Origin of the sequence: Pantoea sp. (assembly GCF_028283705.1) — a bacterium.
Taxonomy (GTDB): Bacteria; Pseudomonadota; Gammaproteobacteria; order Enterobacterales; family Enterobacteriaceae; genus Pantoea.
Genome location: NZ_JAPWKD010000024.1, coordinates 1 through 55,492, shown reverse-complemented (window position 1 = coordinate 55,492; position 55,492 = coordinate 1). Strand labels below are relative to the sequence as shown.

The following is a 55,492-nucleotide window of genomic DNA, read 5'->3' as shown; positions in this document are numbered from 1 at the left end:
GATACATGCCAAGTGAAAACACCACTATCTGCCAGGGTGCGTTGCGCAGCACTCTGCGGGTATCGATTACATGGCCGCGCCGTGCGACCAGCCAGAGGATCAGCGCACCAATGGCCGCAACAAGACTGACCGGCACGCCGAGCGGCTCCAGAGCAAAGAAGCCTGCCAGCATCAGAACGAGGACCACCCATCCGGCACGGAAGGTGCTGATATCACGAATGGCCTCATGCGGCATTCTGAGTTTAGCCTCATCATACTGCGCGGGGATCTCCCTGCGGAAAAACAGGTGCAGCATGGCGAGAGTCGCCAGCACTGAAGCGATATTGACCGGCACCATGACCGAAGCGTAATCGCTGAATCCCAGATGGAAAAAGTCAGCTGAGACGATATTGACCAGGTTAGACACGATTAGCGGCAGGCTTGACGTATCAGCGATAAATCCCGCCGCCATCACGAACGCCAGCGTTGCCCCCCGGCTGAATCCGAGTGCCAGCAGCATGGCTATCACGATAGGCGTCATTATCAGCGCCGCGCCATCATTAGCAAACAGCGCTGCTACCGCCGCTCCCAGCAATACAATACAGGTGAAAAGCAGCTTTCCGCTGCCGCCGCCCCAGCGCGCAACATGCAGTGCCGCCCACTCAAAAAACCCTGATTCATCCAGCAGCAGGCTGATGATGATCACCGCAATAAACGTGGCCGTTGCGTTCCAGACTATCTGCCAGACCACGGGAATATCACCTATATGAACCACGCCGGTTGCCAGCGCCAGCACGGCTCCGGCAACTGCGCTCCATCCGATACTGAGCCCGCGTGGCTGCCAGATAACGAATATCAATGTAAGAATAAAAATTGCGCCTGCCAGCAGCATGCTTCCTCCGTTTATAAGTATTAAAAGCCCTAAAACACATTCGATAATTCGAATGTGTTTAGCTAAATTTTTTACAGGCAGACAGCCCTACCGTTAGTTGTGGCATGGTCCAGCTGTGAATGATCGGCCATGTCACGAATTTCGTCACGCTGACTCAGCCACGCCTGTTCGATGACAGAAGCCGCCCACACTGGCATCTGTGGTGACAGGCGATAGTGAATCCATTTTCCATCGCGGCGGTCGCTGAGTAATTCGCTTGATCGGAGCATTGCAAGGTGGCGGGAAATTTTAGGCTGAGGAAGTTTCAGTGCCCCTGAGAGTTCACACACGCAGAGCTCACCCTTTTCTTTCAGCAAGAGCACCATTGTCAGGCGCGTTTCGTCCGAAAGGTTTTTGAACAGTTGTAGTGGTGTCAGAGTTGGCATTTTAGTCCCGATTGTGGAAAGCCAAATGGGCAGTTGAAAAATGATAGAACAAAAACACATTCGTTAAAAGAGATGTGTTATGTGCGTCGGGTTATCATTCTCACCCCTTCAACAATGTGGACGGTTTAGTGTTTAATCATTCAATATAGAGCGGATCATGCGTGCAGCCGACACATTGCAGTTCATTTACTTAAAGGGTTTAACGATTAATTTCTCCAGGGCTTGATCTAACTTTACCGCATCCTGCTCAACGATAGATTTTTCATCAGGTGTAAGTGGTACTTCCTCAAGGTAACGTCTGACAGAGGCTTTGCTTTCCAGTATCAGTCCGCGCGCGCTCTGTTTGAGCAGGTTAAAATCGCAGCCAATGCAGGCCATCCGGTGCTGACAGCTGCTCCAGAAGGGGTTCGTGCAGTATGACTCGCCTAAATCATAATACGTCGCGGGTCCGGTCAGGCTGGCGGCTTCCGGATCGTGGTCAATCAGCACACTAATCATGTGTGCGACCCTGTCTGCTTTAACGAACGAGGCGGCCAACTGAGTCGGGCGGATGCGCAGATAATGCATGGTGGACTGAGGCGTTGCATGTCCCGTCCACTGCATGAGTTCGTACAGCGACATGCCCTGCGGTACGCTCGCCAGCGCGGTCACCGCTGAGGCCCGTCCCCGGTGGCTGGTTATCGTTCCGCCGCTGTCCTGTAAAGGCACGCCCGCGCGTGCGCAGAGCATCGGTATCACCGTGCGGTTGAGGATCGCGCTACCGGCAGGCTTACCGCGGTACTGAAACAGAAACCGGACTTTTTCACCGGTTCGCTCGTCAGCAAGCATAGCCTGTTCTGCCGGACGTTCGTCCAGCCAGAGATCGACGTATTTTTTCACCACGACCGCCACCGGTTTCACAAAGGCTTTAGAGGTTTTCCCGGCCGGGATATGCAGGTAGCACAGGGTGCCGGCCGGGATGATGCTGCCATCCTCCTTCACAATATCGTCCGCCTGCGGCGCGATACACCCCGTGGCCAGTCGGAGCAGTTCACTCTTCCTCAGCCCGGCATGGGTCCAGACAACGGCCATCGCCTGCAGCATGGCAAGCGGATAGTGTATTTCAGTGAGCAGGTCTTCCTGACGCAGATTCAGGCTGGCCCAGATGAGCTTCAGCCAGACCGGGTCGTCGATAACCCTGGGATTGACGCCGCGCCTGAACAGGGGCGTGTCCGGCGTCGAAAGATGACGTGCCGGGCTGAAGCGCAGGCGCCCCCAGCCCCAGTTTTCGTAATCAATCATAAAACGGCGCAGCGAATAGATAAAATTCGCCCTGGAGTGCGGCATCATGGGCTCGCCGGATCGCATTGACTTCCGGGTCCCCCTTTCCGTGCCCAGCTGAAGCTCATCCACGTTCATCCGGCCAACCGTCGCGATGAAGCTGGCGCAGGTTTCCATGGTCCAGTCCGCCGGTTCCCGTACTTCCGGATGCTCACGGGCCAGCCAGAGACCACAGCGCAGCGCAAAGCTGTACTGGGTTTCGCGGGTGCGCGGTCTGAGCACTGACGTTTCCCGCCAGCGCCGGCACCAGCGCACCCCGGCCGGATCTATTCCCTCCACCGGCTTTTCGTACCATTTTGTATAGTTTCGCATCCGCATCGGGGCGCTGATAATGCCCAGCGCGGCGAGTGCGTGTGAAACGCGGCCGACATACCGGGAGGTCCCTGCTTCCATCCCGGACTGGACCTGCCACAGCAGTTCCGGCGTAAATGTCTCCAGCCGCGGATCCCTGTTTACGATCATCAGGGTGGCCAGTATGCCTGAGACATGATTTTTCTGGCTGGCCGGGGCATAACCCAGCGACGTCAGCGTATCCGTCAGCCGTTGCAACTCGTGGTAATAAAAAGTCTGGCCGAAAATGGCGGCAGCGTAGAGGGCCGGTTTGCGGATATCGGGCAGGCTGAGCGGGTCATGAAAGCCTGCCAGATGCCAGGCAAAGGCGGCCATTAACGGACGGCCCTCCCGGACTTCACGGCAGAGCGTCAGCCAGCGTTCCTGCGTCCAGCACCAGCAGGGCGTGCCGGCTGCATGCATCTCGCGCACCAGCCTGGCTATCACCAGCTCGGCGATTTTGCCGCTGCAACCGCTTCCGGCGGCAATATCCGTCAGTGGCCTGATGAGGTCAGGCAGAGGCTTCATCTTTAGCATCCCGGACCGGCCGTGAGGGCTGGCCAGCGCCGTCCGTTCATCGGAGTTCAGTGACGTCTCAAGCCGGTAAGCCGTCATGTCGAGGGGACGCCAGCGGCTTTCAGTCTGTGTGTGCGGGATCATGTTATTTCTCCTGGCTGAAAATGAGGTTCGCCATCCTGATATCTGCCATCTCAATCGCACCGGCCATCCTGGCAGCAAGATCGCGGCCCGACAGGTGGATATAAATCTGGGTGGTCGCCGGATCCCGGTGTCCTGCGTAGGTCGCAAGTTCGTGCAGCTTCCAGCCCGCGCGGGCCAGATGCGTCAGTCGCAGGTGCCGGAAGGTATGGGTGGAGATGTCCGGCATCCTGGAATCCAGCGCCCATTTCCGCACCGTTTTGCTCCAGGTCCAGAATGAAAGCGGCGCGCCCTGATTCCGGTCGGATGCGGAACGGAACAGGGCTCCCCGGGTAATTCCGTTCCGCTTCATCTGCATGAGATGGGCCGCCAGCACGGGCGTGACGGCCGGGCTGTAACAGACAATCCGCTCACGACGGCTCTTGGTGGTTTCTGCCCGGATGCGGATAAGACGGTGCGCAAAGTCTAAGTCTTCGATACTCAGCGAGGTGACTTCAGACCGCCGCAGCGCACCATAGTAGGTTAATGTCAGCATCAGGCGGTCACGCAGCGGGGAAGCGGCGGCGTGAAAGAGAAAAGACTGCCACTCTGCGTCGTCAGGAATGCGCGGCAGCTTGACGACGCGGGGAACCAGTCCCCGGCCGGAATTCAGCATGCCGGGCGTGCCGGATCGGGGCAGCGGATTGACCGTGCAGAGGTCCAGGTACATGAGAAAGTCATACCAGAGGCGGATTGCAGACAGGCGAAGCTGAAGCGTGGCGCTGGCCGCAGGAAAAGGCATGCCGGGCAGCTGCGGGCTGATGTACGCGGCCAGGTCTTCAAACCGGGCCTGTTCAGGTTCGATACTGCGCTGGCTGCAGAACGCAAAATAATGGCGGAGGGCACCGCGGTAGGCGGAAAGTGTGGCCTGCGCCCGGCCCAGATCGGATAACAGTTTCAGCCAGCGCTCTGCCAGCAACAGGACGTGTTCATTCGGTGGGATCAGCATTGCATTCACCTCTGTCAGCAGTTGTGCTGCTCAAAGTTTACTCAGCTAATGTTGCATTCCACTTAACTTACTAAAGCGCATAATTAGAACTAAATACATGAACTTTCTCAGGAAAATCCCGATTTTTTATCTGGAACCAGGGTGCAGCCATAGGAATGCCTATTTTTTTCGCGGATGCGTTGCGTGCGATCACACAGCCGTCGTTATTTGACAGGACGATCACCGGTTTACCGCGGAGGTCAGGCCTGAAAATCGCCTCGCAGGAAGCATAAAAGCTGTTAACGTCGGCCAGTCCAAACATAGGCATGATTACCTCCGGCGGGCCCGGGTACTGTGAAAGAACCAGGTGACTACGCCCATCAGCTGCAGCGATTCTGGATAAATCACAGGATAGGCTCTGTTCATTGGCAGCAGTGCCAGTACTGGATGCAGCTGCAGGCGTTTGACGGTGAACTCACCGTTCACTTCAGCAATAACAATGGCACCGTGGGTTGCTTCTTCAGCCCGATCAACGATCATGACATCCCCGTCAAAAAGCCCCAGTTCCTCCATACTGTTACCGCTTGCCCGGACAAAATAAGTGGCTGCGGGACGGTGAATGCAAAGCTCATTAAGGTCTAGCTCCGATTCAACAAAATCGGCGGCCGGGCTGGGAAAACCGGCAGCACAGGTATCGGCAAAGAAGGGGATGGCCAGCCGGATCCGGTTTTCTGCCAGCTGCAGAATTTTAAGGTCAGGAGCGTCTGTATGGCGAGCGGGCACGTGTTCCGTAGCCCCTTGTTCTTCCCTGCCTCTGGCTGTGCGATGCATTGTATCTACCTCAAAATAACTACTGTTTATGCGTACAGTGTTATTTAACTTCAGAGGAATGACAAGAGGTGTCTGCATGTTTAAAGGAACTAACGGTTCAGGTACCTGACTCCCGGGCTATTTTTTCTCTAAATGATGTCGCTTCGCTCCTCTTCGTCCCGGCACAAAGGCCCTGTGCCGGAAAAACAGGGTGAGTGATGCGATTTCAGAGGAGCTTAGATGCGAAAAAGGCCGCCCATAGGGCGACCTCTTCCGGCACTTCCTTTTGCGACCATCCGTTATTTGTACAGTTCAGCAGTCATGTGCACACGGTTATTGGTGTTAGCTTCGGTGATTTTATACTGGTCACCATGCTGCGCGGCCTGAGCGGCGATCTGAGCTTCTGCTCCATCAAGCGTATCAGCGGTAACAGAAATGCTTTGAGCGAAGCTGGCTGCTGACATCAGAGAAAGAGCGGCTGCGGCGGCGATGGTCATTGCTTTAATGGTTTTCATGGTCTTGTTCCTTAGTTTGTATGGTGGAAAGCGTGTTTGCTTTCGATGTGATAATGATAACTATAGTAACTATTATCATGTTAACAATAAATGCTGGTATTGTGATCGTGCTAACTATCACGCTAATAGGAAGTACCTATAGACAGCATTCACCCACACCTTCCCAACCTCACCTGATGCCGGGCAGTCTTGCTGAACATTTTTGCTCACCTGCTGCAGGTCTGTTGTGGCGGCACGGCGCAGATGTCTGCAACGTTCTCCCGCACCACCCTGCGTTGGTCACATCTGGATTACGGATGATTTTGAGGATACGGCCACGGAGCTGACCACGCTCGCGCTCGCCGATGCCACCCCTGATGCTGATATCAGTTTTCGCTGGTACTTCCTGTGGCACTGCGCTGGCACTGTTCTGGCAGTGCGGGAGGAAAAGGGATGAACGCATAGCTGGTTACCTTTCTGGCAGAGTGGCAGGGCACATATTCAGAGGAACACTTGCTTATCCGGTCACCGCGCGCAACTGACAGCTACCGTGTTAAGTTCCGTGCCTGTCGCTGAACGTTATGATGAACACCCCCCTAAGCGTCAGCAGCAAGCTGCCGCCGCCAAGGCCCCGGAAATCACGCCCTTTACGTCGCAAGCGCCGTAAAGCCCGCTCACCGGGGTTAAAAGGGGTTACATAAACTTCTTCATTGCTGAAAGTTGGTTTGGGCTAATCAGGGCAGGGGATGGATTCGTAGTATATATCGGTCAGAAACCGGCTACGCCGGGCATTCGGCGCCGATTGGCTTCTGAGTCATAAGTTACATGATCTGGCGCCTCCATGCCGCTCACGCGGCATTCAAGGGCAGGCTGCGCACTGCTCGCCCGCCTGATCCGCATCGAGTAAGTATTACATGATGTCCGCTGTGTGCCAGATAGAGTCATTCGAACCCTGAGGGTTACACTTTTAAGTGATTCAGGGTATCAGGCACACTCTATTACCGGAATGGATTCAATCTTGCGTAAAATTCATTCATAGCTCACAATGAATGACCGTTCATTCATTTATTGTGCGTATCATCCGATGTTTAGCAGCAACGTTTCTGAAGATCAACCCGGACACGCTTGTTCTTTACCTGACTGTCTGGGTTGTCGATACAAATAAAATAATAAAGCACATGGCAATGCTATTAGATTTCTTTGGCGGTTTCATGGCGTTCTCTATAGCAATTAATGTTATTTTCGCCCGGGGAAATAGCTCATTACTGAATATCAGACATAGTGGTCAACATGAAAATTCAATCGGCTTCTCAAAAATTTCAATTGCTCTTTCTGACTGTAAGGATGAACTGCACAACAAAGATTACTATTATACATAACCAAGGACAGGCCAGAACGGTAGCCCAAAAATGTTAAGATGGACAGATGTCGGGGGAGGGGGGTAATGCTATATCAACTTTATACTGGATAGCCAAAAAAAATGGAAAAGTTATGCACAATCAAAGTAATCTTCACGTTAATTCAAACTGCCACGGCGTTAACGTATTAATCTTCCGCAGCAGATTTGGATTTCGAGTCACTCTTCGCTGAACAATTTTCCACCGCGAGATTTGTTATCTCTGGGAGTCTCGTTCAGAGAAATGACAATGTATTCATCCTTCACGTCCAGGCTTTTCTTGACTGCGATAAAAACTTCTTGCATAAGTTTTTCTTTTTGCTTTTTGTCACGCCCGGCAGCAAGATTAATAACTATTTCTGGCATATTTTTTTCCTAAAATGAGTTAGATTTGGTTTAAATCTTTAGCAGTTAAGCCTCAGTGAGCAACGCATGTTCACTCACTTGACTGAGCTTCTCAGTATCAATTTCCGTTGTAAAACCATAATGTTCAACTTCTGCGATATACTTTAGCGACTTTTCAATCAGATGCTTCATATTTATACTTCCCGGTACAGCCAGTTCTCTGCCAGTCAGACCAAAACGTGTCACGCCTTCGCCAGCAGCTGCGCAGGTATTTTGTGCAGCTCGCCCGGTCGCATCGCTCAGATGAAGGGTAACAGTCAGGTGGGGATAGTCCTGCCGCAGACGGCGACACAGCGCAGACATTTCTGCCGGCGAAGCAGAACCCGATGAATCGCGAAGCGTAACGCCGTCTAGTCCCTGCAGACAGAAGTAGTCGATAAGCTGTAGTACTAAGCCATCGTTCATTTTGCCTTCAAAAGGACAGCCGAACACGGTCGAGAGTTGCAAATCGGTTACGATCCCGCCGCTTTTAAGCACTGCCGCCGCCGCCTGCAACTGCCGGAACGATTCCGTGCGACTGATACCAAACCGGCGGACATTCATGGTTTCACTGACCGACATAACCAGTGAGGCATTGCTTATTTCGTTAGCTATCGCAAACCCGGCCCCTGCTTCGTCATTTATTGTGATGCAGTACTCAGTACGTGAGAGTTTTCTGGTGTTCCGAACAGCGAACACTGTTGCACCTTTTTCTTCTTCATTCGCACCAGAGAGATAGGCACCAAGATTGAGCATTGAAAATCCACAGGATCCAATAGCCTGATTAATTCTGACCTGCTCTTCCCGCCGGAGTACGTGCCCGGTGCCTGTATATGCCGCCAAAGACTCTCTGATATATAACCTCACATCGCACTCCTGATTAATAAACGTCCCTGATTATAAAAATGTCTGCCTGCCCCATGCGCAGGGGCAGGTTCTGCGTTTTATTCCCGCGCGGAAATCGTCCTGCGGGAAGAAGCCCGGAATGCCTGCCTGATGTCCCAGACGCTCTCCTCACGCCCCACGGCCAGGGCAAACAGTATGCCCCCCACGACTGAGAACAGACCCAGCACGCTCCATGCGAGCGTCATGTCAGTACCGCCCCCCAGATGCTTCAGGTAGCCGGCAACAAGCGGTCCGCCAAACTGACCAATAAAGTTGCTGCATGCACCTACAAATGCCACCGCAGGGACCGCTTTCTTTGTCGGGAGGATTTCCGTCAACCGGACGTAAACCAGCGGCACAAGCATCTTCATTGTCAGGCCGACAAACATGAACAGGGCTATCTGCACCCAGTAATAAGACAGCGGAACAAAGGCTGCGGCTGACAACGCGATACCGCACAACACGGTGGGAATAGCGGCATGCAGCCGCCGTTCCTGGTTGTATTTATCTGACCGCCGGGTGATATACCAGATGCCCACCATGGTCATCAGGAAAGGCATTCCGCTGATCAGACCGACCATGAATTCAGTGAGCGTTCCATACCCCTTAAGTGCTGTCGGCAGCCAGAGCGTAAAGCCGTATACCAGCATGCTGTGCAGGGAATAGCCGATTAACATCAGCCAGAGTGCCGGTATTTTGAGAATGGTCCACCACGGGTCAGATTTCTCCTTCACATAGTTTGACTGCTCAGCCGCCAGGTCTTTCTGGATATGATCCCGGTCTTCGGCGCTGAGCCAGCTTGCAGACTGAATACTTTTAGGTACCAGATAAAACCAGATGATGCAGAACAGCCACGCGGGTGCCCCTTCAATGACCATCATCATGCGCCAGTCATGATGTGCCAGGATCCAGCCCGATATTGGACCGGCCAGAAACGCACCGGCCCCCAGGCTGAGGTTCCAGATACCAAAAGCGCGTCCCCTTTCTGGCTTCATAAACCACTGTGCCAGAAACATCGCCGTTGCTGCCTGAATCGGCCCTTCAGCAAGTCCCAGGAAGAAACGGATGGCAACCAGTTCACCAAAGTTACGCGTCAGACCCGTGAGCATGGCGCAGGCACCAAAAAGAAACAGGCTGACGCCAATTATTCTTCGCGATCCAAAGCGAAGCGCCAGCCAGCCAGCGGTAAACTGCGTCGCCACGTAGCCCCATGCAAATGCACCGCCAAGCCAGCCAGCTTCTACCGGGCTGAGCCCCATCTCGGCCGTAATATGGGGCAGCGCCATGCCTATATTCACGCGGTCAAAGAAAGAAATGGTATACATGATAAACACGGCCGGGAGTATTATTGTCCAGCGTTTTTTCCCGATAAGCGTATTACCTTTAAGAGCATTATCACTCATGATAACTTCCTCATTTAGAACAGATGTAGGGGAGGAAATGCTGATTTCAGGTCCTTTTAAATATCAGTCAGATAAAATATTTTTATTATTTTGAAGCTGCAACGACGTAATTAGTCAGGCGACCGACTGACTCAATTTCAACCTCAATAACATCGCCGTCATTAAGAAATACCTGCGGATTACGTGAACGACCAACACCGCCTGGTGAGCCTGTCAAAATAACATCACCCGGGGACAGCTGTGTAAAGGTACTCATATAACTGATAATTTTGCTTATTGGATGAACCATATTAGCTGTACTGTCCTGCTGAACAATTTCACCATTAAGCCAGGTTTTTAGCTGAAGCTTTTGCGGATCGGGGACCTCATCACTCGTCACCAGCCAGGGACCGAACCCCCCTGTTTTGCTCCAGTTTTTGCCGGCAGTGAACCAGGTATGCTGCCAGTCACGCACGGAACCATCCATATAACAGGAATAGCCCGCTATGTATTCTGCAGCGTCCTGCTCAGCGATATTTAGGCCGGATTTTCCGATTATGATTACAAGCTCACCCTCATAATCGAGCTGATCGCTCAGCGCAGGTTTCACGATGTTGCCCAGATGAGCGGTCTGAGAATCTGAGAACCGGATGAATATGGTAGGCGCATCCGAAGTAATACTAAATTCAGTGCGTTTGGCCTGATAATTCATGCCGACGCAAAGTATTTTTCCCGGATTCTCAATAACAGGAAGGAAGGTAATATCAGAAAGCTGATAATCCGGCTCATAGCTGATATATTCGTCAGCTGCTGCGATCCCTTTTTCTCTGATAAAACTTTTCAAATCGGGAGTATCAATATCTGTCCGGCTTCTCAGGTCAATAACTCCCTCACCCTGTAAAATACCGTAACTTTTATATCCTTCAGGCGTCAGATAACTTAAAAGCTTCATACATTTTTCCCGCTACGCCCTTCCGCATCGCGGAAGGGCGTCATTAAATTAAGCAAGACGAGATGTCAGCAGAGACTTATTCAGCCAGCGCGCGCATTTCTTTGATGAGGTCTGATTTACCCTCAAAACCGATACCAGGCAGTTCCGGCATGATGATATGGCCATCTTCTACCTTCACCGAGTCAGGGAAACCGCCGTAAGGCTGGAACAGATCGGGATAGCTTTCATTGCCACCTAGGCCAAGGCCTGCGGCAATGTTCAGGGACATCTGATGACCACCGTGAGGGACACAGCGTGACGGTGACCAGCCAAACTGCTCAAGCACATCAAGCGTGCGCAGATATTCAACCAGACCATAAGACAGTGCGCAGTCAAACTGCAGATAGTCTCGGTCCGGGCGCATGCCGCCATAACGCAGCAGATTTCGCGCATCCTGATGGGAGAAAAGGTTTTCACCCGTGGCCATTGAGCCCGGATAGAACTCTGACAGCGCGGCCTGCAGGGAGTAATCCAGTGGGTCACCGACCTCTTCGTACCAGAACAGCGGGTAGTCACGCAGCATTTTCGCATAGGCAATACCGGTTTCCAGATCGAAGCGGCCATTGGCGTCAACGGCGAGACGCGCTTCGCTGCCAATTTCCTCCAAGACGGCCTCAATACGGCGACGGTCCTCTTCCAGAGACGCCCCACCGATTTTCATCTTCACCACGTTATAGCCGCGATTAAGATAGCCGCGCATCTCCTGGCGCAGCGCGCTCAGATCTTTACCCGGGTAATAGTAACCGCCCGCCGCGTAGACAAAAACACGCGGGTTAGCCTCAACGCCCTTCATTTCTGCCAGCAGGCGGAACAGCGGCTTGTTAGCAATTTTTGCGGTTGCATCCCAGATGGCCATGTCCAGCGTACCCACCGCAACTGAACGTTCGCCGTGACCGCCCGGTTTTTCGTTGCTCATCATGACGTCCCAGATCTTATGCGGATCCAGGTTGTCGCCTTTGGCGTTCAACAGGCTTTCTGGTTCGGCTTCGAGGATACGGTTGCGGAAGCGTTCACGGATCAGGCCGCCCTGACCGTAACGGCCGTTAGAGTTGAAGCCGTATCCCACTACGCGACGTCCGTCTACCTCAACGTCTGTCACAACGGCGACCAGGCTGGCCGTCATCTTGCTGAAATCGATGTAAGCGTTACGGATAGGGGAAGCAATAGGCTTGGTAATTTCTACAACGTCAAGGATACGCATGTTCTCTCCGGCAGTTTCCAGTCAAATACGATCTAACTAAATTTCCTACGCAATGTTTTATGTCATGCCGTATATTTATCGGCATAATGCACCAACGTAGTGTCTAGGGACCTTGTTGTCCTGTCTGATAACATCCTAAGCAGTTAACAAATTTCGTTCTAATGCCAAAGAGGCAGGCTGTAATGCAAAATCGGCATCATCTTGAGTTAACCTGGCTTGAGGACTGTGTTGCGCTGGCACAGTCCCTGAATTTCTCCCGTGCGGCAGCTTCACGATATGTGACGCAGCCAGCATTCAGCCGGAGGATTGTCTCGCTGGAAGAGTGGCTTGGAACGCCGCTTTTTGAAAGAAATCGTCGGGGCGTCAGCCTGACGCGCGCCGGGGAAGTATTTGTTACGCAGATTCCTGAACTTATTCGCGCGCTTTATACCCTGAGAAGTGAATCCATAGAGGCCGCAGGAGAAACCAGACCGGACGTTATTTTTTCCGCCACACACTCGCTGTCATTTTCTTTTTTCCCGACACTGATGCGTAATAACGAAAAAATCGCCCGCTTCGGTTCTTTTCGCCTGTTATCTGACACACTGAGTGCCTGTGAACGCATGATCGACAAAGGTGACGCGCAGTTTTTGCTTTGTTACTACCACCCTCATATGCACATCAATCTTGATCAGTCGAAATACCTCAGTGTCCGGCTTGGACGGGAAACTTTACTGCCTTATTCCAGATGCGATCCGGCAACCCGCGAGCCAATGTGGCATGCATCAGGCGGCAAAAAGTTTCCTTTCCTGTCCTATTCGGCGGAGTCCGGCCTTGGCCGGATCCTTTCCAACACTTCGCAGGTCAACCGTGCCAGACGCGGAATGGATATCGCATTTACTGCCGATCTGGCTGCAACATTACTGGCTATGGTCAGAGCCGGTGACGGTATCGCATGGTTGCCGGAAACGCTGGCAGCGCCGGATGTTGATGCCGGTTCCATTGCCGTTGCGGCAAAGAAAGAGAGCGCGCTCTGGGTACCAATAGACATCAGGCTTTTCCGCCCGGCAGCAAAGATGTCCCGCGCTGTAGAAGAGCTGTGGGAAATTTTTGTAGAGGACCAGATCTGATAAGCGGAAAATATTCAGGCATTTCTTACTGCACCATCGTAAAAAAAGTGAGAGGACATGAAGCCCTCATGACGTGGCACTACATGCATAGCTAGGTACTATCCGATGGCTGCTTTCGCTCATAGCGGACATGTAATTCGTTTGCCTATAGTTCAGATCTGCATTTTTAAGGCATGAGCTGAGCACTACGGCTCAGAACTGCCGCAATATAAATATTACTGTTCGCCTCCGTGTCATTGGTTATAAGGCACAGGCTATGTGACTAATATTTCACTATAAAAGTCAAATTCTTATGTAACTGATAAATTTTCAAAAGCTTTGCCGGAATGAAGCACGCCATAGCACCAGTGGATCAGCTTTCGCATAACAGCCCCGATTGCCACCATTTTAGGTTTGCCACGCAGGCACAATTTTTCATAAAAGTTACGCATTCGCGTATTACATCGTCTGGCACAGAGCGCGGACATATACAGTTTTGCACGCAACTGCGGCGGTCCAACTTTAGACATCTTAGATTTACCGCGAACGGAAGTGCCCGATCGTTTTTCCACGGGTACCACGCCAAAAAATGCGGCAGCCTGACTGGCAGACTCAAAATCATGACTACGCAGCACAACCAGCATGTTCATGCCCAATTGGGGGCCGACTGCAGGTATAGACGTCAGAAGATCATAATCAAGTTGCAGCGCTGCATGCGCTTTTATGTGAGTCTTTATTAACTGTTCCGTGACTTTTACTTCCTCCCGGAGAATTTTCACCATGCGCAGGCAGGAGCTGATTACGTCAGAAGGCGTCTGCGTGCTCTGGTATTTTTCCAGCCGGTTTTCCTCACGTACGGCGTCGCTCAGCAATGCGTCACGCCTGCGGATAAGCGCACTGAGATGCCTGATTTCAGCAGAAGGCGGGAGCCAGCGGTGTGGCTTTTTCAGCAGCGCGTAGCAGGCCAGCATGTAGGCATCTACCTTGTCCGTTTTAGTCAGAATTCCCATTCCTCTGACAAAATCGCGGCTGCGGTGAGGATTTGCGAGAGAAACGTATGCGTCAGCTTCATGCAGCGAAAGAGCTAACCGTTCGTGATAAACGCCGGTTGCTTCCATAATAAGGTGAACGTCTTCCAGGCCACAGTGCTGCATTCGAAGCCAGCGGATGATATTAGCTGCTGCACTGCTGTCATTTTTTATCTTTTTGGTCCGTATACGACCCTTTATGCCATCATAGAGGATGCAAAGGTCGAGCGAGTCTTTACTTACGTCTATACCTACAGGAAACATTTTCATTCTCCTCTCACATTGACCGTCACGCCTGTTCGCCTTGTACATTCGGAGTCATGCTCCCGGTAACCGTTCAACAAAATGTGCTGGCGTGAAAGGTGAAACGGAGGGCTGCAAGCTGTCAGGCAGGATCAGTAATTCAGACTGTCCTCAGGGAGGGGCCCGGCTCACTCCGCTTCGTGCGATGGTAGCTAATCACCACATAATGTTAGATACAAGGCGGGGTGTATGTATATGGGTTGGACGTGGTGAAAAGGTGCCAACAGCAGTTGTAATTTGACCCACCTGATCACTCAGGATTAGGCTCCGTTATTAATCCTGCTTAGCGATGCAGTGGCGGAGATTCTCTCCGGGCTGCGTTTTCTGAATGAATGGTGCGTGACTGGCATGCCGGACGCTCCGAACGTACGTGACCGGAATGGCAATCACCGGATGAATTTCCGGGACTCAAAATGGTGGCCGCCCGATGGGGGCGCTTTTCACAGAAATGATGAAGATGTCGCATCGCTCCGCTTTCGTGCCGTTCCCCGTCCTGTGGCCGGAAAACGGCAACACCCATCCGGCACCATCTGAGATAAGCTGTAGCGGGTAATAAGCTGTAGTGAGTGGTCATTTAATGATCGCCACTCTCCGTGCGGGATGTTTAGCTGCCGCAACCACGTTATCCACAGTATTCCGGGCACGATATGCACCCGGACTGTGGACAACTCAATTAAGGATGTAGCTGTGCGCCTCGTTATGCTGCCGGTGGCGGGGCAGGTGAAAACCCGGCCCGTGCGCTCTGCGGCCGGTGCCGTGACTTCACTTTAGCCCGGCCGCTGCGTGTTCAAGAGACCGCTTCGCTCGTCTTCTCCCCCGTTCGCACTCCCTCCGGCGCGCTTACTTCCGTCGCGCCTCCGCTCAGTTTTCGCGTCGCCGCCGTGCGTAATCACGCCTCGCGCTCGCTTGCGCTGCGGCCTCGTCGCCGCTCCTGAACACTCCGCTTTACGCCGGGCTGCCATTCAGTCACGGCACAGGCCGGAACGCACGCAACTTTGGCTATGGAGGATGAACGATGAGCATTACCACCCCTGCGGTTTATGTTGGCACCTACCACAAATACAACGGCGGCAGCATTGACGGGAAGTGGCTCGACCTGACTGATTTTGACGGGAAGGACGAGTTTTATGAGGCGTGCCGTGAGTTGCACGTAGAGGAAGAGGATCCTGAATTCATGTTTCAGGACTGGGAAGGGATCCCCTCTCAGTTTGCCTCCGAAAGCAGCGTTGACTGGGATTTTATCAGTGCCTGGAAGCAGGCGAAGGAAGAGGGTAAAGAAGAGGCCTTTATCGCCTGGGCAGGATATACCGGTGAATGTGACTTTGATGCGTTTGATAATGCCTACTGCGGTGAAGCAGACAGTGAGGAAGACTACGCATACCAGCAGGTTGAAGACTCCGGCCTGTTAAGCGAGGTGCCGGAGCCGCTGCGCAGTTACTTTGACTATGAGGCGTATGCACGCGACCTGTTCAGCGGCGGTTATGTACTCCATGACGGCTTTGTCTTCAGCAACTGATGAGACGGGCAGGGGAAACCCTGCCGTTAAGGAAAAATATGAAACTCAGAACAGAAACCCGCGAAATCCTCCGCCAGTATAAAGCCGTTGTGAATGAGCGCCGGCGCGCGCTCGGGCTGACGGAGCTGAAAACAGAGCAGATTGTGGATGAAATCTGTGAGTACATGACCTGCCAGTATGCCGTGTACATCGGTGGTCACTTTATTCTTCAGGGTGGCGGTCAGAATTAACCCGGTCAGGCGGTGAGAGCCGCCTGTCAGCGCGCGCGAAAACCCTCGGCAGGCTTCGCCTGCCGTCCCTGATGCAGCACCTGCGGTGCTGCCTTCAGGGACGGTCTGACGGGGAGAGACTGGCCGTTTCACCATGAGAAGCAGGTTTTGTGTGTGGCAGGTCAGGCAGGATGTCCGGTACCGACGGACTGGCCTGACTCAGTAGAAAATCATGTTACTCCGGGCGTCCGGGCGGGCTGTCATGCTTCGCACTGAGCCAGCCAGCTGTCTCTGCCCGGTCCCTCCGGGACAGCGGGTTTCCATCCCATGACGCGACCCCCTTCGCTTGCAGCAGCCGTTCCGGCTGCGCCGCTCTTACGCGCCGTCTCCGGCGCTCGCTGCATCCCGCCGGTACAGACGGCGGCATGTAAGGGGCAACGCCGTTTCGCGCCCGCGCGTCACGCCGTTGCGGCGGGTTACTGCTTTCCAGTTGGGTTGTGTTCGCCCGTCTGAGTCCTTTCGCCGGGGCTGAGACAAGCACAAACCGCCTGGTCGTCCAGGGGACGGACAAGTCTTTCGCAGTGATTTTTTTCCGCTGCACGTAAAAAAATCCCCGCTCACCCCCGGACATCTGCACCGGCCCGTGCTCGTTACGCCCTTTGCGGCGTACGGCTCTCAAACGGGTGAAGGTTACAACCTGGGGATAAAGCAGCAGTTTCCCGCAAAACGTCAAGACCGCGGCCCCGGCAACTCAACGGGTGATGGGGTAAAAAGACAAAAGCAGAAGGCAGTAAACGTGCCCTGACGGAGCGCTCACTCCGCAGGGCAGACAATCATCGATCCAGAGGGAGAATCAACAATGTCAGTTACCGATGTTAAAGCAAAAGCCACGGCAAAAACCAGCGCAAAAAAGGTCAGCGATGACGTGAAAGCCGCGCTCAAAGTGGCGCTGGACAGCGCGCCCGTTGAATACGTACCGCTGTCCGATCTTGTTATTTCCCCGCTCAATGCACGCACCATTCCTTATTCTGCCGACAGCGTGCGCAGCCTGGCCGACACCATTGCGGCGGTGGGCCTGTTGCAGAACCTCGTTGTGCACACGCTCCCGGATGGTAAGGCGGGCGTGGCGGCAGGCGGTCGCCGTCTCACCGCCATGACGCTGCTGTGCAGCGAGAACCGCCTGAGCGCGGCGCACCCTGTGCAGGTTCGCCGCGTCTCTGATGAACTGGCCGCCGCCGCCAGCCTCATTGAAAACGAACAGCGCGCCGCCATGCACCCGGCAGAGCAGATCACCGGGTTCCGCAGGCTGGCAGAGCAGGGCATCACGGAGGCGCAGATCGGGGAGCAGTTAGGCTATTCGGCCCGTCACGTCCAGCGCATGCTGAAACTCGCCGGACTGGCCCCGTCCCTGCTGGCACTGCTGGCGAAAAACCAGATCAGCGTAGAGCAGTGTCAGGCGCTGTGCCTGGAAGACGATCAGGCGCGACAGGTGCAGGTGTACGAAGACGTCTGCGCCGTATGGAGCACCGCCCCCGTCAGTAAGCTGAAAGAGCACATTACGGATATGGAAGTCCGTCTCGACAGCTACGGCTTCGCCTTTATCGGGCGGGAAGCCTACGAGGCGGCGGGCGGTATCGTGCGTGAAGACCTGTTCAGCCAGCAGGACAACGCGGGAACGGCTGACCGGGTGCTGGTTGACCGTCTGGTGCAGGAAAAGCTCGATGCGATGGCGGCAGAGATTCAGGTATCGGAGGGCTGGACGTGGAGCATGGGCCGTCCGGGGGGCATCAATCGTTACGGCGAAGATGCACAGGTTTACCACCTCGTGGCGGTGCCGCAGCCTGTTTATATCGGGGAGGAAGAACAACAGCTGGATGACCTTTACGAAGAACATGAAGCATTCGTCGGCCTCTGCGAAGACTCAGACGCGCTGGATGAACAGATTCAGGTGATTGAACACGCTGCCGCTGCGCGCGCGTGGACGGCTGATATGAAAGCGGGGGCTGGCGTGGTGGTCAGCCTGCGCGAAGGGGAAATTACTGTCCAGCGCGGCGTGCGCCGCATTGCGGACGAACCTCAGGGCGCTCAGACAGAGCAGAACGGGGTGAATCAGGTTATCACGATGCGCTCACCGGACCCGGCAGAAGGTATCAGCCTGCCGCTGCTCACGAAAATGTCCTCCGAGCGCACCCTTGCCGTGCAGGCCGCGCTGATGCAGCAGCCGGAAAAGGCCGTTGCCCTGATGGTCTGGCGGCTGTGCGTGGACGTGTTTCCCGGCCACACCCTTGTTTATCAGCCCTTCCGTCTGAGTCTGACTGAGTCGCACTACAGCCTGACGGCAAACGCGCCGTCAGGCCAGCAGGGTGCGGCCTATGTCGCTCTGATGGAGGAAAAAGCGCGGCTGGAAGCGCTTCTCCCGGCGGGCTGGCGCAAAGATTTCACCACGTTTTTCGATCTCGATGGCGGCGTGCTGATGAAACTGATGGCCTTCTGCACCGCCTGTTCGGTAGAGGGTGTACAGAACCGTGAATTCGGACATACCACGCGCAGTTCCCTCGATACGCTGGAAATGGCGATCGGCTTCCACATGCGTGACTGGTGGCACCCGACAAAGGATAACTTTTTCACCCACCTGAAACACGCGCAGATCGTTGATGCACTCAGAAGCGCAGGCCTGACGGGCGCGGCCTCTGACGCGGAAAAAATGAAGAAGGGGGATGCCGCCAGCCACGCAGAGGAGTTCATGCGCGAGACGCGCTGGATGCCTGTCTGGATGAAAGGCCCGGAGCCTGAAGCACTGACTGAGGCGGACAGCGGTAGTGACGAAGAGAACGGCGCTCACGCGGCCTGATACGGAGAGCCGCCCTGCGGGGCGGCAATAAGGACATCATGATGAACACGATCATTAAAGCGAATATCCTGGCACAGCTGACCGCCATGTTCCCCTCTGAGTTTGAAGAGTGGCGCGAACGGGGCGAGGCAGATCGCCATGCACTCACCACTGCGGTCATGCAGCAGCTGATGACGCCCGAAGGATGGACTGTCAACGGCGAGTACCGCAGTGAATTCGGAGGGCTTTTTCCCGTACAGCTGCGCTACACCCCGCCGGGTGCGCCGTTCAGCCTGTGCATATGCAGTCCGGGCGAATTTTCGCCCGCGTGGATTGCGGCGCTCGTTTCTGCGGATGGCGAGTTTGTCCGCGTGCTGCTGGCAGCAGAAAAATTCTCACCGGTACGCTTCAACGCGCTGCTTGAAGCAGTCGGACAGGTCTGCCGCATGGAATACACCGTACAGGGTGCCGCAGCGTACCTGGCTGAGGAGGTGATGGCATGATCCCCGCACATCTCTCCCTGGTTCCGCTCAGTCCCGAACGGCGTGCCGCCATGCAGGCGATTGCGGAGGTCGAGAGCACGGCTTCCCGTGGTATATACAGCGCCGCCTATCCCTATACGCGTGCATTTTTCCGTCATTTCCGGGGTAGCCAGCGGGTCACTGTCAGGGAGATTAATTATTTTGCGCCGGTACTGACCGCGCAGGAGCTGCGCGGCAGGAAAGACAGCTGGCTCAATGCGATAGACCGGCTGATTGAAAGCCGGGGAACGCGATGTTATCTGCCGCTGCCCTCGCACGCAGGAAGCCTGATTTTCCCTGAAGTGGTCTTTCAGGAAACGGAGCGTCGCCGCCGTCAGACTGAGCTGAAGGAGGAAAGATATTCGCGCCAGCGCAGAAGGCAGGCCAGCAGTCATGAACGTGCTTACCAGGCTCTGGCGGCCCAGGCCGAAATCGACCTGGCCTTTCAGACGCCGGAAACGGTCAGCAGCTGGGGTTCCCGGTGGTCGGGAACGAAACTGAAGCAGTATGACCTTGAGGACATGTTCTTCCGCTGGAGTGAGCGTTTTCCCTCACTGATATCCCTTGAGCGCCGGGATTTTTATGGGCAGCCCTTCTGGAGGGTGATGTATGAAGCCAGCATGCGGGCAAAAGAAGCAGGGCCCGCCGTGCGAAGTCTTGAGCGGTGGATGGTACCGAATAAGCTGATCAGCAAAGGGGAGCCGGAAAGATGTACCGGGCGGAAACTTTCTGATGGATAATCTGCGGTATAAGGGGGATGTCATTCATATTGTGCGGAGGTGGCATGAGCTTCTGGATGCTGGCAAGCCTCTTTACCAGCCTGTATGCACTGATTTTCAGGATTGCTGAACCCTCACTGCTCAGTTCGTTTGAATATTATTCGGGACTGGTGCTGTGCTTTGCTGCTGCACGGGTATTCGCTTCACGAAGCGAATACCCGGTGGGGGACAGGGTCGTAATAACGTGTCTGGTGATGCTTATTCCGGCAGGCGGAATTTGCCTGCTGGGGTATGGGATCTGGTTGCAGTACGGTACCCCGGCGGCAGAAGTCGTGTCGGATACATTACCGGATGTCGTACTGTGCACGCTTACCATTCACTTGACTACCCGTTTGCATTTTACTTGACCATCGCCAACAAAAAATCGCCACTGATGCTGAGGGGGGAGGCATGGCATTGCTTGAACGGCAGCTGTGTGCCAATGGCGGACGTTCCTTAATCCGCAGGATTATCATGTATTTTTTAAAAATTTAGGGCCTGACTTTAATAGCAGGCCCGTGAATTCAAATTACATGCAGCGGTTCAATTTGAACGGGTAGCCATACCCGTTAATTGTCCTGCTCTTCACTGTATTCCCCGTCATCCTGCTCATCGTCGAAGTCATTTTCGTAAGGTGCCTGAGAGGCTTTGATGACTTCTTCTGCGCCTACATCTTGAAGCGTACCTTCGACAGTTTCCAGGTCTTCCATCGCCTCTTGGAATTTTTCGATGATATCAGCAGCAGGAATTTTACCTTCAGCCAGGTTTTCCAGTGTCTGGATTGCGCTTTCAAGGCCAGGCGTATCATCCTTCACGCGAAGCACTTCTTCACCCAGTGGGATGTCATCCAGAGGAACCCAGCGTGAGCTATCAATGTCGATACCACGCTCTTCCTCCAATCTGATGCGCTCAGCATTATTGATGCCATCAGCGATATCGACGAACTCCTCAGCTATATCTTTCAACGTCTGGGCTCGCTCCAATTCATCATCAATATCCTGCGTCGTTACTTCACTCATGTCTATCACCCTCATGAAATGCGAGGCAACACACCTCGTTGAGATACCATGGTATATGGCATTAAAAAAATCAATTTAGTTAATTAAAAGTTTAAATTGATTTATTTTAAAGTATCATTATGTTTATTTATCAATTTTACTTATTTATAGTTTTTTTACGGATAATAATTACAATTTAAAATCAAATAGATAATTTTCGTGATTCTTATAATCATTCTGATATGATTTTTCAGATGGAAATATAGGCGGAGGTGTTGAAATCGCCAGCTTTATCAATTTTCTCTTAAGCTGAACGGCATAAACATAATCATAAATTGTGATCAATATCACAAAAAAGAGGTCCAGATGCACCATTCTGAACATTACAAGTCTCTCTTCTGCACGTTTCTTTCTGGTGCCGCCAACCCTTTCCCGAACATTTATGATGCAATCAGCGAACAGATACTTCTCCTCATCCTTAAGGCCCGGCAACTGAATGAAGATACTGAATTCAGCAAGTGGTTTGATGAGCAGCACAAGGTACTGACAAAGCTGCGAGCCCAGAGCAATAAAATCAACAAAATATACTCTCAGAACACATATAAGCTTAATTTTAAGGAACAAAAGCAGGACAGCCTCATGGATGCACTCATTTTCATGCATCAACTCTATGCCGGTTTTGATGATGGCAAGGTCAGTCTGAAGACTTGGAGAGAGATGAACCGGCAGCCAACAGAGCAGGGGTTCCGCTTTGCGGAACAAAGCAAACTTCTGGAGCAGTTTATTCACGATGATATGTTTGCCATCCTGGCCGAGGGCCCGACACATTGTTCGCCAATCCCGCCTCAGGCACGAAAAGGCTACTGCCATCAGGACCTTTCCATTGCGCACTCATGCAGCCGGGAGCTGCTTTCCCGATTGAACGATTTCCACAAAATAGATTCACTTCCGATACTCGCTGATGCAATTTACAACTTAATTACCGCTTTACATGATGCCGGCATTGTTACTCCCGACTGGCTGTCCGAATTTGAAAAAGTTCACACAAATTTTCTGCTAGGAGAAAGGCGGGAGAGCTACGTATTCCATAAAATAATAAAGTTAATTAACGATGAAGGGCGTGTTGAGTTCATTGAAAGGATTGCTGAACAGTGCGCACCTCAGTACGCCGAATATCTGTTCGACCAGTATGTGGGCATTTATGCTTCGGAGATCATACAGTGGCTGACTGAGCTTCAGAGGTATTTCAAATATTCGCAATCAACGCCATTTGTCTGGAAATTCACCACTGTTACGCCTGATATCAACACCTCTTCAGAAGGGGAAGAACAGCAACCGACAGTGGCGTGGGAGAGCGATTATTGCCAGATTTCAATCAAGCGAGATACCCTCCTGAAACTCATCCAGACCAACACGTTGCATGATGCTTCAGACTCTCTCGCAGACTGCTTACTGCGTATTTATGATCAGCCTGCCGACCAGATGCGCAGGCAGAAAGGTACCATTCCGCAAATCTCCGACCGGGAACGTCACGTCTATAGTTCGAACAGTTATCATTTTTACCGCGCTTCTCAAGGCAACCATCAAAAGAACAGAGATATAGTGCAATCCTTTGAAAAATGGTACGAAAACAATAAAGTGCTTCTGATTAGCCACAAGAAAACACGTACTGAGCGCGTCGGTGTCGAAGTCCGTCTGGCCGGGTTGAAATGCTATGACCTGAAAATGGGCATCCCTGAATGCAACAGAATGAAAATAAAAGACGGTGTTTACGATCTTGTGAATCAAGACACCAGCCTCCGCTTTGAAAAGTCCATTAGTGATGTCTCACTTCAGCGATACCATTCACAGGTAAAAAAAATCATCAAAAAGGATATTGATGATTTGCTCCGAATCCAGCGGAACAAAAATTCTAAATGTCCATTCAGTGGCGCTTATCACGCTATCAAGCCACTATGGAGCAAGAGCGATTATCATGACGAAGAATGAACCTTATGGTAGGAATACCTATTTCCAGTCGACTAAAGCACCGTGGTTTACGTAATGTCTTAGTAACGTCTGATTCTCGCTCAGGCTGTGTGAAAACTCCTGATCACTTTTTGGTCTAAGCGATGGTTTCATATGATCAACCATTCTTGATAAACCCATGCGACGAACTGACTTTTTCATTAAAATTAGAAACATACGAATGAATATTGCGGATACCGACATGGCAAATCACATTCAAGGACAAGGCAGGCATCAGGTGACATTACTCCCTGATGCACTGGATGATTTTGTCACTGAAGATAACCCCGTCAGAGTGGTTGATATCTTTGTTGATGGACTAAAGCTCGATTCTCTTGGTTTCAGAAGAGTTGATGCAAAGCGAACCGGACGACCCGGATATCACCCTGCCACCCTACTGAAGTTGTACATTTACGGATATCTCAACCGAATTCAGTCCTCCCGTAGACTGGAAAAAGAGGCCCATCGGAACGTTGAACTGATGTGGTTACTTGAACGATTAACGCCTGATTTTAAAACCATTGCAGACTTCAGAAAAGATAACTGTGAAGGTATCAGGAATGCCTGTAGGGCCTTTATTGGCCTGTGCCAGCAAATGCAAATGTTCACTGATGTCGTTGTTGCCATCGACGGCAGCAAATTTAAAGCAGTAAACAGCAAACCCAACAACTTCACATCTCAGAAAGCCAAAGACCATATTGAGCGTGTTGAGCAAAGTATTACTTATTATTTAAACAAGCTGGATGAAGCCGACAAGAATACTGAGCCAGATGCAAACACAAAGCTAACAGCCACTAAACTGGCCTGGCTAAAAAAGCGTTTACGTGAGCTTCAGGAGATCCAACAAGCAGTCGCAAAACAGCCAGACAAACAACTCTCTTTAACCGACCCCGACTCCCGGTTGATGAAAACAAATAATATGAATCGGCAAGTTTGCTACAACGTTCAGACAGCTGTGGATACGAAGAACCACTTGATTGTTGCGCATAAAGTCACCAACACAACAGATAATGGGCAACTTGGTTCAGTAGCAACACTGGCTCAGAAAGCTGTTGGCCGGAAGGACATAACAGTACTTGCCGACAAAGGGTATTACAGTCGCAGCGATATTAAAACAGTTCTGGATAGCGGAGCCGTGGCGTTAGTGCCAAAAGGAGATACCTCTGGTGCTGAACGTAAGGGGCTCTATAATCGCTCAATGTTCAGATATAACAGGGAAAAAGATGTTTATGTATGCCCAATGGGCAATGAGCTTCAGAATCGATTTACCTCAATAGAGGACGGACTGGAGCAACAATTGTACTTTAACAATATTGCCTGTCGCGATTGCAGCCAGCGCTCCAGGTGCACTACATCGAAACGCGATCCAAGGCGTATACGGCGTTGGGTTCATGAAGCTGAAATGGAAGAAATGTATGCGAGGCTTGAGTCATTTCCTCAGGCGGTAGTCATGCGAAAGCAAACGGTAGAACATCCGTTTGGGACAATTAAAATGTGGATGGGTGCAACGCACTTCCTGATGCGGAAATTTAAAAATGTCAGTACGGAAATAAGTCTACACATATTGGCTTATAACCTGAAAAGGATGATATCGATATGGGGTACTACAGGATTGATATTTCAGCTTGAGGAACAATACGGCTAACGGTTCCGGCCGTTTTATCCTCCAGAAACAAATATTAGGCTCTTTCCCGCAATAAAAATCTCTGAGACACCCGAATAAAATCACAGATTACCTCGTCAACTTAAACAGCATTCTCAAAACACAGATGAGAAATATTGTTTGGCTACTCAAAGCTATGAGTTTTCACACAGCCTGCGCTCTTAGCTGCCTGTCAACCTGGTTGCATTTTGTTGGCGAAGGTCAAGTAAAATGCAAACGGGTAGTCAAGTCACATGCAATTACGCAGTACTGGTCAGCGATCCCTTCATCCCGCTGGCATAAACGGTGGCCGGTGGCGTGATCCTCCTCGTTACGTTGCTGAAACTGATAATGGGCAGGCTGAAAGGCTGATTTCCTGACGACAACCCTGCCGGGCATGGCCGGTGCTGGCGCACCGGCCTTATTTTTCCACTGACGCCTCTCTCCGGGTCTGTTCTGCATCCTCTTTCTTTTTCTCGTTCCCTGTTGTGCGGGTTTTATCCGTATGGTTCCCGCCGGAAAAGTATAAATACCAGGAAAGGCATGGCCACCTGCGGCTTCCCGGCGTTGCCGGGTCGTCAGCCCCGCTCCGCTAACCGGCGCAGCCGGTAAGCTCCACCGGACCACGCGTGGCGTGTTCCGGGCCTCCCGGCCAGGGTCTGATGGCAACAGACCAGGTCAACCCCTGCAACCGGCTGTCGCCGGTGCCTTCACCGGGCGCGCCGCGCCCTTTAATGCCGCCACGCCGTTCCGTCGTGTCGGGTGTGTTCCTGCTCGTCTCTCCCCGTTGTGCAGCCTGTCCCGGTGAGCTCCCCGCGGAGGGCTGTTCGTAGCACCGTCAGCCATCTGCCCGCAAGGGTGCGCTTCGCCGTTCCTCGCCCGTTCGCACTCGCCTGTGGCTCGCTTGCGCTGCGGCCTGCGGTGACGCCCGTGCGTTCAGCCGTCAGCCGTTGCTCCTTTGCCCTTCGCCGCGAGGAACTCACCGAAACAGGATTTAAGCAACCGGACACAGGAGAGCAGCATGAACACACAGAACGTCAACACCGCCGCTTCAGAATCTACCGAAACACGGGGTGAAGGGCGAAAAACCGTTATTCATGGTCTGTCTGTTATCGGGTTCTGGCTACTTCAGCATGTCCGGGGTGCCCTGAATGCCGCCGCATACGACGTGGCCTGCGGTGAGGAAGCACACGTACATGATCGCCTGCCATTTGGCAGAACGGATGCCCTGTTTTACTGGCTTCGCGGCTTTTGTCAGGGCGCAGTGTCAGATCATCACGGGTCCGTAAATTCAATACAACGGCTGGCGAGTGCACAGCCATTTATCACTGAGCAGGGAGAAAAAACGATGAACGCACAGAATATGACCACCGCGATCCATTGCACACCGGAGAAAACAGTAAACCTGCCTCTGACGTATTCAGTCGCAGATACAGCCGTTCACGCCAGTGCCGAAGAGGAGCGGGATTACTGGCAGTGGCGGGAAAAAGAGGCGCTTAAAGGGCCGGTTGAGATCGACGTCTATCGCTTTCATGACGCGCTCGGGCTGATGTATCCGATGAACTGGGCAACCAGCGAAAACGGCGAATGTGAATCGTTCATGCTCGCAGAGATGTACTGCGGTCGCGTCACCGATATATACGCCCGTATCGGTGCGCGCTATTTCCGTCTGCGGGATTACAGCCACTTGCAGCACGCGCAAATCATGGCTCGCGTTAAGGAGGAATTTTACCAGGGCCGGAAATGAAAAAAGCAGGCATAAGCCCGCTCTCTCACCCGCCGGAAATCCCGCTACCAACGCTTTTCCGGCGATTATCAAACAGATTATGAGGATTAACCCATGCCACTTGACCCGCAAATCGTCGCACAGGCAACCGCGTTTGTAAATGCCCTGCGCGCTGGAAAATCTGCCCGTATGCCAGTTTTAAAAATGAAAAACTGGAAGCCGTTTATGGATCTTGTCCATGCTGGCCTCGGCCTCGCGTGATGTGAAACCCGCCGCCCCGGAGAGGGCGGCGTTTAAAGGGAGCGATTTTTTCATGTCACAGATAAGTTTTGCCGACTTTTTCAACAGTGCCAAAAAGGCCGGACCTGAAACCGGACCCGTTATGCCAGTTGCCGTACCGTCTTCCGGTATCCATCGCATGATCAATCTGGAGGTGGCGCGGAAACAGTTTATCAGCGTTTTCCTGCATACCGCCCGGCAGCTGCGCCGGTGGGATGTGTTCAGTGATTTTATCACCCTTGCGGCCAGTGAACTCGACCTCGCCAGGGTACGCACGCAAGAGAGCATGGAGCGCTGCCGTAAAATCTGCGAACGCTACGACAGTGATGATATTAAAAACCTGCATGAACTGTTCCGGCTGATGGTCTGTGCTCTGGAGGCTGAGTTTCATGATTTCCTGGGGGCCATTTTTATGGAGCTGGAGCTGGGCGACGACAGGCGCGGCCAGTATTTCACGCCCTACAGTGTACAGTCCCTGATGGCGCGGATGCTGATACCGGGAATAAAAGACACTATTCGCCGGGAGGGGATGATCACACTATCAGAACCGACCTGCGGGGCAGGGGGGATGGTGATTGCCTATGCGGAATGTCTGATTGAGGCGGGGCTTAACCCTTCTGCACAGCTGTTTGTGAACTGCATCGATATTGATCCTGTTGCGGCAGATATGGCATTCATTCAGCTATCACTGCTGGGGATTGCCGCCGAAGTCGTCACAGGAAACACGCTGACGTTGCAGTTTAACCGGGTGCGTTATACGCCGGTGTACTACATCAATGGTTTTGAGGAGAAGCTTCAGAACCAGAGGCGGATCAGAGCTATGCTGGATTTTATCAGGGGAATGAAGGAAGCCGCCTGAGTGGGAAGGCGGGGGAGGAGCGTTTCAGCCTCTCCTCCGCGCCGTTAAAAACCGGCAGGCCCTGCGGGCCGGAGGAATGCCGGTGCTGACGCACCGGCTCTCTCCCTCCGCCTGTCTCTGAATCGGTTCCTCTGCGGCTGCTTTCTCCCTGTATGTCTCTTATCCCTGCTGTATATCCTGCATCTCCGGTTGGTCTTCCGGGTAATCACAAACAACAGCCGGAACATGGCCACCTGCGGCTCCCCGGCGGTGCCGGGTCGTCAGCCCCGCTCCGCTAACCGGCGCAGCCGGTAAGCTCCACCGGACCACGCGTGGCGTGTTCCGGGCCTCCCGGCCAGGGTCTGATGGCAACAGACCAGGTCAACCCCTGCAACCGGCTGTCGCCGGTGCCTTCACCGGGCGCGCTGCGCCCTTTAATGCCGCCACGCCGTTCCGTCGTGTCGGGTGTGTTCCTGCTCATCCCTCACCGGCGTGCAGCCTGTCCCGGTGTGCTCCCCGCGGAGGGCTGTTCGTAGCACCGCCGGTTCAGGCAGAAAGGGGTGAAATGTACGCCGCCAAAAACTTTTTGCCAGGGACCTCAAAAACTTTTTGTCGTCGCCCCTTTATGCCCTCTCTTCGTCGTTGCTCCTTTGCCCTTCGCCGCGAGGAACTCACCGAAACAGGGTTAAAGCAACCGAATACAGGAGACCAGCATGAACACACAGAACGTCAACACCGCCGCTTCAGAATCTACCGAAACAGGGGTGAACAACCCTTCCATCACCTTTCTTTCCCGCAAAACCAGTGCGCTGATCCGTCTCGCAAAAAAGGAGGGGGATCTGATGACGTACCGTGCATTTGAGCGCCTCGGAATTGATTCGCGTGATTATAACGATGAAGTTTACGCCCCACAGGAAGCCGCCGACCTGGTGACAGAACTGGCAGACATGGGTGGGATCACCACGCCTGCTGTGTTTGAAATGGTCCGCTCCGTGGAGTCTCTGGCACAGGGTATGAAGCTGTCATATCTGTGGGATGAGGAATACCCGGAGAAACTGCCGGAGCTGGCCGTGTTTCAGGCTGCATCAGCAGAAAAGAAAGCACGGACTCTCAGGAGCATGAAAACCCTCGCCCCGGCGTTTGCTGACATGCCGGAAATACCGGGCCTCAGTCAGGCACTGCGTAATGATCTGGCCTATCTGGCCGTACTCAGCACGAGGCGGATGGACAAGATGGAACGTGAGGAGGTGTTGTTCGGCACGATTCTGAATATGGCAGAGGGGATCAGCAATACCGTCACGGACTGGACCCGCCCACGTCCTGTGGTGCCGCTTTCATCGCTGGCGGCCTGGAACCGGGCCGGGCAACTTGTTATGAACCTGCTCGGTGAAACCGGTGAAGCCGTCTGGATGCAGGGATGCGCTCACCTGACGATGTTACTCCAGGCAGGGTATGCCATGTACGTAGCTGATATCTGATTACGTATCCGGCACTCAGGCTGCCGGATCGTCTGAATTTAATGAAGGAATACACGATGAATACACATAACTGTCTGAGTACGGAACATTCGCGGAACTCAGCACCGGGCATGGCTTTAACGTTACCGCTGGTCACCCAGGCCGATATTACCCGTGTGATGGGGCCTTTCTGCCATATCGTGCTCGATAACGGCGATGAAGCGTTTTACATCAACGGTCACTATATCGACGGGGCTGATGCTGCCAGCAGGGAGCCTTCCCTGCTGGGTCATGCACAGCGTACAGCACGGGCATGGGGGCAGTCACTTCGCTGTATGTCGTTGCCCGTCCCGGATGACAGGGAATGGAGCTGGAGTGATATTACCGAGCAACTGGCTCGCAGTGCCGTCACCCGCGAATTACGCGGCGCTGTCGTTGCTACCGGTTGTGTGACTGCGCAGGGCCGTGGGGTGCATTTCTGCAACGATCCCCTGTTGAGTGGTATCAACTGCAACCTGTGGTTTCCGGTTGGAGACGGTGAGGAGTGGTTTTCGGCGATTGAACGAATTCTGGTAATGAACGGTGTGGCAGAAAACCTTGTCAGGCTTGTTCCACTCCAGGACTGTCGTGAATACACCGACTGGAACGTTATCTATAACCGGAAGGTTATCGACTGACGATACAGGGCAGGGGAAACAACCCCTGCCAATGATTGAATACATCAGCACAGGGGGAGCACCTGATGGTTACGGATGATATTCCGGTAGCGGTAAGTCAGTACCAGACTGACATACCCGTGTTTCGTGATCTGGAAGGATTGTGCGGACAGGACAACGACATTCTGCCCTTTGATGCAGGCAGTCAGGGAAGCATCAGTGCTGCTGCAACAGCCCTGACAGCATTCGCACATTGTACCGGTCTGGCCAACGACAACGAGCCAGCCGATACGATTATCACTGATTTACTGGCCGACCTGATGCATCTGTGTGATCAAACAGGTCTGCCGTTTGAAGGCATTTTATGCACGGCCAGAATGCACCATGAGGATGAAAAAATGAATGAATATGGCAGCGGTGCCAGCTGAGGGTGCGCTAAAACAGCAGGCCCTGCGGGCCGGGGGAATGCCGGTGCTGACGCACCGGCTCTCTCCCTCCGCCTGTCTCTGAATCGGTTCCTCTGCGGCTGCTTTCTCCCTGTATGTCTCTTATCCCTGCTGTATATCCTGCATCTCCGGTTGGTCTTCCGGGTAATCACAAACAACAGCCGGAACATGGCCACCTGCGGCTCCCCGGCGGTGCCGGGTCGTCAGCCCCGCTCCGCTAACCGGCGCAGCCGGTAAGCTCCACCGGACCACGCGTGGCGTGTTCCGGGCCTCCCGGCCAGGGTCTGATGGCAACAGACCAGGTCAACCCCTGCAACCGGCTGTCGCCGGTGCCTTCACCGGGCGCGCCGCGCCCTTTAATGCCGCCACGCCGTTCCGTCGTGTCGGGTGTGTTCCTGCTCGTCTCTCCCCGTTGTGCAGCCTGTCCCGGTGAGCTCCCCGCGGAGGGCTGTTCGTAGCACCGTCAGCCATCTGCCCGCAAGGGTGCGCTTCGCCGTTCCTCGCCCGTTCGCACTCGCCTGTGGCTCGCTTGCGCTGCGGCCTGCGGTGACGCCCGTGCGTTCAGCCGTCAGCCGTTGCTCCTTTGCCCTTCGCCGCGAGGAACTCACCGAAACAGGGTTAAAGCAACCGAATACAGGAGACCAGCATGAACACACAGAACGTCAACACCGCCGCTTCAGAATCTACCGAAACACGGGGTGAAGGACAGAAACACATAAACCTTACGCGCGCGCAGTTTGCCGATCTCTGCGATTACCTGGTGGCAAATGGGACGTTCGCGGGGCCGGGTGGGCTGTACTGGCGGGACTGCAACGTACTGGATGCCATTGCAGAACCGACCGACGAACCAGAGGCCCGCATGGTATACACCTGGAAAGGATGGCCGGTTGCCCTGTACGAATTTGACATCGGTTATACCCTCATTTCCGCCGCACTGAATGCCTCTCTGAACATGGATAAAGCACAATGAAGACCAGTACGCAGATCGAACCATTCACCCCGGGCCTGCATGGCTCAACGGGTATGATCCCATCCGCGCCTGTCGAACAGATTCTGGCGCAACGTTCGAAGGGGCTGGAGAAATTCGCTCAGGGGATGGCGCTACTGGCGCAGGCCCGTCGTCACCTCACGGCGGCAGCGGGAGAGGAATCGCTGTATGGCTTCACGCAGTGCGTGACGGATGCCTTACCGAATGACACTCATACGGAAAAAAATGCCGCTGCTATCCGTCGTCTGGCAGACCGAAAAATCTGGGATCGCCTGATGAGCGAAACGGGCATGTACACCTTTATGAGCAGCAAACAGCGGGAAGAATGGGACCGTCAGTTAAACAGCAATGAGGTGCCGGAAATTACCCTCGATAACGTGCTGGCAACGTTCCGGGAACTGAACGAACAGAAAGAAAATACCTTTGAAACCGGTGTGATTGACGTGTTCCGCAGCCTGTCGTGGGATTATAAAACTAACCATCCCTGCCGCCTCGGAAAGAAAATTATCATCAATAACTTTATCCGGTTATGGGGAAAAAGTTCTTATTCCCTTACACAGAGCGGACAGCAAAAACTCGATGACCTGGCGCGGCCATTTTATGTTATGGACAATAAGCCGGTCCCGGATTTTCGTCTGTCAGAGGGGGTTCTGTTTAGTGACTTTTTTAACCGGAATGTACAGGACCAAATATTTTAATCTGAGTATTACAGTGTGCGGTGGTTTAAAAAAGGAACGGCCCATATTGTATTTAAACGCATGGAGCTGGTAGAGAGAATAAATGATATGGTGGCAAAACACTATCCCGGTATGCTGCCGCCGAAGGTCTGAAGAGTAATATATGGATCCTGAAATTTTTAAAGCGCTGGTCTGCTCAACGTCCTGTATTACCCGGAAGGATGGCGATATATTAACGTCGATTGCGGAGGCACTGAAGGAAAGTCAGGGAACCCTCTGGGTAATCGATTTAGATTATGGCTGGATGGTTCGTCCTGGCCTGCTGGAAGCGCCTTATTATGAAATGAGGTGTGCAGGTTTGTCAGAAAGTACGCTGAGATTGATGACGGAGGGGGTTCGTGAATTCGGCGCGGAGTCTGTGATATTTGATCGCGACGGATGTGTGCCTGATGACTGGCCGGTTTATGACTGGTAAGTTGAAAAATAAAAAGACCGGCATGGCCGGTCTTTTTATTTTATGGTGACTGATTTGTCTTTTCATCCATTTCTTTTTTAGTCGTCTTCTCTACTCCTGATTCAGTCATTTTATCGTAGACGATATTCCTTGCCAGAAGAACCCGGTAAATGTTCTTCACGTCCTGTGCGTAAGCGCGTCTGCGGGTAACCAGCTCAGGGCTGGCACCGGTATTATACATACCCACACTGTCCCAGTTTTTACCGTAGGCGCGGAAGTTATGCGCAAGTACCCAGGCACCCGTGTAAATGCAGATACACGGGTCTTTCATAAGACGATCTCGCGTAATATCAAACTTCCGCAGCGCAGGGAAATGAATGCTGTTTACCTGCATCCCGCAGACATCCTCGGTTTTATTCCGGTTTTTATTATTTACTGCATCCATTTTCAGACGCGACTCCTTAATCGATATCGCCGTGAGCAACAGCGGATCTATACCGTAGTCATGCCCGGCTTTTGTGAAACACATTTCCGGCGCAGCCTGCGCGCTGAATATCACGGCAAAGCCTGCAAAGGCAAACCATTTCATAAAATTAATCTCATCATAACGCGCAGGATGCGCTGAGGGCGTCTGCGTGAAAAATACCCCCTCAGATCATCCTGTGCAAGATAATTCGTTACAGACGCGCACGTGGCGCTCTGCGCTGACCAGCGAAGATAGTTGCGGGTTATTTAAATTCACGGGAAGGAGGCTATTTCACAAGCCGCTTTTGGGTTATAGATTTCATCACACCCCACGCAAGATTTCATCTTGCAGTTTTTTGTTTTTAAAACATGACGTTACTTGTATTTATTTGCCGCATCTGCCTTGTATCAGAAGAAAGGTGTGTTAATTAACACACTTTACAGTGCCGGATTGTGTGTCAATGCAGTGCCGGATTGTGTGCTGATACAGTGCCTGATTGTGTGTTAATCCGGCACTGCAAACGGCACTGTATGGTGTGTTAATTGTGGCTATGTATTTAAATCAGTGTGTTATGCATGATTTTTGCGTCAGTAGTGCCGGATTAACACACATAAAAACGGGTTACAGTGCCGGATTAACACACATAAAAACGGGGTGCAGTGCCGGATTAACACACATAAAAACGGGTTACAGTGCCGGATTAACACACATATAAACCGCGTGCAGTGCCGGATTAACACACCCCGGAAAATTAATACACAGTGCCGGATTGACACACAGTGACTCCTGACAGAATAATAAAAAAAGCAACATGGTGATTTTACGTATTCCGCAGGCTGTCCCGGAAGTAAAAAAAACAGAAATATTCATCAGTCACTGTGCAGGTAATACCCTGTTCAGGCAGTAAGGATAATGGCATGGCCAGAAGAAATATTTACTTTAAAGAGAAAACTGAAAGGGAAGTTCAGGACCTGGTGCAAATTGAGATACAGAATGGCGCGACGCACGGCGATGTGAACTTCTCTTCCGTGGTCAATGAACTGGTCGGTATCGGACTGATGGTTAAAAAACACCAGGGTGAAGGGAATAAATTTGACCTTGATGGTTTTAACCGGGATTTAATTCGCAAGGTGTCAGGGAGTCGTGAGGGTATCAGCATCATGATGGCGATGCTTTCTGAAATGTATCTGCGCATGCGGGGTGAGGATGTGGAAAGCGGGCTGGAGGGAATTATTGACAGTAACCTGTCAGGAATGCATGCCGCAGAGGATAAGGCAGAAACTAAACATTTCCTCTCTGAGGAGCAGTAACCTGCACTCGGAAATTTACGGGCGTGGCTGTTTCCGTGGCAGTTTTTTTATTATTCCTGTTCAGGTTCATAAATCCTGTCATCACTCTTCTCCCGTAATCTCTGATGGTTCTGCTGCTGCCAGAGGAAAGAGACACCCAAAAAACCATAAGCCTCTTAATAAGAGGCTATTCCTGTCAGTCTGTTATGACAGCGCTCACGATGTCCACCGGGGTCTTCAGACACTCCGGGGATTTCGTTATATTTCAGACAGGTGTTATTCCACCGTGAATTTTCACACTCACCGAGAACACGGAGTGAAAGTATTTTACCTCCTGCATCAGGGGTGAATTAATCACTGACGTGAGGTGGATGATTTTACCTGTGTAAGGGGCGCGGTCTGGCGAATGATAATCATGAATTCAGGAAGGGGTGCAAAGGGATGGTCAGACTCAGATGAGCATTTTTTTTGCGATGATACCAGTGTTTTTTTCCGGCCCGGTAAAATATGAAAACCGGGCATCCTGCCCGGTCTGAATTCTGTCTGTCAGGACTGTTTTTTCTCATCCTCCGGCTTTTGCGTCAGCGGATTTTCGGCTGCAGCGACTTTCTCCGAAATAAATTCATCAAAAAGAATGGCGAGCTCACGCAGGCGGTGAACTTCCTCACTTTCAGGCAACTGCTGCTCCGTGAAGTAATTCAGCGAACCCAGCAGACGCTCCATAATCTCCTGATTGACGCTGCGCTGATTAAACCGTGCGCTGATGTCCATATCGCGGCGTAAATTAACCGGAAAGCTGCTGCTGAATGCCCGGTTTTTTCCAGGGACAAATGTTTTTTTGTTCGCATCATCATTATTTTCCTGCCCGGCGTACTCCTGCCGGATAATTTCGAGTTTTTCCTGCAGGAACTCATCAAATAATCGAGCCAGAGCGACCAGACGCTGCCCCTGTCCGGTTTTAATCACCGGCCTGCGCGGCGTAAAACGCATTGAGGCCACGAGGCGGCTGATGATTTCGTCATTGGTGGTGTACCGGCGGACGCGCGCTGCCACGCGCAGTTCCATCAGCAGATTTTCCGGCAGCCACAGCTTGCGGTACTGCATCTCCCCCTGTGCATATTTACGCGGACGTCCACGCCCGTCGCCCAGCTTCTCTTTGACTTTCATTGTTTTTGTACCTCCCTGCGAGGCATGCCCTGAGTTAGCACAAAGCCTACAGCCCTCTCTTCCGGGAATAATCCTAAAAATTATCAATTACCTCTTAAAAATGTGACATGCATCACAGATTTTTTTTTTTTGAGAAAATGTAGACTTACGGTGCGTTACGTCTGTTTACGCGCAATGACGTTCCCTTAACTCAATCCGAGGATTTTTTTATGAAAGTTGTCTCAGGCAAACCTGCTCTGGCGGGGGCGGGGGCTGCGGAAGCCTGCCCGGTCTCCCGGGGCCGGTCAATGTCCGGCTTCATCGGTACGCTTAAACGCAGTGCCGGCTCTCTGTACCGTCACCGCGTTAATCTGACGCTGATTGGTCTGGCACTCCTCTGCTTCGCGCTGCCGCACCTGGTTCGCGCCGAGGACATGCTGGCAAGTCAGAAACAGGACGCGCAGGATACGTTTGGTCACGGCAGTACGCTGGAGTGGGGGTTTTATATCGGTGAAGTCCTGCTGTCTATCTACCTCTACATTAAATCCCGTAACCCGATGGTGTTTGTCGGTGGCCTTGTGTTCCTTGTCGTTGTAACCCGCACCCTCTTCGCCATCGCCGGTTAACCCTGTCATGGACAGGGAAACCCTTCAGTACCAGTTCCCGGAAACCCTCAATCTGCAGAAACGCGTGCTCGGACTCCCGCCTGAGGAGGCCTTTGTCATCGTTGCGTGCGCCGGTATCGGCCTGCTCTGCGACATCTTCATCGTGATGCTGATTGTGGCGGGCGCGCTCTGGCTGTTAATCCGCTACCTCAAGAAGGGGCAGGGCACCTGGTGGCTCATGAACCTTCTTTACTGGTATCTGCCAACCGCGCTGCTCCGGCTGCAGTTCCGGCGGGTGCCCGACTCAGGCAACCGGCACTGGATGCAGTAACCCGCGCGCCACCTCCGGGTGGCGCTTATTTCCGACAGGAGGAAGCAACATATGAAGTATCAGGTCAGGGAGGGGCGTAACCGTGTAACGGTCATGGCGCTGACGGGACTGGGGTCTCTTCTGGCCCTCAGCGTCGCCGCGAACTGCATCACTGGTGCGCTCGCGTGGCACTTTGCCCGAACGCAGAAAACCGTCACCACCCCGATGATGTTTGACAGGCCGTTCACCTCCGATTCCGCCTCCGGAGATGCCGCCCTCAACGCCATGCTGGTGCGCGCGTTTATCAATCTCCGCCTTTCCGTCACGCCCGAGACCGTGGACAGCCAGTACGCCGCCCTGCTGCGCTTTGTTCCGCCGGAGAACCGTGACGCCATGAAAAAACAGCTTGCCGCCGAAGCTGAATATATCAAAAAGAACGGCGTTTCTTCCGTGTTCCAGATTGACGATGAAATCACCGACACCACCACCGGTGACATCATCGCCCAGGGAACACTGAGCGCCAGCACCTCCAACGGCAAACTGAAGCTCACGCTTCCGGACGCCAACAAAGCCTACCGGCTCAGCCTGCACTACGTGGACGGACTTATCCGCCTTACGGCCTTCCCCGAAGTGCCCTGGACAAACCTGCATGCCTCCCGCAACAGGACTCAATAATGAAGAAAACCGTTTCCACGCTGGCCGTCACTGCGGCACTCGCACTGATACCCGCCGCTGCATCGGCTGCGGTGCCCGGCCCGGCCGGTACCGTGTTTGAAAACAACGCGCACCTGAAGGCGCAGATGAGCAACACCAGCCCGAATAAAATCGTGATTGACGGTGAGCTCATTACCGGTGTCACCGGTCCGGAGGGAGCCTATACCAAAGACAACACTGCAGACGGCGCACTGCTTATCACCCCGCTGACCGGACAGGACTTCACCGTCTTTCTGGAAACCGCAGGCGGGGTGAGCGTATCACTCGATGTGTCCCCGAAACCCGGGAGTGGCCGCACACTTGAGCTTATCCCGGCGGATGCGCCACGGAAGCCGAATCCTGATGCGAAAGCCTGGGAAGAAAGCCAGCCGTTCCAGAAGACGCTGGTCAGTGTCGCCCGCACCGTGATTAACGGCGGCGTACCGGACAGTTATACCGACATGAAGGCAACCCGCGGGCCGCTCTATAACCCGCCTGCCGGCGTGCAGCTGACGCCGGAGCGCCAGCTTGCTGGCTCGCACCTGCGGGTGATGCGCTACCGCATGAAAAACACCGGTTATGTCACCCGCACCCTGAGCGAAAAGCAGTTCTGGCAGAAAGGCGTGCGGGCGGTGATGCTCTCCACGCGCACCCTGTATGCGAACGGCGAAGGGTACGTGTGGGTGATTTTCTCCACGGATGACGAGGGGGGCGCATGAGCAACATCAACACCCTGACGCGTCGTCGTCAGTGGATAATCGCGGGTGCGGCTGCCGCGGTCATGCTGGCCACGGGAGGCGGTATCTGGGCGTATGTGCACCATCAGAACGAAATCAGCCATCCGGTAAAAAAAGCTGCACCGGACCTGACCGGCGGCCTGGTGAATAAATCCTTCACCGATGAGCTGGCCACCTCTGCGCTTCAGCAGCAGCAGAACAAAACGGCCGGTCTGGAAAAAGACTTCGCCACTCTCACGGGCACCCTGAAAACGCAGAACGACGAGCTGAAGCAGCAGCTGGGCACGATGGCGGATGCCATTTCCCGGTTGCAGCAACAGCAGGCGCAGGAGAATAAGGCACCGGCGGGTCCCGCGCAGAATGCCCCGCCCGCTACCGCGCCGGTTAACGGCCCCGTGGCGACCGGTCCGGCAGGCCCGGCGCAGTGGCGCGTTTCCGGAGGTCCGCCAGCAGAGCAGGGCAGCCGGTTCTACCCCGGCACCGGGTCGGTACGGCAGGGAGGGCTGCAGCGTGACACCTTCACCTATGCCTCGCTGGCCGCGAAAAAAACGACGCTGCCCTGGATACCGTCAGGCTCATTCTCTGAAGCCGTCATGATTGAGGGCGCGGATGCCAACGCCAGCGTGACCGGTCAGCAGAATACCTCCCCGGTGGTCATCACCCTGATGGGTGACGTCTCGATGCCCAACGGCAGAACCTACAATCTCGACCAGTGCCGCGTGACCGGGGAAATCTACGGGGATATTTCCAGCGAGCGCGGTGATGTCCGCACGAAGAATATCAGCTGCATCCTGAAGAACGGCAAGCATATCGACATGCCATTTGAGGGCCATGTGTCCTATCAGGGTAAGCAGGGTATTCGCGGCAAGCCGGTGATGCGCAACGGCGACATCATTTTCAACGCCGGTGCAGCGGGTCTGCTGTCCGGATTTGGTGAGGGCATAAAGTCGGCCGCAACGCCGTCCGTGGGCCTGGGTGCCACGGCCTCTGTCAGTGGCGCAGACATCTTCAAGCAGGGCATTGGTGGCGGGGCCAGTAAAGCCGCTGACACGCTGAGTCAGTACTGGATTAAGCGCGCTGAACAGTATCACCCGGTGATTGATATCGGGGCCGGTAACGCCGTGACGGTGGTGTTCCAGCAGGGCTTCCAGCTGAAAACCATCGAAGACGATGCCGCAGAGAAAGCCCTGAAAGAAGCCCCGCAGGCTGCCGTGCAGAAAGTAGCTGCCGTCACCCGTTCAGACAGCGGCGGTTCAGGCGCTCCCGTCCTGAATCCGGACGAAGTTCTGCGTCAGGCAAGCCAGCTTCACCTCGGCGACACCATCAACTGACAGGAGACCTGAATGGAAAACTGGTATGTGGCACAGACGAAGTACGCGCAGGAAAAACGGGCGCAGCAGCAGCTGCAGAGTCAGGGAGTAGCCTGTCTGCTCCCTGTCTTCTCTGAGGTCAGGTTGCAGAATGGTCGCGTCCGCCGCATCGCTGAGCAGCCACTGTTCCCGAACTACATTTTTGTCCGTTTCGACCCGGAGGTGGTACACACCACGGCCATCAAAGCCACGCGCGGTATCTCATCGCTCATTAGTTTCGGTGGTCTGCCCTCCGTGGTACCGGACAGTGTGATAACCCGTTTGAATAAGGGCTGGGAGAGTGCGCCGCTGGAAACGGCTGCGCCGCAGCACGGTGACCGGGTGGTTATCCGGGATGGTGTTTTCGAAGGACTCGAAGCCATCTGGTATGAGCCGGACGGGATGAAGCGGGCGATGCTGCTACTGACCCTGATGAACCGACAGGTTCGCGTCCCGGTGAACAGTCACATGCGCTTTCATATCACCGCGCGGGAGGCTGCCGCATGAACCGGGTGAGGGTCAGCAACTTCATCGGGAAAGACAATTTTTTTGTTCTGGTCACGGCACTGCTGATGGTGACTAACGAAGCCATACTGGGGCTGCTGGTACACACCGGAAATATGCCGTGGGGGTTGGGTGAGTGGCCACTCTGGCGGATGTCCCTGCTGGCAGCAGTGGGAGTCGTAGTAGCCAGCTGGGCGACGACTGAATGGTGCTCCTGGGTGGTTCCGGCCTTGCTGATTTTCGCCTGGCTGGTACTTCTGGTCTGGTACGGGTGTTTTGCATTCTGGTACTGGCAGATCCCCGTCATGGACATGAGAGACCTGAGCCTGCCGCCTTTATTAGGGATGGCCATGACGGGATTTGCCGTTGTTATGTACGGGGTGAATAAGGTATGAGAGGGAGAACAGAAGAAAGTCTCGCGGTGAAGTTGTTACCGGTGATAGTGATGGCGTTACTTTCAGGCCTGAATGCAGCGACTGTAGCCTGCCTTAAGCTCAGAGGATTTAATCCTGAGGGCATCAGCTGGCCGGTATGGCGTTTTTCGCTGCCTGTTTCGGCGACTGATTTTTTATGCCTGGGCACAGTCGAGTGACCGAAAAAATGCGCTTTATACCGATCAGCACTGGATTATGCCTGCGTTGCTTGTGCTGGGATGGCTGCTGACTCCACTGGTTTATATCGGTCAGGCGTTATGGTTCTGGGAGTTGCCGGAACTGGCGTCCGGGTATCTGTTCACAGGTCCGCTGGCTGGCTTCGGGATGGCACTCCTCTGGGCAGCCTTTAACCGGTAATGAAACACACAGAGCTGTACACCGGCCCGATGGGAATATAACCGGGCCGGTACTGAATATTTCCGGCTTAATAAGATGAATGAAGGGGCTGAAGCCATTAACAGAAATCAGAATCCGGCTGCCCGTCAGCGGTGGGCGCAGCACAGCCGGCTGCAACGCATGTCGGCCGAATGGTCAGCAGGCTATCCGCCGTATATGGGGAGTCTGACGGTATGGTTCGTCACGGCATGTTTATCGGCGATGGCGGTGACCGGGCTCTTTACCGGCAGACCGGTGCTTTACGTTGCGACAGCCGGTTTTGTCCTGCTGTCACTCATCCTGCTGATACGGCGGGTGGGCAGACCGCATTCCTGGCCGGATATTACCGCTCAGGAACTGACAACGTACTGCCCCGCTGACGCAGTGGCGTTCCGGGAACTGCAGTGCAGTGTGGCGGAAACCGGGCATCTCACGGCCCGCGTGCTGTCAGACTGGCTGGCAAAAGAGCGGAGTACGCTCACCCGGCGTGAATACGCGTTTACATCACGTCAGGTCAGAAAGGATGAAACAGGAGATATCCCGAATGAATAACCACACCCGTCGTGAGCAGCTTATCCGGTTATGTGCCCTGCGCGTCCGTTACCGGCAAGCCTGGCAGTCGAAAGCAGGTGCCTGTCAGCTGGCGGCACTGCTGACGGAGACGGAGCATCAGCAGAAGAGGCTCGCGGAAGCGGGCAAAGCACAGGAGAAACCCGGTGTAATGTAAATCCGTCTGATCTCCGGGGCGTTATTCATGTTATCCCGTGGGTAATGATCTGTATTGCCGCGTGATTTTTCCTGTGAAGATAAAGCGGCCACGCCTAAAAGGATGCAGGCGATGCCACGAAGGATCTTGAGCTCAAGCTTTATGTCTCGATGCTCTGAAACGTCATGACCGGTCTCAGCTTTCTTTATTAACTGCCCCGAACTCACCTTCAGTTACTGACGTTGTAGCGCACCGATGCGCTCCCCCGGCCCTGTGTTTGCCTTCAGCCGGAATCCGCAATTTTCACTGTTTTTCAATCATCAATACACCCATGAGCGGTACTACCGCCAATGAGGACACCACTATGCAGAAACTTTTTGCGTGTGCATTGCTGTGCGCAGCGCTTACCGGCTGCGCCGGTATGAACTCGGACTTCGACTGTAATAAAACCGCCACCGACCAGTGCCTGTCGATGTCTGATGCCAGCCACCTTGCGTCAAAACATCAGAGTCTGGATGACCTGAACGCAAAAAAGGAATCAGGCCCAAAGCCTGCGGCTGAGGCACTGGCAACGCCCGGCAACGTGAAGCCCGCCGTTAACCCGTACCGGCCCGTCAGTGTGGCCACGCTGGCACCTCGTCCGGTGTCCGGTCAGCCGGTCAGCCCCGGTAGTGTGAACTCTGCCATCGTTCCTGTGCGCACCACGGCAGTATCCGCCGGCAGTATTACCCCGGCGAATTACAGCGGACCCGGGCAGGTTGATGCGCACCGTATCCCTGACGCCACACAGCGCCTGTGGATTGCGCCCTGGGTGGATGAGCAGGACAGCTTCCATCAGCCTGCGGTCGTGGAGTTCGTGAAACAGAAATCCCGCTGGGACGAAGACTTTCGGGTCATAAGCGAGGGCGAATAATGGTGCCGATCATCCTTAACGGATACCAGGCGACACGATTACGCCTGTCACAGCCGGGTACCGGACGACTGGCACTGATGATGCAGCGTATGCCGCCGTCATGTGCTTCAGCCGCAGCGCTGCATTTTCACAGGAGCAGGTCTCCTTCTGGCGTTACCGGACATGCATACATTTATGGCGACAATCCCGGAGCCGGGAAATCGCGGTTGATGATCGATGTGATGCGGACGTTCATGGACAAACGGAGAGATAAATATGATTGGTAACGTCATCGATCATCTGGCCGGTATCCTCAGCAGCAGCCGTGATGAAGGGGGCGCAAAAACGGCCTCAAAGATGCTGCGGGAAAGTTTCAGTCAGCCCTCAATTACCAGCCTGCTCCCTTACCGAGAGTACGATGAAAAGTCGGATCTGTTTATCAACGGCCGGTCGGTCGGTTTCATTATGGAGGTGGCACCGCTCGCCGGGGCGAATCAGCAGGTGGTGCAGGCGCTGGACGACCTGCTGCGCAAGAAGCTTCCGCGCAAAACACCGGTCACCGTACTGATGGTAGCCAGCAAGTGCGTAGGCGATATGCTGGAGAACGGGCTGAGCCGCGACATGTGGAAAGGCGACATGGCACCGCGCCTTAACGCCATCACCAAAGCCTACTGGGAGCGTTCGGCGCTGAAGGGGCTCGTCAATAACCGCGAGTATCCGCTCTATCTGCGTAATTACCGGGTGTTTCTGGTGTATGCCCATCCGGGAACCGGTGGCCTGCGCGTCATGGATGAAGTGGTGCAGGTGCGTGAAACCCTGCGCGTATCCATGATGGCTGCGCACATGGATACCCGCCGCGTGGGGGCTGCTGAGTTCCTGACGGTGATCCGCGAGCAGCTCAACTACCGTCCCGGCCAGGTCAGTGCCGGTTCTGAGCACTGGAATCCTGAGCAGGAGCTGCATCGACAGTGCGTGGATCACAGTACGGAGATGGAGGTGCACCCGGGGTTCCTTCGTCTGACCACGGCACGCCAAACAGGTGACCGGCTGACGGGTGATGAAAGCGATAACGCCGTTGCGAGCACGCGCGTGGTGAATATGCAGCTGACAAAGGTGCCGAAACAGTTTGCCCTCTGGCAGGCGGCGGATAACCTCCAGAACATGCGCTTTCCGGACCTCGGCATTCCCTGTCCGTTCCTGCTGAGCTGGACCATCTGCGTGGAGGATCAGGTCAGCAGCCAGAACGAGGCGTTCCGTAAGGAACAGGATATGGGCAAAAAGGCTAATTCCTCCTACGGCAAACTATTCCCCAACACGCAGCGCACCTACGAGGAGTGGCGTGACCTGCGCATGGGGTTGTCCAGTAACGAAATCGCCATGTGCAGCTTCAGCATGAACCTGACCCTGTTCTGCCCGGATGATGACAGCCAACAGCAGGCCTGCGAACTCGCCGCCATCAACGTGTTCCGCAAAAATGACCTGGAGATGTCCGCGCCGCGTTATCAGCAGCTGCGTAACTGGCTCACCACGTTCCCGTTCCTGATGCAGGAGGGGCTGTGGGACGACATGAAGCACATGAATGCGACCCTGCGCTGTAAGAGCTTCAATGCCGTGAACCTGATGCCGGTGGTTGCCGAACGCCAGATGGCACCTTCAGGCAGTCCGCTGCCGACCTACCGCAACGCGCTGGCCTTTTTTGACATGTTCAGCGAGAGCAACGGGGCGACCAACTTCAACATTGCGGTGACCGGCACGACGGGGGCCGGAAAGAGCTTCTTTATCCAGGAAATCCTGCGTCAGGTGCTGAATTCCGGCGGCTTCGGCTGGGTTATCGACATGGGGGGCAGTTACCGCAACTTCTGTAAGCAGGCGGGCGGGGCCTACCTTGACGGTGCCACACTACGCTTTAACCCCTTTGCGAACGTGCGTGACATAAAGGAATCCGCCGAGGGCATTCAGGGGCTGCTGACCGTGCTGGCGAGTCCCAACGAACCGCTGGATAAGGTCAGTGAAACCATACTGCTCAAGGGCGTTGTCGCCGCGTGGGAGGCGAAACAGAACCGGGCGCGTATCGACGATGTCGTGCTGTACATGAAGTCGGGAGAGGTCCGGCAGGAATATGGCAACCAGCCGACCATCATGAACCGTATCAACGAGCTCGTGCTGCTGCTGGACCGCTGGTGCACCTGGGGGGCGAACGGCGATTACTTCAACTCGGACAAACCCACACTGGACGGCGACACCCGCTTCGCCGTGCTGGAGCTGCTGAGTCTGGAAAACCAGCCGCATCTGCTGTCCGCCATCCTTTATTCGCTCATTCTGGCGATACAGGAAAAGATGTACCACTCGCCGCGCAGCCTGAAGAAGGTGGCCATCATTGACGAAGCCTGGCGGCTTTTCAGCGGCTCAAACCCGCATGCGGCGCGCTTTATCGAAACCGGCTACCGCACGGTGCGCCGCCATCGCGGGGCGTTCATCACCATCACTCAGGGCATCAAGGACTTCACCGGTACCAAAGACCATGCAGCACCGCCTGTGGCTGCGGCTGCATGGGACTGTTCCGGGACCAAAGTCACGCTGCTGCAGGATGCAAAGGCCTTTAAAACGTATCTCAATGCCAACCCGGATCAGTTCAGCGAAATGGAAACGCAGGTTATCCGCGGTTTCCAGCCCGCACGCGATACGGGATTCAGTTCGGTGATGATTTCCAGCGGGGAATACAGCTCGTTTCACCGTGTGTTCGTGGACCCGGTCACGCGCGCGATGTTCAGCACCCGCGGGGAGGACTATCAGTACATGAGTGATGCGCAGGAGGCCGGGGCGACCAGCGAGGAGGCCGCTTATCTGCTGGCCTGCGAACCGTATATGTATCAGGCCGAAATGCGCGAACTTGAACAGTGGGCCGGACTCGCGAGCGCCTAATCAGAGGAAACAGCGATGCAGGAAGAATACAGTCAGCCCGCAGAGGCGGGCAGTGAATCAACGGATCCAGCTGATATCAGCGTTCCCGGAAGAATACACACGAAGCCGTCTTTTCTGCACAGCCGGTGGTTATGCGCCGGTGTGGCGGGGCTGCTGATGGCGGTAATCAGCGCCGGAGTCAGTGTGCTGGTTGTGCAGTCATCTCAGCGGGACACCGTGGTCTTTGACATGAAGGGGACCATTGACGCTTTTAAGCAGCAGACCGCACAGACGGCCCTGTCCAGGGAGGCGGCGGACACCCTGACGCAGCGGTTCAGCACGGCGCTGAACAGCAGCCTCAGCGGGTGGCAGGAGAAACACGACAGCGTCATTATGGTGAAGGGGGCCGTGGTCTCCGGGGGAACGGACATCACGCCGGTGATCCAGGCGGATATTGCCCGCCAGATGCAGGGGGCACCGTGAAGATCCGGCTGGCAGCGTTGCTGCTTATGGTCGTGATCACCCTGCCTGCTGGCGCAAAAGAACTTGGCACCATCGGCCACCTTTTCCCCATCGCGGAACCTGACCTGCTGACTTTTATTGGTCAGCGTCTGCAGGGCATGAAAGAGAGCGGGGAAATGGACCGGATACAGCGTGAAGCCGAAGCCCGGGTGAAAGCGCATGCCGTGCGTCCGGAACCGGTGGCAGGACTGACGCCGGCAGTGAAGGACAGAACATTCCGCTATGACCCGACGTTTACCGTGCAGGAAACCATCCGGAACATGCAGGGGAACGTGATTGCCCGCGCGGGCGACAGGGTGAACCCGCTGGATAAGGTGCCGTACAGCGAGACGCTGTACTTCATCGACGGAGATAACCCTGTACAGATGCGCTGGGTTAAGCAGCAGCTGGCCGGGCAGCAGAACTTCAAGGTCATTCTGGTGAAAGGCAACATCCGTGACAGCAGTCTGGCACTGGATGAGCCGGTGTACTTCGACCAGTACGGCACGTTAACAACAAAATTCGGCTTTGAGCACACGCCGGTACGCATCACGCGCGATGACCGCTGGCTTAAGGTGGAGGAGGTGGCACTGAAATGAGTCACAACACACGGGAACAGAGCGCACCCGAAAAAGTAAAACGCCATGCTGCGACCGTGCGTATGGATGACAGTGACAAAAGTGGTCTGCGTACCATGACGGAAGAGCATCCGCTGTACACCGAGTCGGTCATCATTCGTGCGGCGCTGCAGGCCTTTCTGGTCTATGACGGTGCGGTCAGAACGGCCATCGTACTGGCATCACTGAATGATAAAGACGTGGGTGATGTCATGCGGCGTCATGGCATGGGGGGGTTGATGAAGCCGGGAGGAACGTATGCAGACTGACCTTGTGCCCCGTCTCATACAGGACTGGCAGAAGTCTGATGAACTGCCTGTGCAACAAAAGGATGTTCCGGTGCAGACCTCGCCGGTTGTGTGCCGTGCGGAAATCGGTCTGTCACCCGACAGCATCAGGGCATTGGGTAACCTGGCGGATCATCTGCCTGCCGCCGGGATGTTTCTGCTGTTGATGACGATGTCCATTGTTCTCATCCGTGTGGGGCGCATCTGTGTGGCCATGCTTGCAAATAAACCGGGCGCGATGAGCGTAAGGTATGGCACTCCGGTTTCCGCGCCAGCCACTTTCGGCAGCCGGGAAATGGCTGAACGGGTGGCGGAGCACGAAACCACCGCATACTGGCAGCATCTGCTGGACGTGTTCAGTACAGCGCTGGAAGATGAAGGCTACACATTGCACACAGATGAACGTGCAGAGGTGTCACCGCCCCTGTCTGTACGAGTGCGCGTGGGCCGGGAACTGGCAGGAGCACGTCAGTACTATCTTGCCCCTCTGACGGAGCAGTATGAACTGATGGACGAAAGGTTGCGCGAGGATGCTGATAAGCATTTTCTTCTCAGGGCGGATACCTGCCAGCGCGGTGTGAGGGCCGCTGGCTGGTATGTCGTCAGGAGGGATGATCTCTCTGTTCCACACTGAACTGCATTCTGTCCACGTTGCGCAGGCTGTTCGTTCCTCGCACAGCTGCGGTACGCCTCAGCCTGCACCCCGCAGGCAGTTCTGATTACTCCTTTCTGATACGGCAGCACAGCTGCCACCATGACGGAATTCCTTTCATGACACATCAAGCTGACATAACGGCTCAGCCGGTCGTGCGCGATCGCTGGGGTGGCTGGACACATCCTGATTTTTTTATCCCTGCAGACGATCGCGAATACCCGTTACCGGGTGAGTTTGAGACCTGGCTGAAGGCGCATAACCTCAAGGCCGCAACCACGTGGATGGATAATGAAGTACCGGAAGAACAGATGGCGCGGTTCTGGGAAACCGGTAACTGCAGCGAATGGCTCCCTTCCGGGCCCGCAGGCGAGGCCTGGTTTACAGGCAGTATTCACGATACGGACGACGGCCCGGTATGCATCTGGTTGTGCCCGTTCAGGGAGGGGGCAGCGACATGAAACGTTATGTCCTGATGCTCTGTCTGCTTCTGGGTGTGCTGATGGTAAAACCGGAGAGTGCTTTCGCGGATAACGCCGGTGACGGCCGCTGGGTGAATCCCATTACTGACGTCTGCTGGAAGTGTCTGTTTCCTATGACGCTGGGGAGTATTCAGCTGGCATCCGGTAAAAATCCGGACACGTCAAACCCGTCTTCTCCGCTTCAGTTATGCCCTGTCGGCATACTGTACCGGCTGGGCCTGGCTATCGGATTCTGGGAACCGATGGCGATGACGGACGTCACCCGAGAACCCGGCGTCATGGTGAATATGGGAGGCTTCAAAATCGACCTCGGGCGGACCGGAACCGGACGGGGCGGACAGAGTGACTCCCCTTCGCCCGGCAGTTTCTATCATGTGCACTGGTACAAGTACCCGCTGATCTTCTGGCTGAACATCATCACCAGTGTGGGCTGTATGCAGACCGGGGATATGGATATCGCTTACCTGTCTGAGGTTGATCCACTGTGGAATGACAGCACGCTGTCCATGATTATCAACCCGGAGGTATCCCTGTTCAGCAGCCCGCTGGCACAGGGGGCGTGTGCAGCAGATTCGCTGGCAGCAGCAGCGGGCATGCCGCTGGACCCACTGTTCTGGTGTGCCGGTGCGCAGGGCTCGATGTATCCCTTTACGGGCTATACCAGCAACGAGTTTTCACCCCTTGAAGCGTCGATCCTGGTCAGTGAACGCATGGCGTTCAAGCTGCATCGTGAGGGACTGGTCATGGAGTCAGTCGGTGCCGATAACGCCGTCTGTTTTGAATACCCGTCACCGATTATTCCCAAATCCAGATGGCGCTACCAGATGGTGAACATGTATCCGGAGCCGGGTGACTGTCATCCCTTCGGTTCCACGACACAGCTCTGGGGCTCCACTCATAACTCGCCCACAACCAAAAAGAATTTCGGCTACCTCATGTGGCGAAAACGTAACTGCGTTTTCCTGTAAAGAAGGACTCACCATGAATACCCCACTGATCACGGCGCTGACGTTCAGCGCCGCACTGCTGTGCACGCTCAGTGTCCGTGCCGCTGAGCAGCCCACTGTGTCTGGCGATGACATGGCGTACATGAAGCAGCAGCAACGCGATCTGGCACTGTTCAAAAGTCAGCTGCAGGGCATGAATATTACGCTGCCGGATGCCCAGCAGGGGCGGGTGGCACAGATGCAGAATGAAATTTCCGCCTCGCAGGCACAGGATAACAGTGCGTCCCGCACCACGCCGAAGGCCGTCTATTTTGTGAGTCTGAGCATTCCGGAGGAAGGGCTGCTGCCGATGCTCCAGGATGCCCGGCATTTTGGTATTCCCGCCACGCTGCGCGGGCTGCTGGATAACGATTTCAGGAAAACGGCTTCGGCTATTTTTGAACTGTCGAAAAAAGATAAACAGGCCGGGGTGCAGATAGATCCGACTCTATATGAGCAGTACGGCATTAAGGCAGTTCCGGCACTGGTTGTGACCTGCGGGAACCGATTTGATGTTCTCTACGGCAGCCTGCCGGTGAAACAGGCGCTGGAAGAAGTGAAGCAGCGGGGAGACTGCGCCACGACGGCGGTGCAGATCCTGAAGGACGCGGAGGGAGGCCGATGAAACGTTATTTCCCGCTTATTTTTCTGCTGATGGCCGGGTGGGGGCCGACTGCTTTTGCTGATGCCGTCAGTGATGCATTCAGTGCAGGCTCCAGCTATGCCAGCAGTAATAAAGGACAGGGGACGTCCACGGCCTCCGGGACTGACCCGTCGTCACTGATCCCCGGTTATACTGCCAGCCCCTCGCAGAGTGGTTATTACGGTGGCGTTCAGGGCAGTGACAGCGATATCGCGGGCAAGGGGCAGACTGCGCTCAGCCAGAGCGAGGCCGGGCAGGCTATCAGCGATTCCAGTACAAAAAACCCGGCTGTCACCATCGATCCCACGGCGGATTTTATTCAGAACGGCAAAAACGCCGAGGCCAACAGCGGCAGTATCACAGACGGCACGAATACCCAGTGCAGTGCCACAACGGTCTCAAAATCGGTGTTCGAGAACTACAGCTGTGACCGCGACGTGAACCAGGTACAGACGTGTGCCCGGACAGCTACCCCGACGCTGAGCTATTCAACAGAGACGCATGACTCAACCATCACCTTCACACTGACTAACGGGACCAGCAACGGTACGGTTGTGACCTATCAGGTAGTGGCCACATCGTCAGGAGTGATTTCGGCGGGCACGGTGAGCTATACCCAGCCGGCTAACCCGACCAACCATTCCGGCTGGGCGGCGATTATTTCGGGTTTTGGGCAGACGGCGACGCTTTACCGTAACAACTCGGCCCCCTTTAACGTTACGCCCCAGACGATAAATAAAGGTGACACGCTGACCTTTACCGTCGGCTCAAATGCCACCGGCCACGTCGGGGACTTTGTCGCGGGGATAGCAACGGCAACCCAGGCAGGAACAGAAGTGATCACGCTGACGTTTCCTATACAGGAGACGGTAACGACGGCAACGCCCGGCATCAGCTGGAGCTCATCGTGTGGGTTTGATCAGAGTACGGCGATTGCCTCAGACGGCAGTGTCTGTACGGAGGAAGGCGGTACCCGGACCGTGACCGGGACTGACGGCCAGTCTTATCAGGTCAGCAGCGACTGCTGGCAGTATTCGGATGCTTACATCGTCCCGGTCAGTTCCACAGGCAATTGCAGCACGCTGATCGCCGACAGAAACTGCACCCTCTCCGCACGAAGCTGCTCAGAAGCCGAGGGCAGTACCTGCCTGCATGAAGCGGATACTTATCAGTGTCAGACATCCTACAGTTCCGAAGGACTGCTGTGCGGAGGACAGTATTTCTGTCAGGGGGGAGACTGCAGCGAAACAGACGGTGCGGGAGACAGCGGCTTTGATACCGCCGTAGCGAAACTCGCCGGCCTCGCGTCAGCGGGCGAAGATGTCAAAAACGATCAGATTAACGTCAAAGCCTTTACCGGCCAGGCCATCTACTGCCGCAAGGCGATGGCGGGTTTCAATAACTGTTGTGTGGACAGTGGCTGGGGTAACAGCGTGGGCCTTGCAAACTGCAGCAGCGATGAGAAAGCACTCGGTGTTGCCCGTGAGAAGAAAGTGACCGTCTACGTCGGTGAGGCCTGCAATATTTCGGTGATGGGTGTCTGCGTGCAGAAAAAGCAGGCCTATTGCGTCTTTCAGGGCAAGCTCGCGCGGATCATTCAGGAACAGGGGCGTCGTGACCAGCTGCACGTGAGTTTCGGCAGCGGTGACACGCCTGACTGCCGGGGCATCACGGTGCCGGAACTTCAGGCGATCAACTTTGACCTGATTAACTTTCAGGATTTTTACAGTGACCTGATAGCCAACCAGAAAATTCCGGATTCATCCACGATGGTCCAGCAGGTGAAAGACCGGATTGCCGCTCAGGTTGCTGCCCAGACGGGAGGTAAATGATGAAAAGACTGCTTACCGCCTGCGTGCTCATGACCTGTATTAGCCCGGCATTTGCCGATGAGACCCCGGCTGCTGATGCCGTGATCACACCAGCTGACCCCTTTACCGGCTGGCACTGGTACAACGAGCCGAAGAAAAAGTCGGAACCGCCGGCACCTAAGCCCGCCGCGCCGGTGGTACCGGACTTCAGTCAGCTTTCCCCTGAGAAGCAGGCAGAGGTGCTGAAAGGCTATACAAAGCAGGCGCTGGATCGGGCGATTTTGTATCCCTCGGCGGAAAATACGGCAACCTTCCTGCGCTGGCAGAAGTTCTGGACTGACCGCGCCTCGATGTTCAGCCAGTCGTTTGCCGTGGCACAACTGGACCACCCGGATCTCGATTACAACCTGGAGCATCCGCACTACAACAGCACGGCACCGCTGCAGCAGGCGCGCGATCAGGATAAGGAAACACAGGCTATCAGCGAGCTGGCCAGCCAGTACGGTCTTTTCTACTTCTATCGCGGCAGCGACCCGATTGATGCACAAATGGCCGGTGTGGTCGCCGATTTTGCGCGGCTGAAGCACATCTCACTGATACCGGTCAGCGTGGACGGCACGGTTTCTCCGCAGGTACCGGACAGCCGCCGTGATGAGGGGCAGAGTGCACGAATGGGGATCAGCCACTTCCCGGCGCTTTTCCTGGTCGATCCCGCATCGCGAAATTACCGTCCTCTGGCCTATGGCTTCATGACCCAGGATGACCTGGCAAAGCGTTTCCTTAACGTGGCCACCGGCTTTAAACCTAACTTCTGAGGTAATACAGATGTATTCAATTTCTCCTGCCTGGCGGGTGTGGTTACGCACCGCTTTTCAGGTGCGGGATCTCCTGTTGCAGACCTTCGTTATCCATCCTGCGTTGTTATTCTTTGTGCTGTTTCTGCTGTTGTCGCATCACGCTGGCAGCAGTGGAGAGATGCTGCTCAGGCAGGCAGAGAATCTGGTACGTGATGCGCCGGACGGTCAGGTGTGGGACTGCCGGACACCCACAGCAGAGGGCGGAACCACCCGTCAGGATCTGTCCCTGCCGCCGCATGCAGTGACACCCGATAACATCCGGGTGACACCTGCACCTGCGGTTGCACCCTGTGTGAACGTCGTCGTAAGGCGTGAGGACTGGGTCTCGGGCATGAACAGCGTGCTGTCGTCACTTTACCTATGCGGCGTGATCTTTTCAGTGATAGCGAGCCTGGCGATACGGGGTATCCGCCGCCGGGCTCAAAGAGGTAATTCATGACCAGACTTCCCTTTATCGCCATACTGTTTATGGCGGGCATTCTGCTTAACTGTCTGCGACAGCTGATAAATTACTCGCCGGTGCTGACCCATGAGGTGCTGGTAACCAGCGCGGTGGCCTGTTTTGCGGGAGCCGCGCTGACGCTGGTTGCGGACATTATTTCTTACCGGCGCGCGCGCCGCCGTGGGGAGGTGAAGTCGTGAAGATAAATCATCTTCTTTCGCTTCTGATGCTCCTCACCCCTCTGGCTGCGCAGGCAACGGTGGCTGATGAGATTGCCGCTATCGAGCAGGTTAAGGCAGCAAAAGGGGTCCAGCTGCCCCAGCTCGGTTTGCCGGGTACGACACCGGCCCGCCTTTCACCGCCGAAAGCGCCGCGTTTCATGACACTGACGGACGGGCGCACGGTAAACCTGAATGATTATGCCATTGTGGTATTTATGCAGCGCAGCTGTCCCCACAGCGCGAAATTCGATCCACTGCTCAGGGAATGGACGGATAAGGAAGGAATCAAAGCGTATCCCTATACCCTCGACGGTTATGGCGATGTCTCTTTCCCGGTGGCACTCATCCCCCGTAAGTCTGGCCCGAATGAACCCATCGCCGGCGAAATTCTGACGTTCTTCGGAAACGGCCTGCCCATTGCCACGCCGACTACTTTCCTGGTGAACGTGAACAGCAACATGGCTTATCCGCTCTATCAGGGTGAAACAGATATGAACACGCTGAGCCAGCGGGTAGGTCAGATGATTGAGGCCGATATTGATCACCTCGCCCCGGATACCCTGGGTCCTGTCCCGACCAGCGGCGAGGCAACGCCGCAATAACCCACCGGCGACGGCTGTCGCCTTTCGGAAAAAAACATGTACGAGACCCCTTTAACCTTCTCCCGGTTCGAGTCGGCGCTGCTGCTCGTCTGTGTGTCACTCCTGGCTGCAGCAGGGCTTTACGCCTGGCTGGTCTGTGACCTGCTTAACCGCACGATAGAACTGGCGATGGGTGGCCCGGATGGGCAGCTGATGAACGGCATGCGGGCCTTCCCGTTGCTGTTTCTTCTCTCTCTGGCCGGAGGTTTTGCCTGCGGCGCTCTGGTCAGCATCACGCTGCGCCGGCATGGATTTATGGAAACCCCTGAACCGATGAAACGACATAAAACATTCCCGGAGGCGATGAAATGAGATTCCGGCAGCTATTACTTTCAGCCATTACAGCCCTGGTTATCAGCAGTCCGGCGCTGGCTGATGTCCAGGGAGACCTGAACGGATTTTTTGGCAGCCTCGGCTTTGACGGTAACGTCTCAAAGGCACAGGCCTGGCAGGGGCAGGCAGCCGGTTATTTTACCGGCGGTTCGGTCTATCTGCGCACGCCGGTCAAGCAGGTGCAGCTGATCTCGATGCAGGTGCCCTCCCTTAACGCAGGCTGTGGGGGGATCGATGCGTATCTGGGGGCGTTTTCGTTCATCAACGGTGATGAACTTCAGCGCTTTGTGAAGCAGATCATGAGCAACGCAGCGGGTTACGCTTTTGACCTTGCCCTGCAGACGATGGTGCCGGAACTCAAGCAGGCAAAAGACTTCCTGCAAAAGCTGGCGTCTGACGTTAACTCCGCCAACATGAGTTCGTGCCAGGCGGCCCAGGGGATCATCGGCGGCCTTTGGCCGGTCTCTCAGGTATCGAACCAGAAAATCTGTCAGGACATTGCCGGTGAAGACAATATCTTTTCGGACTGGGCGGCTTCACGACAGGGCTGCACGGTGGGAGGGCAGGGTGACAGCGTGACCGGCAGGGCCTCTGATAATGAAAAAGATCAGGTGCTGAAAAACAAAAACCTTATCTGGGACGCGCTGGGTCGCAACCACTTGTTCGACGGTAACCGGCAACTGAAGGAGCTGGTCATGAGTGTGGTCGGCTCCATCATTTTTAACAAAGAAGGACAGGTCACCATCCTTTCACCGCTTGTTGATAACCGCGACATCATCACCGTACTGATGCGCGGTGGCAGCGCCAAAATCTATGGCTGCGACGAACCGGATCTCTGTCTCGGCCCGACCGTCGAAGACGTCACCGTCAGCAGCGACGTGGCACTGGTCACGCAGGTGCGCAATCTGATGATCTCGATTGATAACAAACTCAGTTCGGATACCGGCCTGTCAGATCAGGAGAAGGGCTTTATCAATACCACGTCGGTGCCGGTCATGAAGTACCTGACCAACTCGCGCAGCATGGGGATGAGCCCTACTTATCTTATCCAGGTGGCAGACTTCATCGCGCAGGACATGATGATGCAGTACCTGCAGGAGCTGGTTAAACAGGCCAGTGAGTCGCTGGCGGGCAAGAACTTCCCGGAACAGGCCGCCGGTGAACTGCGCAATAACGTTGCCAGCGCACAGTCTCTGCTGGCGCAGATGAAACTGCAGTCCACCGCAGACCAGAATGCACTGGACGGGATTGACCGCAACATGCAGTACCTGCAGCAGCAGGTATCCACCATTATTTCAACGTCCTATCAGGGCAATTACCAGTGGGGAACAGGCAATGACTGAAGTCTGGACCATTTATGGCGGAGACATGTGGCGGCAGACGTTTAACGGCGTGGTCACCATTATTGGCTCGGATACGTTCAGCACGCTGAGGCGGATTGTAGGGCTGTTTGGCGTGCTCGGCGTGATGGCCAGTTTCATCAAGTCGCGCAACCCGATGGTGTTTGTGCACTGGTTAGCGCTCTTTTTTGTCATCACATCGGTGCTGCTGGTACCGAAACGCAGCGTGCAGATTATTGATATCACGGACCCGGCAGGGATTTACGAGGTCGATAACGTCCCGGCGGGGCTGGCAATGATTGCCGGGCTGACGACGGGCGGCGGTTTCGGGGTGGCACAGCTATATGACTATGCGCTGGCGCGCCCGGATTCGCTGACCTACACGAAATCGGGGATGCTTTTTGGTTCACAGGTTGTCGCGCAGTCATCGGATTTCCGGACACAGAACCCGCAGCTGGCGCAGATGATGACCGACTACGTGGAAAACTGCGTGGTGGGCGATATCCTGCTGAATAACAAGTATACCGTGTCGCAGCTGCTGAACAGCACAGACCCGCTGTCGCTTATTACCAGTAATCCGAGTCCGCTGCGCGGTCTGTACCAGGATGCCGGTGGCGGTCGTCAGTTCATCACCTGCCAGCAGGCGGCGGCAGTCATTCAGAATCTTATCGGTGCGGATATCAGTATCGGTGGTACCACCTGGCACGCGCTGGCGACGCGCCTGTTTGGCAGCCGTAT

The 55,492-nt window shown here is 54.6% G+C and carries 61 protein-coding genes and 2 pseudogenes (1 of these 63 cut by a window edge); 46 read left to right on the top strand and 17 right to left on the bottom strand.

Annotated features, from left to right (window positions below):
- The 12 genes and pseudogenes from PW844_RS20830 to PW844_RS20775 form a co-directional block, all read right to left on the bottom strand.
- A protein-coding gene (locus tag PW844_RS20830) for an arsenic transporter (RefSeq protein WP_299455935.1) crosses the window boundary here: on the bottom strand, positions 1-871 show its 5' portion. It extends 413 nt beyond the left edge of the window; 871 of the gene's 1,284 nt are visible here — the first part of the coding sequence; the start codon lies at positions 869-871; its stop codon lies off the left edge, out of view.
- A 71-nt stretch (positions 872-942) separates the two neighbouring features.
- Complete coding sequence (locus PW844_RS20825) at positions 943-1,296, bottom strand: metalloregulator ArsR/SmtB family transcription factor (RefSeq protein WP_299455933.1); 354 nt, start codon at positions 1,294-1,296, stop codon at positions 943-945.
- Between the two features lie 186 nt (positions 1,297-1,482).
- Entirely contained in the window at positions 1,483-3,606 is a 2,124-nt protein-coding gene (locus PW844_RS20820) for a tyrosine-type recombinase/integrase (RefSeq protein WP_299455931.1), read from the bottom strand.
- A 1-nt stretch (position 3,607) separates the two neighbouring features.
- The gene (locus tag PW844_RS20815) at positions 3,608-4,591 is read right to left on the bottom strand and encodes a tyrosine-type recombinase/integrase (protein WP_299455929.1); all 984 of its coding nucleotides are present in this window, start codon (positions 4,589-4,591) and stop codon (positions 3,608-3,610) included.
- Positions 4,592-4,664: 73 nt separating this feature from the next.
- A pseudogene (locus PW844_RS20810) lies at positions 4,665-4,892 on the bottom strand (DNA polymerase V subunit UmuC); the annotation flags it as partial.
- 8 nt (positions 4,893-4,900) lie between these two features.
- Positions 4,901-5,401 (bottom strand): translesion error-prone DNA polymerase V autoproteolytic subunit, encoded by a 501-nt coding sequence (gene umuD, locus PW844_RS20805; protein ID WP_299455928.1) that lies wholly within the window; start codon positions 5,399-5,401, stop codon positions 4,901-4,903.
- A gap of 278 nt (positions 5,402-5,679) precedes the next feature.
- Positions 5,680-5,895: a YdgH/BhsA/McbA-like domain containing protein gene (locus tag PW844_RS20800; protein WP_299455926.1), complete on the bottom strand. Its 216-nt coding sequence runs from the start codon at positions 5,893-5,895 to the stop codon at positions 5,680-5,682.
- A gap of 1,555 nt (positions 5,896-7,450) precedes the next feature.
- Positions 7,451-7,636, bottom strand: coding sequence for a tautomerase family protein (locus PW844_RS20795; RefSeq protein ID WP_299455924.1), 186 nt, complete (start codon positions 7,634-7,636; stop codon positions 7,451-7,453).
- Between the two features lie 45 nt (positions 7,637-7,681).
- Positions 7,682-8,521, bottom strand: a complete 840-nt coding sequence (locus PW844_RS20790; protein ID WP_299455922.1) for a hypothetical protein — start codon at positions 8,519-8,521, stop codon at positions 7,682-7,684.
- Between the two features lie 77 nt (positions 8,522-8,598).
- The gene (locus tag PW844_RS20785) at positions 8,599-9,942 is read right to left on the bottom strand and encodes an MFS transporter (protein WP_299455920.1); all 1,344 of its coding nucleotides are present in this window, start codon (positions 9,940-9,942) and stop codon (positions 8,599-8,601) included.
- 85 nt (positions 9,943-10,027) lie between these two features.
- Positions 10,028-10,873 (bottom strand): fumarylacetoacetate hydrolase family protein, encoded by an 846-nt coding sequence (locus PW844_RS20780; RefSeq protein ID WP_299455918.1) that lies wholly within the window; start codon positions 10,871-10,873, stop codon positions 10,028-10,030.
- 76 nt (positions 10,874-10,949) lie between these two features.
- The gene (locus PW844_RS20775) at positions 10,950-12,113 is read right to left on the bottom strand and encodes a mandelate racemase/muconate lactonizing enzyme family protein (RefSeq protein ID WP_048297292.1); all 1,164 of its coding nucleotides are present in this window, start codon (positions 12,111-12,113) and stop codon (positions 10,950-10,952) included.
- A gap of 182 nt (positions 12,114-12,295) precedes the next feature.
- On the opposite strand from PW844_RS20775, the gene PW844_RS20770 reads away from it, so the two are divergent.
- Positions 12,296-13,222, top strand: coding sequence for a LysR family transcriptional regulator (locus tag PW844_RS20770; RefSeq protein ID WP_299455909.1), 927 nt, complete (start codon positions 12,296-12,298; stop codon positions 13,220-13,222).
- A 290-nt stretch (positions 13,223-13,512) separates the two neighbouring features.
- Here PW844_RS20770 and PW844_RS20765 read toward each other — a convergent pair whose 3' ends face one another.
- Positions 13,513-14,493: a transposase gene (locus PW844_RS20765; RefSeq protein WP_299455907.1), complete on the bottom strand. Its 981-nt coding sequence runs from the start codon at positions 14,491-14,493 to the stop codon at positions 13,513-13,515.
- Between the two features lie 1,054 nt (positions 14,494-15,547).
- Between PW844_RS20765 and PW844_RS20760 the strand changes: the two genes are divergently transcribed.
- From PW844_RS20760 to PW844_RS20735, 6 genes are all read left to right on the top strand, one after another.
- The gene (locus PW844_RS20760; RefSeq protein ID WP_299455906.1) at positions 15,548-16,048 is read left to right on the top strand and encodes an antirestriction protein ArdA; all 501 of its coding nucleotides are present in this window, start codon (positions 15,548-15,550) and stop codon (positions 16,046-16,048) included.
- A 38-nt stretch (positions 16,049-16,086) separates the two neighbouring features.
- On the top strand, positions 16,087-16,278 hold the full coding sequence (locus tag PW844_RS20755) for a hypothetical protein (protein WP_299455904.1): 192 nt from the start codon (positions 16,087-16,089) through the stop codon (positions 16,276-16,278).
- A gap of 838 nt (positions 16,279-17,116) precedes the next feature.
- Positions 17,117-19,108 carry a ParB/RepB/Spo0J family partition protein gene (locus PW844_RS20750; RefSeq protein WP_299455902.1) on the top strand — a complete coding sequence of 664 codons (1,992 nt, stop codon included), beginning with the start codon at positions 17,117-17,119 and terminating at the stop codon, positions 19,106-19,108.
- Positions 19,109-19,146: 38 nt separating this feature from the next.
- Positions 19,147-19,590 carry a conjugation system SOS inhibitor PsiB gene (psiB, locus tag PW844_RS20745; protein ID WP_299455900.1) on the top strand — a complete coding sequence of 148 codons (444 nt, stop codon included), beginning with the start codon at positions 19,147-19,149 and terminating at the stop codon, positions 19,588-19,590.
- On the top strand, positions 19,587-20,348 hold the full coding sequence (locus tag PW844_RS20740; protein ID WP_299455898.1) for a plasmid SOS inhibition protein A: 762 nt from the start codon (positions 19,587-19,589) through the stop codon (positions 20,346-20,348). Before psiB ends, PW844_RS20740 begins: the two co-directional genes overlap by 4 nt.
- 44 nt (positions 20,349-20,392) lie before the next feature.
- Positions 20,393-20,734 (top strand): hypothetical protein, encoded by a 342-nt coding sequence (locus PW844_RS20735; RefSeq protein ID WP_299455896.1) that lies wholly within the window; start codon positions 20,393-20,395, stop codon positions 20,732-20,734.
- A 201-nt stretch (positions 20,735-20,935) separates the two neighbouring features.
- Here PW844_RS20735 and PW844_RS20730 read toward each other — a convergent pair whose 3' ends face one another.
- A complete protein-coding gene (locus PW844_RS20730; RefSeq protein ID WP_299455894.1) occupies positions 20,936-21,385 on the bottom strand; it encodes a hypothetical protein in 450 nt (149 codons plus the stop codon).
- 345 nt (positions 21,386-21,730) lie between these two features.
- On the opposite strand from PW844_RS20730, the gene PW844_RS20725 reads away from it, so the two are divergent.
- The 5 genes from PW844_RS20725 to PW844_RS20705 all read left to right on the top strand — a co-directional run bounded on the left by PW844_RS20725 (position 21,731) and on the right by PW844_RS20705 (position 27,877).
- Positions 21,731-23,353, top strand: a complete 1,623-nt coding sequence (locus tag PW844_RS20725; protein WP_299455892.1) for a hypothetical protein — start codon at positions 21,731-21,733, stop codon at positions 23,351-23,353.
- Between the two features lie 220 nt (positions 23,354-23,573).
- A complete protein-coding gene (locus PW844_RS20720; protein ID WP_299455890.1) occupies positions 23,574-25,016 on the top strand; it encodes an IS1182 family transposase in 1,443 nt (480 codons plus the stop codon).
- Between the two features lie 1,360 nt (positions 25,017-26,376).
- Entirely contained in the window at positions 26,377-26,760 is a 384-nt protein-coding gene (locus PW844_RS20715) for a hypothetical protein (RefSeq protein ID WP_299455959.1), read from the top strand.
- A 93-nt stretch (positions 26,761-26,853) separates the two neighbouring features.
- The gene (locus tag PW844_RS20710; protein ID WP_299455888.1) at positions 26,854-27,000 is read left to right on the top strand and encodes a succinate dehydrogenase flavoprotein subunit; all 147 of its coding nucleotides are present in this window, start codon (positions 26,854-26,856) and stop codon (positions 26,998-27,000) included.
- Positions 27,001-27,052: 52 nt separating this feature from the next.
- Positions 27,053-27,877: an N-6 DNA methylase gene (locus PW844_RS20705; RefSeq protein WP_299455887.1), complete on the top strand. Its 825-nt coding sequence runs from the start codon at positions 27,053-27,055 to the stop codon at positions 27,875-27,877.
- Positions 27,878-28,151: 274 nt separating this feature from the next.
- On the opposite strand, the gene PW844_RS20700 is transcribed toward PW844_RS20705, so the two are convergent.
- The gene (locus PW844_RS20700) at positions 28,152-28,337 is read right to left on the bottom strand and encodes a hypothetical protein (RefSeq protein ID WP_299455886.1); all 186 of its coding nucleotides are present in this window, start codon (positions 28,335-28,337) and stop codon (positions 28,152-28,154) included.
- A 232-nt stretch (positions 28,338-28,569) separates the two neighbouring features.
- Between PW844_RS20700 and PW844_RS20695 the strand changes: the two genes are divergently transcribed.
- The 6 genes and pseudogenes from PW844_RS20695 to PW844_RS20670 all read left to right on the top strand — a co-directional run bounded on the left by PW844_RS20695 (position 28,570) and on the right by PW844_RS20670 (position 32,555).
- Positions 28,570-29,334, top strand: coding sequence for a hypothetical protein (locus PW844_RS20695; protein WP_299455885.1), 765 nt, complete (start codon positions 28,570-28,572; stop codon positions 29,332-29,334).
- Positions 29,335-29,390: 56 nt separating this feature from the next.
- Entirely contained in the window at positions 29,391-29,990 is a 600-nt protein-coding gene (locus tag PW844_RS20690; protein ID WP_299455884.1) for a hypothetical protein, read from the top strand.
- A 65-nt stretch (positions 29,991-30,055) separates the two neighbouring features.
- Positions 30,056-30,397, top strand: coding sequence for a hypothetical protein (locus PW844_RS20685; protein ID WP_299455883.1), 342 nt, complete (start codon positions 30,056-30,058; stop codon positions 30,395-30,397).
- A gap of 664 nt (positions 30,398-31,061) precedes the next feature.
- Positions 31,062-31,385: a hypothetical protein gene (locus PW844_RS20680; RefSeq protein ID WP_299455882.1), complete on the top strand. Its 324-nt coding sequence runs from the start codon at positions 31,062-31,064 to the stop codon at positions 31,383-31,385.
- A pseudogene (locus PW844_RS20675) lies at positions 31,382-32,233 on the top strand (DUF4942 domain-containing protein). The gene PW844_RS20680 and the pseudogene PW844_RS20675 overlap by 4 nt, the downstream one beginning before the upstream one ends.
- A 10-nt stretch (positions 32,234-32,243) precedes the next feature.
- Entirely contained in the window at positions 32,244-32,555 is a 312-nt protein-coding gene (locus tag PW844_RS20670; protein WP_299455880.1) for a DUF5983 family protein, read from the top strand.
- Positions 32,556-32,595: 40 nt separating this feature from the next.
- On the opposite strand, the gene PW844_RS20665 is transcribed toward PW844_RS20670, so the two are convergent.
- Positions 32,596-33,123 (bottom strand): lytic transglycosylase domain-containing protein, encoded by a 528-nt coding sequence (locus PW844_RS20665; protein WP_299455878.1) that lies wholly within the window; start codon positions 33,121-33,123, stop codon positions 32,596-32,598.
- A gap of 794 nt (positions 33,124-33,917) precedes the next feature.
- Between PW844_RS20665 and PW844_RS20660 the strand changes: the two genes are divergently transcribed.
- Complete coding sequence (locus PW844_RS20660; RefSeq protein WP_299455957.1) at positions 33,918-34,310, top strand: relaxosome protein TraM; 393 nt, start codon at positions 33,918-33,920, stop codon at positions 34,308-34,310.
- Between the two features lie 525 nt (positions 34,311-34,835).
- Here PW844_RS20660 and PW844_RS20655 read toward each other — a convergent pair.
- Complete coding sequence (locus PW844_RS20655; protein ID WP_299455876.1) at positions 34,836-35,456, bottom strand: hypothetical protein; 621 nt, start codon at positions 35,454-35,456, stop codon at positions 34,836-34,838.
- Positions 35,457-35,665: 209 nt separating this feature from the next.
- On the opposite strand from PW844_RS20655, the gene PW844_RS20650 reads away from it, so the two are divergent.
- The 27 genes from PW844_RS20650 to PW844_RS20520 form a co-directional block, all read left to right on the top strand.
- On the top strand, positions 35,666-36,061 hold the full coding sequence (locus PW844_RS20650; RefSeq protein WP_299455874.1) for a conjugal transfer protein TraA: 396 nt from the start codon (positions 35,666-35,668) through the stop codon (positions 36,059-36,061).
- Positions 36,062-36,068: 7 nt separating this feature from the next.
- Positions 36,069-36,371: a type IV conjugative transfer system protein TraL gene (gene traL, locus PW844_RS20645; protein WP_299455872.1), complete on the top strand. Its 303-nt coding sequence runs from the start codon at positions 36,069-36,071 to the stop codon at positions 36,369-36,371.
- A gap of 51 nt (positions 36,372-36,422) precedes the next feature.
- Positions 36,423-37,025 carry a TraE/TraK family type IV conjugative transfer system protein gene (locus PW844_RS20640; RefSeq protein ID WP_299455870.1) on the top strand — a complete coding sequence of 201 codons (603 nt, stop codon included), beginning with the start codon at positions 36,423-36,425 and terminating at the stop codon, positions 37,023-37,025.
- Positions 37,025-37,762, top strand: a complete 738-nt coding sequence (gene traK, locus PW844_RS20635) for an F-type conjugal transfer protein TraK (protein ID WP_299455868.1) — start codon at positions 37,025-37,027, stop codon at positions 37,760-37,762. The genes PW844_RS20640 and traK overlap by 1 nt, the downstream gene beginning before the upstream one ends.
- A complete protein-coding gene (gene traB, locus PW844_RS20630; RefSeq protein ID WP_299455866.1) occupies positions 37,759-39,111 on the top strand; it encodes an F-type conjugal transfer pilus assembly protein TraB in 1,353 nt (450 codons plus the stop codon). Before traK ends, traB begins: the two co-directional genes overlap by 4 nt.
- Before the next feature lie 12 nt (positions 39,112-39,123).
- Entirely contained in the window at positions 39,124-39,636 is a 513-nt protein-coding gene (gene rfaH, locus PW844_RS20625; RefSeq protein WP_299455864.1) for a transcription/translation regulatory transformer protein RfaH, read from the top strand.
- The gene (locus tag PW844_RS20620) at positions 39,633-40,028 is read left to right on the top strand and encodes a hypothetical protein (RefSeq protein ID WP_299455862.1); all 396 of its coding nucleotides are present in this window, start codon (positions 39,633-39,635) and stop codon (positions 40,026-40,028) included. Before rfaH ends, PW844_RS20620 begins: the two co-directional genes overlap by 4 nt.
- Positions 40,029-40,262: 234 nt before the next feature.
- Entirely contained in the window at positions 40,263-40,424 is a 162-nt protein-coding gene (locus PW844_RS20615) for a hypothetical protein (RefSeq protein WP_299455860.1), read from the top strand.
- Positions 40,425-40,499: 75 nt separating this feature from the next.
- Positions 40,500-40,994: a hypothetical protein gene (locus PW844_RS20610; RefSeq protein WP_299455858.1), complete on the top strand. Its 495-nt coding sequence runs from the start codon at positions 40,500-40,502 to the stop codon at positions 40,992-40,994.
- Positions 40,987-41,169, top strand: coding sequence for a hypothetical protein (locus PW844_RS20605; RefSeq protein WP_299455856.1), 183 nt, complete (start codon positions 40,987-40,989; stop codon positions 41,167-41,169). Before PW844_RS20610 ends, PW844_RS20605 begins: the two co-directional genes overlap by 8 nt.
- A 343-nt stretch (positions 41,170-41,512) precedes the next feature.
- Positions 41,513-42,061: a type IV conjugative transfer system lipoprotein TraV gene (gene traV / locus PW844_RS20600; RefSeq protein WP_299455854.1), complete on the top strand. Its 549-nt coding sequence runs from the start codon at positions 41,513-41,515 to the stop codon at positions 42,059-42,061.
- 255 nt (positions 42,062-42,316) lie between these two features.
- Complete coding sequence (gene traC, locus PW844_RS20595) at positions 42,317-44,962, top strand: type IV secretion system protein TraC (RefSeq protein WP_299455852.1); 2,646 nt, start codon at positions 42,317-42,319, stop codon at positions 44,960-44,962.
- 15 nt (positions 44,963-44,977) lie between these two features.
- The gene (trbI, locus tag PW844_RS20590; RefSeq protein WP_299455850.1) at positions 44,978-45,424 is read left to right on the top strand and encodes a type-F conjugative transfer system protein TrbI; all 447 of its coding nucleotides are present in this window, start codon (positions 44,978-44,980) and stop codon (positions 45,422-45,424) included.
- Positions 45,421-46,041, top strand: a complete 621-nt coding sequence (traW, locus tag PW844_RS20585) for a type-F conjugative transfer system protein TraW (protein ID WP_299455848.1) — start codon at positions 45,421-45,423, stop codon at positions 46,039-46,041. The genes trbI and traW overlap by 4 nt, the downstream gene beginning before the upstream one ends.
- Complete coding sequence (locus tag PW844_RS20580) at positions 46,038-46,328, top strand: hypothetical protein (RefSeq protein WP_299455847.1); 291 nt, start codon at positions 46,038-46,040, stop codon at positions 46,326-46,328. The genes traW and PW844_RS20580 overlap by 4 nt, the downstream gene beginning before the upstream one ends.
- Entirely contained in the window at positions 46,318-46,980 is a 663-nt protein-coding gene (locus PW844_RS20575; protein WP_299455845.1) for a hypothetical protein, read from the top strand. Before PW844_RS20580 ends, PW844_RS20575 begins: the two co-directional genes overlap by 11 nt.
- A 137-nt stretch (positions 46,981-47,117) precedes the next feature.
- Complete coding sequence (locus tag PW844_RS20570) at positions 47,118-47,459, top strand: hypothetical protein (protein WP_299455843.1); 342 nt, start codon at positions 47,118-47,120, stop codon at positions 47,457-47,459.
- On the top strand, positions 47,456-48,448 hold the full coding sequence (gene traU / locus PW844_RS20565) for a conjugal transfer pilus assembly protein TraU (protein WP_299455841.1): 993 nt from the start codon (positions 47,456-47,458) through the stop codon (positions 48,446-48,448). The genes PW844_RS20570 and traU overlap by 4 nt, the downstream gene beginning before the upstream one ends.
- 13 nt (positions 48,449-48,461) lie before the next feature.
- Positions 48,462-49,091: a type-F conjugative transfer system pilin assembly protein TrbC gene (trbC, locus tag PW844_RS20560; RefSeq protein WP_299455839.1), complete on the top strand. Its 630-nt coding sequence runs from the start codon at positions 48,462-48,464 to the stop codon at positions 49,089-49,091.
- Positions 49,088-50,941, top strand: a complete 1,854-nt coding sequence (gene traN, locus PW844_RS20555) for a type-F conjugative transfer system mating-pair stabilization protein TraN (RefSeq protein ID WP_299455838.1) — start codon at positions 49,088-49,090, stop codon at positions 50,939-50,941. Before trbC ends, traN begins: the two co-directional genes overlap by 4 nt.
- Positions 50,941-51,735, top strand: a complete 795-nt coding sequence (gene traF, locus PW844_RS20550) for a type-F conjugative transfer system pilin assembly protein TraF (RefSeq protein ID WP_299455955.1) — start codon at positions 50,941-50,943, stop codon at positions 51,733-51,735. Before traN ends, traF begins: the two co-directional genes overlap by 1 nt.
- A gap of 10 nt (positions 51,736-51,745) precedes the next feature.
- Positions 51,746-52,216: a hypothetical protein gene (locus tag PW844_RS20545; RefSeq protein ID WP_299455837.1), complete on the top strand. Its 471-nt coding sequence runs from the start codon at positions 51,746-51,748 to the stop codon at positions 52,214-52,216.
- Positions 52,213-52,419 carry a hypothetical protein gene (locus tag PW844_RS20540; protein WP_299455836.1) on the top strand — a complete coding sequence of 69 codons (207 nt, stop codon included), beginning with the start codon at positions 52,213-52,215 and terminating at the stop codon, positions 52,417-52,419. The genes PW844_RS20545 and PW844_RS20540 overlap by 4 nt, the downstream gene beginning before the upstream one ends.
- Positions 52,416-53,042, top strand: coding sequence for an F-type conjugal transfer protein TrbB (trbB, locus tag PW844_RS20535; RefSeq protein WP_299455835.1), 627 nt, complete (start codon positions 52,416-52,418; stop codon positions 53,040-53,042). The genes PW844_RS20540 and trbB overlap by 4 nt, the downstream gene beginning before the upstream one ends.
- Positions 53,043-53,078: 36 nt before the next feature.
- Positions 53,079-53,393: a hypothetical protein gene (locus tag PW844_RS20530; RefSeq protein ID WP_299455834.1), complete on the top strand. Its 315-nt coding sequence runs from the start codon at positions 53,079-53,081 to the stop codon at positions 53,391-53,393.
- Positions 53,390-54,757, top strand: coding sequence for a conjugal transfer pilus assembly protein TraH (traH, locus tag PW844_RS20525; protein WP_299455833.1), 1,368 nt, complete (start codon positions 53,390-53,392; stop codon positions 54,755-54,757). The genes PW844_RS20530 and traH overlap by 4 nt, the downstream gene beginning before the upstream one ends.
- Positions 54,750-55,492, top strand: a 743-nt coding sequence (locus PW844_RS20520; protein ID WP_299455832.1) for a conjugal transfer protein TraG N-terminal domain-containing protein, incomplete at its 3' end; no start/stop codon positions are given. The genes traH and PW844_RS20520, both read left to right, overlap by 8 nt.

Excerpts from the sequence above, each read along its gene's own strand:
- PW844_RS20775 (WP_048297292.1), bottom strand. The coding sequence starts at position 12,113 with ATGCGTATCCTTGACGTTGTAGAAATTACCAAGCCTATTGCTTCCCCT.
- traV (WP_299455854.1), top strand. The coding sequence starts at position 41,513 with ATGCAGAAACTTTTTGCGTGTGCATTGCTGTGCGCAGCGCTTACCGGC.
- PW844_RS20575 (WP_299455845.1), top strand. The coding sequence starts at position 46,318 with ATGCAGACTGACCTTGTGCCCCGTCTCATACAGGACTGGCAGAAGTCT.
- PW844_RS20680 (WP_299455882.1), top strand. The coding sequence starts at position 31,062 with ATGAACACACAGAACGTCAACACCGCCGCTTCAGAATCTACCGAAACA.
- PW844_RS20770 (WP_299455909.1), top strand. The coding sequence starts at position 12,296 with ATGCAAAATCGGCATCATCTTGAGTTAACCTGGCTTGAGGACTGTGTT.
- PW844_RS20780 (WP_299455918.1), bottom strand. The coding sequence starts at position 10,873 with ATGAAGCTTTTAAGTTATCTGACGCCTGAAGGATATAAAAGTTACGGT.
- PW844_RS20570 (WP_299455843.1), top strand. The coding sequence starts at position 47,118 with ATGACACATCAAGCTGACATAACGGCTCAGCCGGTCGTGCGCGATCGC.
- PW844_RS20650 (WP_299455874.1), top strand. The coding sequence starts at position 35,666 with ATGAAAGTTGTCTCAGGCAAACCTGCTCTGGCGGGGGCGGGGGCTGCG.
- PW844_RS20820 (WP_299455931.1), bottom strand. The coding sequence starts at position 3,606 with ATGATCCCGCACACACAGACTGAAAGCCGCTGGCGTCCCCTCGACATG.
- trbI (WP_299455850.1), top strand. The coding sequence starts at position 44,978 with ATGCAGGAAGAATACAGTCAGCCCGCAGAGGCGGGCAGTGAATCAACG.
- PW844_RS20640 (WP_299455870.1), top strand. The coding sequence starts at position 36,423 with ATGAAGTATCAGGTCAGGGAGGGGCGTAACCGTGTAACGGTCATGGCG.
- PW844_RS20610 (WP_299455858.1), top strand. The coding sequence starts at position 40,500 with ATGAATGAAGGGGCTGAAGCCATTAACAGAAATCAGAATCCGGCTGCC.
- PW844_RS20755 (WP_299455904.1), top strand. The coding sequence starts at position 16,087 with ATGAAACTCAGAACAGAAACCCGCGAAATCCTCCGCCAGTATAAAGCC.
- trbC (WP_299455839.1), top strand. The coding sequence starts at position 48,462 with ATGAATACCCCACTGATCACGGCGCTGACGTTCAGCGCCGCACTGCTG.
- PW844_RS20715 (WP_299455959.1), top strand. The coding sequence starts at position 26,377 with ATGACCACCGCGATCCATTGCACACCGGAGAAAACAGTAAACCTGCCT.
- PW844_RS20740 (WP_299455898.1), top strand. The coding sequence starts at position 19,587 with ATGATCCCCGCACATCTCTCCCTGGTTCCGCTCAGTCCCGAACGGCGT.
- umuD (WP_299455928.1), bottom strand. The coding sequence starts at position 5,401 with ATGCATCGCACAGCCAGAGGCAGGGAAGAACAAGGGGCTACGGAACAC.
- PW844_RS20545 (WP_299455837.1), top strand. The coding sequence starts at position 51,746 with ATGTATTCAATTTCTCCTGCCTGGCGGGTGTGGTTACGCACCGCTTTT.
- psiB (WP_299455900.1), top strand. The coding sequence starts at position 19,147 with ATGATGAACACGATCATTAAAGCGAATATCCTGGCACAGCTGACCGCC.
- PW844_RS20605 (WP_299455856.1), top strand. The coding sequence starts at position 40,987 with ATGAATAACCACACCCGTCGTGAGCAGCTTATCCGGTTATGTGCCCTG.
- traC (WP_299455852.1), top strand. The coding sequence starts at position 42,317 with ATGATTGGTAACGTCATCGATCATCTGGCCGGTATCCTCAGCAGCAGC.
- PW844_RS20750 (WP_299455902.1), top strand. The coding sequence starts at position 17,117 with ATGTCAGTTACCGATGTTAAAGCAAAAGCCACGGCAAAAACCAGCGCA.
- PW844_RS20660 (WP_299455957.1), top strand. The coding sequence starts at position 33,918 with ATGGCCAGAAGAAATATTTACTTTAAAGAGAAAACTGAAAGGGAAGTT.
- PW844_RS20730 (WP_299455894.1), bottom strand. The coding sequence starts at position 21,385 with ATGAGTGAAGTAACGACGCAGGATATTGATGATGAATTGGAGCGAGCC.
- PW844_RS20685 (WP_299455883.1), top strand. The coding sequence starts at position 30,056 with ATGGTTACGGATGATATTCCGGTAGCGGTAAGTCAGTACCAGACTGAC.
- traK (WP_299455868.1), top strand. The coding sequence starts at position 37,025 with ATGAAGAAAACCGTTTCCACGCTGGCCGTCACTGCGGCACTCGCACTG.
- PW844_RS20795 (WP_299455924.1), bottom strand. The coding sequence starts at position 7,636 with ATGCCAGAAATAGTTATTAATCTTGCTGCCGGGCGTGACAAAAAGCAA.
- PW844_RS20720 (WP_299455890.1), top strand. The coding sequence starts at position 23,574 with ATGGCAAATCACATTCAAGGACAAGGCAGGCATCAGGTGACATTACTC.
- traL (WP_299455872.1), top strand. The coding sequence starts at position 36,069 with ATGGACAGGGAAACCCTTCAGTACCAGTTCCCGGAAACCCTCAATCTG.
- PW844_RS20725 (WP_299455892.1), top strand. The coding sequence starts at position 21,731 with ATGCACCATTCTGAACATTACAAGTCTCTCTTCTGCACGTTTCTTTCT.
- traH (WP_299455833.1), top strand. The coding sequence starts at position 53,390 with ATGAGATTCCGGCAGCTATTACTTTCAGCCATTACAGCCCTGGTTATC.
- rfaH (WP_299455864.1), top strand. The coding sequence starts at position 39,124 with ATGGAAAACTGGTATGTGGCACAGACGAAGTACGCGCAGGAAAAACGG.
- PW844_RS20670 (WP_299455880.1), top strand. The coding sequence starts at position 32,244 with ATGGATCCTGAAATTTTTAAAGCGCTGGTCTGCTCAACGTCCTGTATT.
- PW844_RS20580 (WP_299455847.1), top strand. The coding sequence starts at position 46,038 with ATGAGTCACAACACACGGGAACAGAGCGCACCCGAAAAAGTAAAACGC.
- traF (WP_299455955.1), top strand. The coding sequence starts at position 50,941 with ATGAAAAGACTGCTTACCGCCTGCGTGCTCATGACCTGTATTAGCCCG.
- PW844_RS20700 (WP_299455886.1), bottom strand. The coding sequence starts at position 28,337 with ATGAGCAGGAACACACCCGACACGACGGAACGGCGTGGCGGCATTAAA.
- traN (WP_299455838.1), top strand. The coding sequence starts at position 49,088 with ATGAAACGTTATTTCCCGCTTATTTTTCTGCTGATGGCCGGGTGGGGG.
- PW844_RS20690 (WP_299455884.1), top strand. The coding sequence starts at position 29,391 with ATGAATACACATAACTGTCTGAGTACGGAACATTCGCGGAACTCAGCA.
- PW844_RS20695 (WP_299455885.1), top strand. The coding sequence starts at position 28,570 with ATGAACACACAGAACGTCAACACCGCCGCTTCAGAATCTACCGAAACA.
- PW844_RS20825 (WP_299455933.1), bottom strand. The coding sequence starts at position 1,296 with ATGCCAACTCTGACACCACTACAACTGTTCAAAAACCTTTCGGACGAA.
- PW844_RS20665 (WP_299455878.1), bottom strand. The coding sequence starts at position 33,123 with ATGAAATGGTTTGCCTTTGCAGGCTTTGCCGTGATATTCAGCGCGCAG.
- traB (WP_299455866.1), top strand. The coding sequence starts at position 37,759 with ATGAGCAACATCAACACCCTGACGCGTCGTCGTCAGTGGATAATCGCG.
- PW844_RS20800 (WP_299455926.1), bottom strand. The coding sequence starts at position 5,895 with ATGAAAACCATTAAAGCAATGACCATCGCCGCCGCAGCCGCTCTTTCT.
- PW844_RS20620 (WP_299455862.1), top strand. The coding sequence starts at position 39,633 with ATGAACCGGGTGAGGGTCAGCAACTTCATCGGGAAAGACAATTTTTTT.
- traU (WP_299455841.1), top strand. The coding sequence starts at position 47,456 with ATGAAACGTTATGTCCTGATGCTCTGTCTGCTTCTGGGTGTGCTGATG.
- PW844_RS20705 (WP_299455887.1), top strand. The coding sequence starts at position 27,053 with ATGTCACAGATAAGTTTTGCCGACTTTTTCAACAGTGCCAAAAAGGCC.
- PW844_RS20765 (WP_299455907.1), bottom strand. The coding sequence starts at position 14,493 with ATGTTTCCTGTAGGTATAGACGTAAGTAAAGACTCGCTCGACCTTTGC.
- PW844_RS20785 (WP_299455920.1), bottom strand. The coding sequence starts at position 9,942 with ATGAGTGATAATGCTCTTAAAGGTAATACGCTTATCGGGAAAAAACGC.
- PW844_RS20540 (WP_299455836.1), top strand. The coding sequence starts at position 52,213 with ATGACCAGACTTCCCTTTATCGCCATACTGTTTATGGCGGGCATTCTG.
- PW844_RS20815 (WP_299455929.1), bottom strand. The coding sequence starts at position 4,591 with ATGCTGATCCCACCGAATGAACACGTCCTGTTGCTGGCAGAGCGCTGG.
- PW844_RS20735 (WP_299455896.1), top strand. The coding sequence starts at position 20,393 with ATGAGCTTCTGGATGCTGGCAAGCCTCTTTACCAGCCTGTATGCACTG.
- PW844_RS20655 (WP_299455876.1), bottom strand. The coding sequence starts at position 35,456 with ATGAAAGTCAAAGAGAAGCTGGGCGACGGGCGTGGACGTCCGCGTAAA.
- PW844_RS20710 (WP_299455888.1), top strand. The coding sequence starts at position 26,854 with ATGCCACTTGACCCGCAAATCGTCGCACAGGCAACCGCGTTTGTAAAT.
- PW844_RS20760 (WP_299455906.1), top strand. The coding sequence starts at position 15,548 with ATGAGCATTACCACCCCTGCGGTTTATGTTGGCACCTACCACAAATAC.
- PW844_RS20530 (WP_299455834.1), top strand. The coding sequence starts at position 53,079 with ATGTACGAGACCCCTTTAACCTTCTCCCGGTTCGAGTCGGCGCTGCTG.
- PW844_RS20615 (WP_299455860.1), top strand. The coding sequence starts at position 40,263 with ATGCCTGCGTTGCTTGTGCTGGGATGGCTGCTGACTCCACTGGTTTAT.